This is a genomic window from Shewanella sp. SM20, assembly GCF_025654545.1.
GTDB lineage: Bacteria > Pseudomonadota > Gammaproteobacteria > Enterobacterales > Shewanellaceae > Shewanella > Shewanella oncorhynchi.
In genome coordinates, this window is sequence record NZ_JAKKRK010000038.1 from 1 (window position 1) to 52247 (window position 52247).

47 protein-coding genes, 1 other RNA gene, 1 pseudogene and 1 riboswitch are annotated in these 52247 nt (G+C 46.2%); of the genes and pseudogenes, 30 read left to right on the plus strand and 19 right to left on the minus strand.

Features of this window, described 5'->3' with window-relative positions; translation table 11 throughout:
• From L5M18_RS15605 to L5M18_RS15615, 3 genes and pseudogenes are all read right to left on the minus strand, one after another.
• Nucleotides 1-174 (minus strand): transposase (locus L5M18_RS15605; RefSeq protein WP_263148818.1); only part of this gene is annotated, 174 nt, incomplete at its 3' end.
• Between the two features lie 224 nt (nt 175-398).
• Nucleotides 399-674 (minus strand): annotated as a pseudogene (locus L5M18_RS15610) (DUF4113 domain-containing protein); the annotation flags it as partial.
• Between the two features lie 835 nt (nt 675-1509).
• A complete protein-coding gene (locus L5M18_RS15615) occupies nt 1510-2502 on the minus strand; it encodes a class 1 fructose-bisphosphatase (RefSeq protein WP_263197642.1) in 993 nt (330 codons plus the stop codon).
• 266 nt (nt 2503-2768) lie between these two features.
• Here L5M18_RS15615 and L5M18_RS15620 point away from each other — a divergent pair, with 266 nt between their 5' ends.
• Nucleotides 2769-5081, plus strand: a complete 2313-nt coding sequence (locus L5M18_RS15620) for a S9 family peptidase (protein ID WP_263197644.1) — start codon at nt 2769-2771, stop codon at nt 5079-5081.
• Between the two features lie 89 nt (nt 5082-5170).
• Here L5M18_RS15620 and arcA read toward each other — a convergent pair whose 3' ends face one another.
• Nucleotides 5171-5887, minus strand: a complete 717-nt coding sequence (gene arcA, locus L5M18_RS15625) for a two-component system response regulator ArcA (RefSeq protein WP_006080127.1) — start codon at nt 5885-5887, stop codon at nt 5171-5173.
• 588 nt (nt 5888-6475) lie between these two features.
• Between arcA and L5M18_RS15630 the strand changes: the two genes are divergently transcribed.
• From L5M18_RS15630 to L5M18_RS15640, 3 genes are all read left to right on the plus strand, one after another.
• On the plus strand, nt 6476-6910 hold the full coding sequence (locus tag L5M18_RS15630; protein WP_173247481.1) for a DUF3293 domain-containing protein: 435 nt from the start codon (nt 6476-6478) through the stop codon (nt 6908-6910).
• Between the two features lie 100 nt (nt 6911-7010).
• Nucleotides 7011-7185: riboswitch (Lysine riboswitch) on the plus strand.
• Between the two features lie 150 nt (nt 7186-7335).
• Nucleotides 7336-8691 (plus strand): lysine-sensitive aspartokinase 3, encoded by a 1356-nt coding sequence (lysC, locus tag L5M18_RS15635; protein WP_263197646.1) that lies wholly within the window; start codon nt 7336-7338, stop codon nt 8689-8691.
• A 1-nt stretch (nt 8692) separates the two neighbouring features.
• A complete protein-coding gene (locus L5M18_RS15640) occupies nt 8693-9826 on the plus strand; it encodes a succinylglutamate desuccinylase/aspartoacylase family protein (RefSeq protein WP_263197648.1) in 1134 nt (377 codons plus the stop codon).
• 97 nt (nt 9827-9923) lie between these two features.
• On the opposite strand, the gene L5M18_RS15645 is transcribed toward L5M18_RS15640, so the two are convergent.
• Nucleotides 9924-10889 (minus strand): zinc transporter ZntB, encoded by a 966-nt coding sequence (locus L5M18_RS15645; RefSeq protein ID WP_131525184.1) that lies wholly within the window; start codon nt 10887-10889, stop codon nt 9924-9926.
• Between the two features lie 196 nt (nt 10890-11085).
• Here L5M18_RS15645 and L5M18_RS15650 point away from each other — a divergent pair, with 196 nt between their 5' ends.
• A complete protein-coding gene (locus tag L5M18_RS15650) occupies nt 11086-11460 on the plus strand; it encodes a YacL family protein (protein WP_198571932.1) in 375 nt (124 codons plus the stop codon).
• Between the two features lie 91 nt (nt 11461-11551).
• Here the strand turns inward: L5M18_RS15650 and L5M18_RS15655 are convergent, their stop codons facing one another.
• Entirely contained in the window at nt 11552-12181 is a 630-nt protein-coding gene (locus L5M18_RS15655) for a response regulator (protein ID WP_263197649.1), read from the minus strand.
• The gene (narQ, locus tag L5M18_RS15660; protein ID WP_263197666.1) at nt 12174-14009 is read right to left on the minus strand and encodes a nitrate/nitrite two-component system sensor histidine kinase NarQ; all 1836 of its coding nucleotides are present in this window, start codon (nt 14007-14009) and stop codon (nt 12174-12176) included. Before narQ ends, L5M18_RS15655 begins: the two co-directional genes overlap by 8 nt.
• 225 nt (nt 14010-14234) lie before the next feature.
• On the opposite strand from narQ, the gene nrfA reads away from it, so the two are divergent.
• The gene (gene nrfA / locus L5M18_RS15665) at nt 14235-15638 is read left to right on the plus strand and encodes an ammonia-forming nitrite reductase cytochrome c552 subunit (protein WP_263184477.1); all 1404 of its coding nucleotides are present in this window, start codon (nt 14235-14237) and stop codon (nt 15636-15638) included.
• Nucleotides 15639-15793: 155 nt separating this feature from the next.
• Here nrfA and L5M18_RS15670 read toward each other — a convergent pair whose 3' ends face one another.
• Nucleotides 15794-16336 (minus strand): hydrolase, encoded by a 543-nt coding sequence (locus L5M18_RS15670; RefSeq protein WP_263197667.1) that lies wholly within the window; start codon nt 16334-16336, stop codon nt 15794-15796.
• 344 nt (nt 16337-16680) lie between these two features.
• Here L5M18_RS15670 and L5M18_RS15675 point away from each other — a divergent pair, with 344 nt between their 5' ends.
• The 5 genes from L5M18_RS15675 to aroG all read left to right on the plus strand — a co-directional run bounded on the left by L5M18_RS15675 (nt 16681) and on the right by aroG (nt 21525).
• Nucleotides 16681-17019: a P-II family nitrogen regulator gene (locus L5M18_RS15675; RefSeq protein WP_028761800.1), complete on the plus strand. Its 339-nt coding sequence runs from the start codon at nt 16681-16683 to the stop codon at nt 17017-17019.
• Nucleotides 17020-17029: 10 nt separating this feature from the next.
• The gene (locus tag L5M18_RS15680) at nt 17030-18280 is read left to right on the plus strand and encodes an ammonium transporter (RefSeq protein WP_263197669.1); all 1251 of its coding nucleotides are present in this window, start codon (nt 17030-17032) and stop codon (nt 18278-18280) included.
• A 178-nt stretch (nt 18281-18458) separates the two neighbouring features.
• Nucleotides 18459-18797 (plus strand): hypothetical protein, encoded by a 339-nt coding sequence (locus L5M18_RS15685; protein ID WP_131525189.1) that lies wholly within the window; start codon nt 18459-18461, stop codon nt 18795-18797.
• A 128-nt stretch (nt 18798-18925) separates the two neighbouring features.
• Nucleotides 18926-20119 (plus strand): tetratricopeptide repeat protein, encoded by a 1194-nt coding sequence (locus tag L5M18_RS15690; protein ID WP_263197670.1) that lies wholly within the window; start codon nt 18926-18928, stop codon nt 20117-20119.
• 350 nt (nt 20120-20469) lie between these two features.
• Nucleotides 20470-21525 carry a 3-deoxy-7-phosphoheptulonate synthase AroG gene (gene aroG, locus L5M18_RS15695; RefSeq protein WP_131525191.1) on the plus strand — a complete coding sequence of 352 codons (1056 nt, stop codon included), beginning with the start codon at nt 20470-20472 and terminating at the stop codon, nt 21523-21525.
• A 103-nt stretch (nt 21526-21628) separates the two neighbouring features.
• On the opposite strand, the gene L5M18_RS15700 is transcribed toward aroG, so the two are convergent.
• Complete coding sequence (locus L5M18_RS15700; protein ID WP_105250227.1) at nt 21629-21805, minus strand: hypothetical protein; 177 nt, start codon at nt 21803-21805, stop codon at nt 21629-21631.
• A gap of 472 nt (nt 21806-22277) precedes the next feature.
• Here L5M18_RS15700 and L5M18_RS15705 point away from each other — a divergent pair, with 472 nt between their 5' ends.
• Nucleotides 22278-24074: an ABCB family ABC transporter ATP-binding protein/permease gene (locus L5M18_RS15705; RefSeq protein ID WP_263197671.1), complete on the plus strand. Its 1797-nt coding sequence runs from the start codon at nt 22278-22280 to the stop codon at nt 24072-24074.
• Between the two features lie 79 nt (nt 24075-24153).
• The gene (locus tag L5M18_RS15710; RefSeq protein ID WP_263197673.1) at nt 24154-24411 is read left to right on the plus strand and encodes a hypothetical protein; all 258 of its coding nucleotides are present in this window, start codon (nt 24154-24156) and stop codon (nt 24409-24411) included.
• A gap of 108 nt (nt 24412-24519) precedes the next feature.
• On the opposite strand, the gene L5M18_RS15715 is transcribed toward L5M18_RS15710, so the two are convergent.
• The 3 genes from L5M18_RS15715 to L5M18_RS15725 all read right to left on the minus strand — a co-directional run bounded on the left by L5M18_RS15715 (nt 24520) and on the right by L5M18_RS15725 (nt 27000).
• On the minus strand, nt 24520-24729 hold the full coding sequence (locus L5M18_RS15715) for a hypothetical protein (RefSeq protein WP_105250224.1): 210 nt from the start codon (nt 24727-24729) through the stop codon (nt 24520-24522).
• Between the two features lie 151 nt (nt 24730-24880).
• The gene (locus tag L5M18_RS15720) at nt 24881-26371 is read right to left on the minus strand and encodes an FMN-binding glutamate synthase family protein (RefSeq protein ID WP_263197674.1); all 1491 of its coding nucleotides are present in this window, start codon (nt 26369-26371) and stop codon (nt 24881-24883) included.
• An 11-nt stretch (nt 26372-26382) separates the two neighbouring features.
• Nucleotides 26383-27000 carry a histidine phosphatase family protein gene (locus tag L5M18_RS15725; protein ID WP_263197675.1) on the minus strand — a complete coding sequence of 206 codons (618 nt, stop codon included), beginning with the start codon at nt 26998-27000 and terminating at the stop codon, nt 26383-26385.
• 226 nt (nt 27001-27226) lie between these two features.
• Here L5M18_RS15725 and L5M18_RS15730 point away from each other — a divergent pair, with 226 nt between their 5' ends.
• From L5M18_RS15730 to L5M18_RS15740, 3 genes are all read left to right on the plus strand, one after another.
• The gene (locus L5M18_RS15730) at nt 27227-27853 is read left to right on the plus strand and encodes a DUF5610 domain-containing protein (RefSeq protein WP_168824649.1); all 627 of its coding nucleotides are present in this window, start codon (nt 27227-27229) and stop codon (nt 27851-27853) included.
• A gap of 124 nt (nt 27854-27977) precedes the next feature.
• Nucleotides 27978-28727, plus strand: coding sequence for a ferredoxin--NADP reductase (locus L5M18_RS15735; RefSeq protein ID WP_105250220.1), 750 nt, complete (start codon nt 27978-27980; stop codon nt 28725-28727).
• A gap of 92 nt (nt 28728-28819) precedes the next feature.
• Complete coding sequence (locus L5M18_RS15740) at nt 28820-29416, plus strand: glutathione S-transferase N-terminal domain-containing protein (protein ID WP_263197676.1); 597 nt, start codon at nt 28820-28822, stop codon at nt 29414-29416.
• 14 nt (nt 29417-29430) lie between these two features.
• Here L5M18_RS15740 and L5M18_RS15745 read toward each other — a convergent pair whose 3' ends face one another.
• Nucleotides 29431-29832, minus strand: coding sequence for a hypothetical protein (locus L5M18_RS15745; RefSeq protein WP_219250431.1), 402 nt, complete (start codon nt 29830-29832; stop codon nt 29431-29433).
• Between the two features lie 220 nt (nt 29833-30052).
• Here L5M18_RS15745 and L5M18_RS15750 point away from each other — a divergent pair, with 220 nt between their 5' ends.
• From L5M18_RS15750 to L5M18_RS15770, 5 genes are all read left to right on the plus strand, one after another.
• Nucleotides 30053-31060, plus strand: a complete 1008-nt coding sequence (locus L5M18_RS15750; protein WP_131525198.1) for a Fe(3+) ABC transporter substrate-binding protein — start codon at nt 30053-30055, stop codon at nt 31058-31060.
• A 76-nt stretch (nt 31061-31136) separates the two neighbouring features.
• Nucleotides 31137-32768: an ABC transporter permease gene (locus L5M18_RS15755; RefSeq protein WP_263167799.1), complete on the plus strand. Its 1632-nt coding sequence runs from the start codon at nt 31137-31139 to the stop codon at nt 32766-32768.
• Nucleotides 32768-33847, plus strand: coding sequence for an ABC transporter ATP-binding protein (locus tag L5M18_RS15760; protein ID WP_263197677.1), 1080 nt, complete (start codon nt 32768-32770; stop codon nt 33845-33847). Before L5M18_RS15755 ends, L5M18_RS15760 begins: the two co-directional genes overlap by 1 nt.
• Nucleotides 33848-33992: 145 nt before the next feature.
• Nucleotides 33993-35705 (plus strand): gamma-glutamyltransferase, encoded by a 1713-nt coding sequence (ggt, locus tag L5M18_RS15765; RefSeq protein ID WP_263197679.1) that lies wholly within the window; start codon nt 33993-33995, stop codon nt 35703-35705.
• A 248-nt stretch (nt 35706-35953) separates the two neighbouring features.
• A complete protein-coding gene (locus L5M18_RS15770) occupies nt 35954-36889 on the plus strand; it encodes a Dyp-type peroxidase (protein ID WP_105250213.1) in 936 nt (311 codons plus the stop codon).
• Between the two features lie 72 nt (nt 36890-36961).
• On the opposite strand, the gene L5M18_RS15775 is transcribed toward L5M18_RS15770, so the two are convergent.
• Nucleotides 36962-37864 carry a LysR family transcriptional regulator gene (locus L5M18_RS15775; protein WP_113939097.1) on the minus strand — a complete coding sequence of 301 codons (903 nt, stop codon included), beginning with the start codon at nt 37862-37864 and terminating at the stop codon, nt 36962-36964.
• Between the two features lie 106 nt (nt 37865-37970).
• On the opposite strand from L5M18_RS15775, the gene L5M18_RS15780 reads away from it, so the two are divergent.
• Nucleotides 37971-38603: an NAD(P)-dependent oxidoreductase gene (locus tag L5M18_RS15780; protein WP_263197683.1), complete on the plus strand. Its 633-nt coding sequence runs from the start codon at nt 37971-37973 to the stop codon at nt 38601-38603.
• Between the two features lie 147 nt (nt 38604-38750).
• Here L5M18_RS15780 and argR read toward each other — a convergent pair whose 3' ends face one another.
• Entirely contained in the window at nt 38751-39221 is a 471-nt protein-coding gene (gene argR, locus L5M18_RS15785; protein ID WP_006080175.1) for a transcriptional regulator ArgR, read from the minus strand.
• Nucleotides 39222-39515: 294 nt separating this feature from the next.
• Between argR and mdh the strand changes: the two genes are divergently transcribed.
• The gene (gene mdh / locus L5M18_RS15790; protein WP_105250210.1) at nt 39516-40451 is read left to right on the plus strand and encodes a malate dehydrogenase; all 936 of its coding nucleotides are present in this window, start codon (nt 39516-39518) and stop codon (nt 40449-40451) included.
• A 95-nt stretch (nt 40452-40546) separates the two neighbouring features.
• On the opposite strand, the gene L5M18_RS15795 is transcribed toward mdh, so the two are convergent.
• Complete coding sequence (locus tag L5M18_RS15795; protein WP_212599683.1) at nt 40547-40945, minus strand: thiol-disulfide oxidoreductase DCC family protein; 399 nt, start codon at nt 40943-40945, stop codon at nt 40547-40549.
• Nucleotides 40946-41210: 265 nt separating this feature from the next.
• On the opposite strand from L5M18_RS15795, the gene folM reads away from it, so the two are divergent.
• Nucleotides 41211-41957: a dihydromonapterin reductase gene (gene folM / locus L5M18_RS15800; protein WP_263197686.1), complete on the plus strand. Its 747-nt coding sequence runs from the start codon at nt 41211-41213 to the stop codon at nt 41955-41957.
• Nucleotides 41958-42181: 224 nt separating this feature from the next.
• Here folM and L5M18_RS15805 read toward each other — a convergent pair whose 3' ends face one another.
• The 3 genes from L5M18_RS15805 to L5M18_RS15815 all read right to left on the minus strand — a co-directional run bounded on the left by L5M18_RS15805 (nt 42182) and on the right by L5M18_RS15815 (nt 43490).
• A complete protein-coding gene (locus tag L5M18_RS15805) occupies nt 42182-42880 on the minus strand; it encodes a 5-formyltetrahydrofolate cyclo-ligase (protein ID WP_263197689.1) in 699 nt (232 codons plus the stop codon).
• A gap of 9 nt (nt 42881-42889) precedes the next feature.
• Nucleotides 42890-43070, minus strand: a non-coding RNA gene (ssrS, locus tag L5M18_RS15810) — 6S RNA.
• Between the two features lie 117 nt (nt 43071-43187).
• Nucleotides 43188-43490, minus strand: a complete 303-nt coding sequence (locus L5M18_RS15815; RefSeq protein ID WP_105250206.1) for a cell division protein ZapA — start codon at nt 43488-43490, stop codon at nt 43188-43190.
• Nucleotides 43491-43725: 235 nt separating this feature from the next.
• Here L5M18_RS15815 and L5M18_RS15820 point away from each other — a divergent pair, with 235 nt between their 5' ends.
• The 6 genes from L5M18_RS15820 to gcvP all read left to right on the plus strand — a co-directional run bounded on the left by L5M18_RS15820 (nt 43726) and on the right by gcvP (nt 51762).
• The gene (locus tag L5M18_RS15820; protein ID WP_105252998.1) at nt 43726-44301 is read left to right on the plus strand and encodes a UPF0149 family protein; all 576 of its coding nucleotides are present in this window, start codon (nt 43726-43728) and stop codon (nt 44299-44301) included.
• Nucleotides 44302-44480: 179 nt separating this feature from the next.
• The gene (ubiH, locus tag L5M18_RS15825; protein WP_263197691.1) at nt 44481-45722 is read left to right on the plus strand and encodes a 2-octaprenyl-6-methoxyphenyl hydroxylase; all 1242 of its coding nucleotides are present in this window, start codon (nt 44481-44483) and stop codon (nt 45720-45722) included.
• A 42-nt stretch (nt 45723-45764) separates the two neighbouring features.
• Nucleotides 45765-46988, plus strand: coding sequence for an FAD-dependent monooxygenase (locus tag L5M18_RS15830; protein WP_263197693.1), 1224 nt, complete (start codon nt 45765-45767; stop codon nt 46986-46988).
• 253 nt (nt 46989-47241) lie between these two features.
• Nucleotides 47242-48336 (plus strand): glycine cleavage system aminomethyltransferase GcvT, encoded by a 1095-nt coding sequence (gene gcvT, locus L5M18_RS15835; RefSeq protein ID WP_263163559.1) that lies wholly within the window; start codon nt 47242-47244, stop codon nt 48334-48336.
• Nucleotides 48337-48361: 25 nt separating this feature from the next.
• Complete coding sequence (gene gcvH, locus L5M18_RS15840; protein ID WP_011845766.1) at nt 48362-48751, plus strand: glycine cleavage system protein GcvH; 390 nt, start codon at nt 48362-48364, stop codon at nt 48749-48751.
• A gap of 122 nt (nt 48752-48873) precedes the next feature.
• Nucleotides 48874-51762, plus strand: coding sequence for an aminomethyl-transferring glycine dehydrogenase (gene gcvP, locus L5M18_RS15845; RefSeq protein WP_263197696.1), 2889 nt, complete (start codon nt 48874-48876; stop codon nt 51760-51762).
• Nucleotides 51763-52247: the final 485 nt, after the last annotated feature.

A 52247-nucleotide genomic window follows, 5' to 3' on the forward strand; every position in this document is an offset into this window, starting at 1 on the left:
TGGTGTGCCACCCTGGCGTTCTAGTTTTAACTGTCTCACCCATTTATCCATAGTGGACTTACCTACGTTCATCGCCTTTGCAGCTTCGATGATGCTATGGTTTTTATCGAGGACTAATTGGGCTGCTTCAAGTTTGAATTCAGCACTAAATGTTTTTCTGGTTGTCGATCTCATGTGTTCACCTAAAGTCATCTACGAGGTAATAATATCACCTCTATTTAGGTGGCCAAAATTAGTGTGCCACTACACAACGCCAGCCTACTCTATCTGCCAGAGTTTTTTTTGTAGCTTGGGTAAAATCATCTCTATTTGTAGCCAAAGGGCTTTCCTCATACACCTGCAATTACTACATTTAGCAACCTATAGCAAAATGATGAACGATAATCCAGATTATATTATTAGCACTTGATGCGTGGCAGGCTGTGCCATTTTGTTGAGTATTGCGGCGTTAGAAACTCTCGCCGCATTGCCCATTTTTGCTTTGTGCCTTGCGCCGCAAGAAATAGCGTGTCCCTTCCATATTTGTCATTTAACCGATCAAGGATATTCATCAATGCTGGATTGGCCTTGGAAGCGTTAAAAAGGTCTAGCTTGCAGTTCTTCTCGCTGGTTAGGTCGAGCAACCCAACGCCGATTTTGTAATATCTAACGCCGTCTCTGAAAAGCGCCGAAGCACAAAAGTTGGGACAGGCACAAATCTGCCGGGATTTACAGCCAACACAGAAGTTACAGGAGTTCACCTCCCCTCGGAGTTGCCGCAGGGCGAATAGACAAATTGCGTGAGTCTTGCCATGGATGGCAAGCTAGCTTTCGCAGGTGCAGGGACGCATCCTTCGGAAGCGATAGCGAATTTGGCAATGAGCCCAAGGGGCTTTCAACTCCGTTGGGGCGTCTTGGAGCATCCAAGGAGGATAGGACGAGCAGTCCTCCTTGGTCGGGTGTGGGGTGAAGGCCCACGACTTTGATTCACCTCGGCCGTAAGGCCGCAATTTCTTCCGAAAGATCGGACAGGCATAATTCTTTCTGAATTTACAGTCCATACAGCATCGACAGGAGTTCACCATCCCCTCGGAGTTGCCGCAGGGCATTTGCGTTCGTTGCGTGAGCGAGGCATGGATGCCGAGATAGCGTCAGTCGAATCAGGGACGAGCGTCTGACGCGATAGCATAAGGACGCTAAATGCCCAAGGGGCTTTCAACTCCGTTAGGGGCGTCTTGGAGCATCCAAGGAGGATAGGACGAGCAGTCCTCCTTGGTCGGGTGTGGGGTGAAGCCCCACGATCTTGATTTATCTTGGCCGCTAGGCCGCAATCAATATAGCATTGTGCTAAACAGCACGAATATCAGGCAGAGGGTTGAAGCCCCACGACGTTAAACTTCTCGGCCATTAGGCCGCAATTTCTTCAGCGGTAAAGCCGCATCAAAACTCAATTGTCGCATTCCGCGACAACAAAAAAGCCACTGTGGTCAGTGGCTTTCATCTGAAAAATCAAAATCTAAGCGATTCGGCTTAGTCCAGATTGGGTTCTTCACTGTAATCGATACCATGGTAGCTTAGGCAAGCGTCCACTTCATTGGCGCTACCTAAAATCACTGCTACACGTTGGTGAATTTGTGTTGGTTGAATATCCAAAATGGTTTCATAACCGGTAGACGCCTTACCGCCAGCTTGCTCGACTAAGAGGGCCATTGGGTTGGCTTCGTACATTAAACGCAGCTTGTATGGCTTTTTCGGATCTTTATTGTCGGTTGGGTAAGTAAAAATACCACCGCGAGAAAGTACGCGGTGCACGTCACCCACCATGGCGGCAATCCAGCGCATGTTAAAGGATTTTTCGCGAGGGCCAATTTTACCGAGCAGTAAATCGGCAATATAGGTCTGCATTGGCGCTTCCCAAAAACGTTGGTTCGACATGTTAATGGCAAACTCTTGGGTATCTGGGCTAATGCTCATGGCGGCGTTAGTCAGTAAAAACTCATTGGTTTCTGGGTGCAAAGTAAAGAGTTGCACGCCTTGGCCTGTGGTTAATGCCAGCATGGTCGATGGACCATAAAGGACATAACCTGCGGCTAATTGCGCACGGCCAGATTGTAAAAAGCTAGTTTCAGTCAGCTCGCCAGCAGGCGCGGGCAGGACGGAGAAAATGGTGCCGACTAACGAGTTGATATCGATATTAGATGAGCCATCTAGCGGATCGAAACACACCAGGTATTGACCATTTTGGCTGACTTCAACCACATGATCTTCTTCTTCCGACGCCAAACCGCGCACTGTACCGTCAGCTTTTAATGCATCTTTGAGCATGTCGTTGGTGATGATATCCAGTTTTTTCTGGGTTTCACCTTGGACGTTTTCTTGCTCAGTCGCGCCTAACACGCCCGCAAGTGCACCGTGGCGAACGGCATGGCTAATGGCTTTTGAGGTGTCGGCTAAGGTTAAAATTAGGTGGGAGAGGGAGTCGTTCACTGCCTGTGAGGTCAGGTGCTGGGCCAGAGTCTGCATGTTATGTCCTTTAGAGGTTCAACAATGAGGTCAATTTCGTTATTTGCCGCGAATGATAACTCAGTTAGTCGACAATTTCAGCGATGTTGCTGATGCTTTTAGCGAATATTGGGGCTTTTTGGGATTATTTGGATTGAGCTTGGCGCAAGGGCCTAATTTGTATCGGCATATTGCATGCTCTTTCTATTTATAGGCGGCCTCTGGCACAATGTCGGCTTGTTTTTAATCGCTGACATCTTAGGCGATTATGCTCCCAAGGAATAATAATGATTAAAAATAGGTTAACTTGGTTCCCTGCGTGCTCACTTAAGGTGCGCGCCGTTCCCCTACTGATAGCGAGCCAAATGGCCATGATTTCGACAGCTATGTTTTCAATTACCCCAGCTTATGCAATGGAAGGCGGCAAACTGCCACTGACGATTGAGCGAATGAACGCCTCGCCCGCCTTAGCGGGCACCAGTCCTCGAGGTTTGAAATTGTCACCCGATGGTCAGCGTGTCACTTATCTTGCGGGCCGTAAAGACAATCAAAACTTTTATGATCTCTGGCAGATGGATGTAAAGACGGGTAAATCTAGCCTATTGCTCAATGCCGATAAGTTGGCAAGCAATGAATTATCCGATGAAGAAAAAGCCCGCCGCGAGCGCCAACGTATTTATGGCGAAGGCATTATGGAGTACTTCTGGGCCGATGATAGCCAAGCGCTATTAATTCCGGCTGCTGGTAATCTGTATTATTTTTCATTAGTGGATAACAGTGTCAGCCAACTTCCCATTGGCGAAGGGTTTGCCACAGATGCGCGCCTATCGCCCAAGGGACATTTTGTGTCTTTCGTGCGGGACCAAAATTTGTATGTGTTAGATCTGGCAACCAAAAAACTCCAAGCTATGACGAGCGATGGCGGCGGGGCGATTAAAAATGCCATGGCCGAGTTTGTCGCTCAGGAGGAAATGGATCGCATGACAGGTTATTGGTGGGCGCCCGATGAATCGGCCATCGCCTTTACCCGTATTGATGAGTCCGGTGTCGAACAAGTAACCCGTAACGAAATCTATGCTGATGGTATTAAACTTACTGAGCAGCGCTATCCCTATGCCGGCAAAAACAACGTCGATATCGCCCTCGGTGTGGTCACGTTAAAAAATAAGGCTATCAATTGGGTGACCCTGCGCGAAGAGAACAGCGCAGACAAGAGCAAAGATATTTACCTGCCGCGGGTCGATTGGTTGCCCGATAGCAAACATTTGTCGTTCCAGTGGCAGAGCCGCGATCAACATCAGCTCGATTTACAGTTAGTGGCGTTAGATGCGCTTACTAAACCAAAAATCTTAGTGAAAGAACGCAGTAACGCTTGGGTGAACCTCAATAACGATCTGCACTTTTTAAAACAGCAATCGGCTTTTATTTGGGCATCTGAGCGTGACGGCTTTAATCATCTGTATCTTTTTGACTTAAAAGGCAAACTTAAAACCCAATTGACTCAGGGCGAGTGGGCTGTCGATGCGTTGGAATACATAGATGAAACCGCTGGTTGGGTATATTTCACTGGCCGCAAAGATACGCCAATCGAGAAACAACTTTATCGCGTGCCTTTAGCGGGTGGCAAGGTTGAGCGGGTAAGCAAGCAAGCGGGCATGCACGATCCTGTGTTTGCCGACAATCAAAGCGTGTATCTGGATTATTTCAATAGCTTATCTCAGCCACCGCAGATCAGTTTACACGGTGACAAGGGCCAGCAACTGGCTTGGGTTGAGCAAAATGAAGTCAAGCAAGGCCATCCTTTATATGAATATGCGGGTCTGTGGCAACTCCCTGAATTTGGTGAACTGAAAGCCGAAGATGGCCAAGTGTTACAAACCCGTTTATTCAAACCTGTGCCGTTTGATGCAAGCAAGAAATACCCTGTCGTTGTGCGGGTTTACGGTGGGCCGCACGCACAGTTAGTGACCAACAGTTGGAGCGAGCAGGACTACTTTACCCAGTATCTTGTGCAACAAGAGTACGTAGTATTCCAATTAGATAACCGCGGCAGCGCCCACAGGGGCACAAAGTTTGAGCAAGTGATTTACCGTCATTTGGGTGAAGCTGAAGTCAAGGATCAAAAAGTGGGAGTGGACTATTTACGGAGTCTGCCATTTGTCGATGCCGATAATGTAGCGATTTACGGCCACAGCTACGGCGGTTACATGGCCTTGATGAGTTTATTTAAGGCGCCGGATTACTTTAAAGCCGCGATTTCGGGTGCACCTGTAACCGACTGGCGCTTGTATGACACCCATTATACTGAGCGTTACTTAGCCCATCCGGAGGGGAATGAAAAAGGTTATGAAGCCAGCAGTGTGTTCCCTTATGTGAAAAACTATCAAGCGGGTTTGTTGATGTATCACGGCATGGCCGATGATAACGTCTTGTTTGAAAACAGCACTCGGGTTTATAAGGCGTTGCAGGATGAGGGCAAACTGTTCCAGATGATCGATTATCCTGGATCTAAACATTCGATGCGTGGCGAGAAAGTGCGTAATCACTTATATCGCTCACTGGCAGATTTCCTCGATAGGCAGTTGAAAAACGCCAAATAGTAGGCATAAAAAAACCAGATCCTAGGATCTGGTTTTTTGTGAATCGATACTTATCAAACCAATTAATGCGGATGTCGCTTAGCGGGCGATTAGCCTTCTAAGTTACCGCAAAAACGATAGCCTTCACCGTGAATAGTCGCGATGATTTCTGGCGTATCTGGCAAGCTTTCGAAATGCTTACGGATACGACGGATAGTCACGTCTACAGTACGATCGTGTGGCTTAAGTTCACGGCCAGTCATTTTCATCAGTAGATCGGCACGAGTCAAAATTTTGCCTGGGTTTTCAACAAAGTGCAGCATAGCGCGGAACTCGCTACGTGGCAGTTTGTAAGATTCACCCTGTGGGCTCACTAATGAACGGCTGTTGATCTCTAAGCTCCAATCATTGAAGCGGTAGTATTCTACTGAGCTCTTTTCTTCGACTTCAGCGCCAGCGCTGTTGACACGAGTCAGAAGGTTACGAGCACGAATCGTTAATTCACGTGGGTTGAACGGCTTGGTAATATAATCGTCCGCGCCAATTTCAAGTCCAAGAATTTTGTCGACTTCGTTGTCACGACCTGTCAGGAAGATAAGACCGATGTTGTTGATTTCACGTAGTTCACGTGCCAACAATAGACCATTCTTACCTGGCAAGTTAATGTCCATAACGACCAAGTTAATTTTGTTTTCCTGCATAGCCTTATGCATTTCTGCGCCATCATTGGCCTCAGTTACCACATACCCTTCTGCCTCGAAAATACTTCTCAGCGTGTTACGGGTAACGGCTTCATCTTCAACGATCAGAATGTGCGGATTTTGCATATTATTTACCTAAATTTTAATCAGTTTATACTAACCAATAAGAGCAACTTACTTCGGGCTCTTATATTCATAAAAGCGTTGATACTTCCTTGAACTGCTTTGTGCTCAAAAGGAAAATCTTTACGGTGACATCTATATCTGGATGTAGATTAAGTGCACGTTTAAGTGTAATACGAGAAAACGTAATCAGTACCAACTTCGATAAGCAATAGTTAGAATAAGTTCCTTAACTATTGTTTTTTTTAAATGTTTAAAAGACAAATCAAATGTAGAACAGATTTTAAACAGATGCCCGGTCAGTTCACGTTACTTTAAGCGATATATGTAACAAACTGTATTGAACGATAAGCATCTTGCTCAATCTGTTTCAACTCACCAGTACGTACATTGTACTCGTTTTAGTCATTTGTTAACAAATGAAATGTTAACAAATTTTAGGTGAGCAGGGGTTTTTACCATGATATTTACTTTAGCTATTGATTAGTATAACTAATGTATTTCTTATTCCTGTGAGCCAGTTCACGCCTCTTTGGATTTTACAATCACTCTGCTACACTAGCTTGGGTTCATTTTTCGACTAGACTACCAATGGACAATACGACTCAAAATTTGTGGCAATGTTACCAAGCGCCGTTGTTTTTGCTGACTCAAGCATTATCCTGTGATTTTTCCTTTGCTGTTATTACCGCTCATAATCCCGCTTCAAAGCTTCTCTCTCCTAGCCAAAACCGTTTACTCGATCGCCAACTTCTTCGTGAAATTGAATTACTCGGTAGCCCTTATCGTGCTTTAGTGGGCGCCGCACCGGATTTATCCCACATGGAAAAAAGTTGGGCCGTGTTTATCGATAGAACGATGGCATTGCAATTGGGTAAGAAATTTAATCAATATGCGATTTATGTTGTCGAACAAGGGGATGTGAGCTTAGTGCCTTGCACCTTGGATGGACATGATGAAGTGTGTTTAGGCAAATTTAGAGATTATGTGCAGCTGGTATACGAGCTACCCGATTTGAACATTTAGTTGTTTTCAAAAGATTTTATTTAAATTGTTCATTTGTTATGAAATTAGCATTGACTTCATTAGGGGTTTATTGCTACTTTTTTCGTCCCTTTCCTAGGAAAGGAACAGAAGAGGAGCGTTAACTAGGTAGTCGGTCAGAGGAGCACAAACTCCAGCGATGACTGATGAGGGAGATTAACGCCGAGGCATAGATATGGTTGCTGCATGTTTATGTCGGTCGCTCAGGCTGAATCCTGACGATTGTCACCTGTAATTGGTGGAGAGCTTCTGGTGACGATTGCTGTTTCCCTTCTTTTGGGGTGCGTTATCATTGAGCACCAGGCTCTTCGAACGAAGTCAGTTCGGAGTGTGATCATGTTAGTTAATCAATATCTTATTCAATCTGCATTTATTTGTTGCCCTACGTGTTTCACGGAGGTGCGCTAATGTCCCTCGTTGTCGCAAAATTTGGTGGCACCTCAGTCGCCGACTATAACGCTATGAATCGCTGTGCCGACATAGTGTTAGCTAATCCTCATTGTCGTTTAGTCGTGGTCAGCGCTTCGAGCGGCGTGACGAATCTACTAGTGGAATTGACCCAAGAAGCCATCAACGACGATGGCCGATTACAGCGATTAAAACAAATTGCCCAAATTCAATATGCGATTTTAGATAAGCTCGGTCGTCCTAACGATGTGGCCGCCGCATTAGATAAATTATTGAGTCGCATGTCGGTATTGAGTGAAGCGCTCGCATCACAACGCAGCAAAGCGACCATGGATGAGTTGTTGTCCCTCGGTGAGCAATGTTCTTCGGCGTTGTTTTCGGCGGTGATCCGCGAGAAAGGTGTCAACTCAAGTGCCTTCGATGTGCGCCGAGTATTACGTACTGACAGCCACTTTGGCCGCGCTGAACCTCAGGTTGAACAGATTGCGACTCTAGCTCGTGATTATCTACAGCCACTGTTAGTGGAACAAGTGATTGTCACGCAAGGCTTTATCGGTGCCGATGAAGCCGGTCAAACGACCACGTTAGGTCGTGGTGGTAGTGACTATTCTGCTGCACTGTTAGCTGAAGCGTTACGCGCCTCAGCGGTAGAGATTTGGACCGATGTCGCTGGGATTTATACAACAGATCCTCGCCTTGCGCCCAATGCCTTTCCGATTGCAGAGATCAGTTTCAATGAGGCTGCCGAGATGGCGACCTTTGGTGCCAAGGTATTGCATCCTGCGACTATTCTTCCTGCCGTTCGTCAGCAAATTCAAGTGTTTGTGGGTTCAAGTAAAGAGCCTGAAAAGGGCGGAACTTGGATCCGTCATCAAGTGGAAGATGCGCCCGTATTCCGCGCTGTGGCTTTGCGCCGCGATCAAACCCTATTAAATCTTCACAGCTTGCAAATGTTGCATGCTCAGGGCTTTTTAGCGGAAACCTTTGCGACATTAGCGCGACATAAGATCAGTGTGGATTTGATTACCACATCAGAAGTGAATGTGTCTCTAACCCTCGATAAAACTGGTTCAGATTCGAGTGGTCAAGGTCTGCTGAGTGAGGCATTGCTGCAAGAATTATCACAGCATTGTCGGGTGCGAGTTGAAGATGGATTGGCCTTAGTGGCAATTATCGGTAATCGTATTGCGACGACACCGGGTATCTGTCGCCGTGTATTTGAAGTGTTAGAGCCACACAATGTGCGGATGATTTGCCAAGGTGCCAGCCCACATAATCTGTGTGTGTTAGTGGCCGAAGCGGAAGCGGCGCAAGTGGTTAAATCGCTGCATCAAAATCTGTTCGAAGGCGTTTAGTATGTTGCCGACAACATCGTCTCTGCAAATCGGGGAGCTTGCCGCAGGGCAAGCACTCACTTTGCCTATCTACCATTTCAAGCCGAGTGACGATAAGGCAACTGGCCCCAAAGTGTATATTCAGGCCAATGTCCACGGTGCTGAAGTACAAGGTAATGCGGTGATTTATCAGTTGATGAAGCAGCTTGAACACTGTGATATCCGCGGCGAAATCACCTTAGTGCCATTGGCGAATCCACTCGGGATCAACCAAAAAAGTGGTGAGTTTACCCTTGGCCGATTTGATCCTATTACGGGCGCGAATTGGAATCGTGAGTATTTGAATCATGCAATCGATTTGCCGACTTGGTATGGCGAACATGCCAAGCTGAGTGATAGCGAGCTGCTCCAAGCCTATCGCAGTACTTTGGTTGAAGCCTGTCAGCAAAAATTGCGTCATGAATGGGGCATCACCACGGGTCATAGACTTGCGGTTAACCTGCAGATTATGGCCCATGGCGCGGATATAGTGCTCGATCTGCACACAGGTCCTAAGTCTTGTAAGCACTTGTATTGTCCTGAATATGACTTAGCTGCTGCGCAGTTTTTGTCGATCCCTTATACGCTCATTATCCCCAATGCCTTTGGTGGCGCCATGGATGAGGCTGCGTTTTGTCCTTGGTGGCAATTGAGTGATTTTGCAAAATCAAAAGGGCGCGATTTAGGAGTTGCAGTGTCAGCGTTAACGTTGGAATTGGCGAGCCAAGAGCGCGTCTGTCTTGAGGATGCACTAGTTGATGCACAAGGGATTTTGGCATATTTAAGCCACCGAGGAGTGATTGCTGAAACCGTTGCGCCCGCTAAAATGCAGCGCTTTGGTTGTTACCTTAAGGACTATAAAAAGTATCACGCGCCAAGTGCTGGATTAGTGGAATACCTCGCGCCTGTGGGTGAACCACTGGCTGCGGGGCAGCCCTTAGTCAATTTACTGCGAATGGATTTATACGGTACGGCGGATGAGCTAAAAACGGTTAGTTTGCCGCAGGACTGCGTGCCGATTTTGCACTTTGCTTCGGCGTCAGTGCACCAAGGAACTGAGCTTTATAAAGTGATGACCAATGTGTTTGAGTTGCCGACATTCCAGCCTAAATCATAAAAATTAGCTCGTAAGCATTAGCTCATAACAATTAGCTTAAGGGACTGAGAGAAAACAACGCCAATCCTAATCGATTGGCTTTGTTGTTTTAAGGTGGCTATAACCACTTAAATCGATAAAACAGCGCCATTTGCAGGGCGACGAGTGAGATTAATATGCCGCAGAAGGTGGCGAAGGCCCAAGTGTTGTCCGCGCCCGGTATCCCGCCAATGTTGACCCCAAGTAAGCCTGTTAAAAAGCCTAGCGGTAAGAAGATTGCTGACACTAAGGATAAGAAATATAAGCGTTTGTTGAGTTGCTCCGATTGCTGACTGAGTAATTCTTCTTGAGTTACATTAGCCCTATCGCGCAGGGCATCGAGATCTTCAATGGTGCGGATAAGTTTATCGTTTGTTTCCCTCAGCTTGAGTCGCTCAGTATCTTTAAATAGGCTAAATTGCTCAGAAATCATTTTCGAGAATGCTTCGCGCTGTGGGGCTAAATAGCGGCGAATGGCCACAGTTTGACGGCGCAGTTCGGCGATATCGGTACGTAAGTCTTTCACATTGCCTGAGACGACTAGCTCTTCTAAATCAGAGAGCTGTTCTTCCAATTTATCAATAAACTCGACTTTACGATTGGTCAGTCGCTCGCAGATTGCGACGATAAAGTCCCCCGTAGTTGTAGGCCCATTGCCCTCAAGGATTAGCTCGGCGACATCTTTGACCGACTGTAACTCGCGATCGCAGGTGGATATGATCCGCTGTTTATCGGCATAGATACGAACGGCCACCATGTCTTCTGGAGCAGAATTGGGGTTGAGGTTGACGCCGCGTAACGCGAGTAATATGCCTTCACCTGTTATCACTGCACGGGGACGAGTGTCTTGGGCGAGTAGGGCATCACTTTCGACCTTAGGCAGACCGCTATTGAGTATCCAGTGGCGTGCCTTTTTATTGCGATAGCGAAGGTGTAACCAGAGTAGGCCATCCTGAGGATCCCATTTTTCGATCTGTTCTAGGCTCAAGGTGGAACCCGCTTGGGCGCCGCTGAGCACTAAACTGTAGATAAACCCTTCGTGCATATCGCATTCCATTTAACTTTCAAAATCATCCAAACAAACTAACTGATTTTGTCATGAAAATGAAGTCAGGACTTATGCTTAACGACATGAGACAAACGTAAATTGACATAAATTTGATGTGCTGAGGGATGCAAGCAACTTAGCCAAGGATAGGTTAAAATTAGCATTAGTAGGCTTAGATCAAAGAGACAATAAAATGGAATACGAATTTCGGCGTAACAGTTTAACTGGCACTTTTTTGGCTAGCTTTAGCATGGATCATGAAGTGCTTGGGCAATGGTTTACGGAAGAATTAGGGACTGAGTTAGCTAAAATTCAGCAAGTGTTGGGTGTGATAAAAGAAATTCAAGCCGATAAACGAGGTTCATGGCGTCTTGTTGGTAATGATTTTACCTTAGAGTTAGAGCGTGAACAGGCCCGAGTCTTTGCCAATACTTTAGGCTTTGAGCAAGAATATGAATTGGAAGAGGCTATGTCACTTTATGATGCTGAGTCAGAAGCTTATTGTGGCCTTGAGGATTTTGAGCAGGCGTTACTGAGTTGGCAGACATTTATCGAGAAAGGTCTGTAATCATTTATTTAATCTCTATTTGATAAAAACATAAAGGCAATCATGGGATTGCCTTTATTGTTTGCGCGATACCAAGCTCATTTTCGTATCTTTAATGATTCAGGTAGCGCACCGACATTTCGGTTCTTGATTTCGCATTGGCTTTACGCAGTAGGTTTTTCACGTGTACTTTAACTGTGCCTTCACTAATGTGTAAATGCTCTGAAATCATGCGATTACTTAAGCCTTCCGCCAGTTGCTGTAGAATTTGCAGCTCCCTTGGGGTTAGGCTCGAAATCCATTCTTGTTCATCAGTCGCATCTTTAAGTTCGTAAAGGTATTCCTCGACTTCATCGCTGATCACCCTGTGGCCAAGCATGGCATTTTTGAGTTTTTCGAGCAGCAAATCTGGCTCAGTATCTTTAAGCAAATAGCCGTCTGCTCCAGCGCGAAGTAAACGGATAACATCCTGTTTTGCATCTGAAACGGTGAGAATTACTATGCGTGAGGTAACACCTTCTTGGCGCATGGCGTTGAGGGTATCTAGGCCTGTCATGCCTTTCATATTCAGATCGAGCAATATGATGTCGGGTTCATCGGTGACCACTGCGGTTAATGCGTCTAAACCACTACCGGCTTCGCCAAATAGGCTGAAGTCAGGATCTGAAGCGATGAGCTGGCAGATGCCTTTGCGCAAGAGGGGATGGTCATCGACCACCAGTACTGAATAAGGTTTACCCATTTGAAGGCTCCTGTTGAGATGGGAAAATAAGCGTCACTCTAGTGCCACTTGACCCTTTGCTGTGCTGCACAAGGTTTAATGGGCTGTTAGGTTTGAGTGCGTCGTCTTGTGCATTGCATCCTTGCTCAGTCGTGGTTGTCATAGCAGGTTTAAATTTCTTTAAATCATTGTCGCTGAACACGACTTTACCTGAAAGCTTACTGGCTCGTTCATGCATTATACCTATGCCAAAATGTTGATCTCGTTCTTTTAAATGTCCAATACCTATGCCGTTATCACAAACATCAATATTGACCATACCCTCGTCATCCTTATAGCAATGGATGTTAATGAGGCTGGCCTCAGCATGTTTGATGGCATTTAACGTCGCTTCTCGCGTGATCTGCAGTATGTGGATGTGCTGCTTTGCCTCTAGCCATTGTGGCGCAAGTTTATAGTCTAAGGTTATCTTTATATTCGTCTTTGTCCTGAGTTGCTCAAGCATAGCCTCTAAAGCACTTTTTAGATCGGGTTCTTTAATTGTGAGCCTAAAGGTGGATAGTAACTCCCTGAGCTGCACGTAGGCAGTGCTTACACCTTCGTTGATTTCGGTTAGCTGCGCCTCAACGATTGGACTGCGGCAACTGCAATCTAAGTTTTTGCGTAATAAGCTAATTTGGATTTTTAGGAAAGATAGCACTTGACCTAAAGAGTCGTGCAGCTCTCGGGCAATTACGCCACGTTCCTCCATTAGCGCCAGTTGCTGTCTTTGCTCTGTGGCATTGTGGATCACGATTGAGCGCGTCAGCATAATTGCGAAATTGTTAAACAAGGCGATATTGGGTGTTTGAGCGGCAATTAACTCTAAATAGCCTAAATTAGCCTGCTCAAATTGCAGTGGAAAACGGGTGCTCTCTTGAGTCATATCTGGCCAGCCGCCATCGGCCTCAATCACTTCTAACTCTTGCTCTGGGTATTGAATGATGAGTCTTAGGTAGTCGAGTGATTCATAGCCTTTTAACTGATTCAGCGCCGCCTTGAGAGCCTTGTAATCGAGTTTATTTGCGTTTAATGTCAGTAGGTTATCATATAAGAATGCCAGTTCGTTGTTGGCCCTTGTCAGCGCTAAGGTTTTTTCTGCTACTTGCGATTCTAAGTTGCCATAAAGCGTCGCGAGTTCCTTAGCCGTTTTTTGTAGGGCATGGGTCAGCGCTGTAAGTTCAATATATTCGGTCTCGGGCATTTCAATTTCAAAATTACCTTTAGAAATGGTATTCGCCGACTCCATCAGTTTTTGCAGTGGGATCACCACTTTCTTCTTTGTAAAACGCACGGCCACAAAAGCGATAATGAGCATGACGCCTAAGCCTAATATTTGGCTGGCGGCAAGGAGCCTGAGTTTAAAGGCGGCGTAGTGCTCCATCTCAAGCACCAGTAAATCTATGGTATCAACAAAGTCCTTCAGTGAGGCGACATAATCGCGGGAGTTTTCTTGTTCTATGTAGTGCTTCATCACCAGCCATTTATCGATGACAAGCTGATATTGAGCGGCAATTTCTGGCGGACTAAACCAACTTTCCGAGGGCTTTAATGTGTCGGAATAGAGCGTATTTTCGAATTCGGTGATTTTATCCTGTGCGGCCTCACTGCCTGAGTTGGCGTAAAACATTAACCGATAGCTTTGCATCCTCAGCGACCCTGAGGCATTAATCGCCTTGGCGTCGCCTAAGCTGTAGGACAAATTGATGATAGCAAAAGTCGATAAACTACTAGAGAGCAGAATAAGTACTAACATTAATCCTAAGATTTTTGAGGTTAGACTACCTCGTTTCATTAATCCGCTGTTCATTTTGATGGCCGCTGTTATGGCACTTTGCAGTGGTTTTTACATTAGAAAATAATGTAATACATTAACAAAAGTATAGAAATGTGAACAACAACACCTTTACATTTTGATCTAGCGCAAACTTCAACCTAGATACCCCCTAAGAGGTATATTTTTAGCAGGGTTAAATCACTAAGTTTGACCATGGAGATGTCGTGATTTACAACAATAATGCAACACGGAGATGAGATGATGAAGAAGATGACAGGTAAGTCCTTTGCACTGAGTGCACTGGTTGCCGCCAGCTTCATGGCAGCGGGCGCAATGGCGAGTGATAAAACAGAGCCTCGCAACGAAGTTTATAAAGATAAATTTAAGAATCAATACAGTAGCTGGCATGATACCGCTAAAAGTGAAGAACTAGTGGATGCACTTGCACAAGATCCTAATATGGTGATCTTATGGGCGGGTTATGGTTTTGCTAAAGATTATAATGCACCACGCGGCCACATGTATGCGGTAACTGACGTGCGCAACACGCTACGTACAGGTGCACCTGCTAATGCGGAAGATGGTCCTATGCCGATGGCATGTTGGAGTTGTAAGAGCCCTGATGTACCTCGCTTGATTGAAGAGCAAGGCGAAGATGGTTACTTCAAAGGTAAGTGGTCAAAGGGTGGCCCTGAAGTGACAAATACCATTGGTTGTGGTGATTGCCATGAAAAAAGCTCTCCAAAGTTACGTATTTCACGCCCTTATGCAGACCGTGCTTTTGAAGCTATAGGTACACCTTTCAGCAAAGCGTCTAAACAAGATAAAGAATCAATGGTATGTGCTCAGTGCCACGTTGAGTATTATTTTGAGAAAACTGACGACAAAAAGAATTTTGTTAAATTCCCTTGGGATATGGGTACAACAGTTGAAAAAATGGAAGTCTACTATGACTCAATCCAATTTTCTGATTGGACACACGCCCTTTCTAAGACACCAATGTTAAAAGCCCAGCATCCAGAGTATGAAACTTGGAAAATGGGTATTCACGGCATGAATAATGTGAGTTGCGTTGACTGTCACATGCCAAAAGTGACCAGTGCTGAAGGTAAGAAGTTTACCGATCATAAAGTGGGCAATCCATTCGACCGTTTTGAAGAAACCTGTGCAACTTGCCATAGCCAGACTAAAGAGTTTTTGGTTGGCGTGACTAATGAGCGTAAAGCCAAAGTCAAAGAAATGAAGTTGAAAGCGGAAGAGCAATTAGTCAAAGCACACTTTGAAGCAGAGGCTGCGTGGAAAGCTGGCGCAACTGAAGAAGAAATGAAACCCATACTGACAGATATTCGCCACTCACAATGGCGTTGGGATTTAGCGATTGCTTCCCATGGTGTTGCAGCTCACGCACCGGATGAAGCATTGCGTATTCTGGGAACTTCGGTAAGTAAAGCTGCTGATGCTCGTGTTAAGTTAGCGCAATTACTCGGTAAAAAAGGCATCACAGATCCTGTTGCGATTCCTGATATCTCTACTAAAGCTAAAGCACAAGCAGCCTTAGGTATGGACATGAAAAAGATGAATGCTGAGAAAGAAGCATTTAAGAAAGACATGTTACCTAAGTGGGATGAAGAAGCGAAAAAACGCGAAGCCACTTATAAGTAGGTTTTAATCAATCGCGGTTGAGTTTTCGATATGAGCTAACCCCTCATGCAAACAAAAGCCCTCGCTGACTCAGCGGGGGCTTTTTTATGGAAAAAAATATCGAGTAATGTCAGGCGTTGCTCATGCTGGCCGAGTGAATACCACGGGCTAAATCGTTATTTAATCAGTTTTAATAACGCCCTAAACCGCTCGCCTTGGGCTTGATGTTGTAATTCAAATAATAGCGATTCCACGTTAGTTAATAGGGCGCCTCTGGCCGTCATCATTTGGATCCCGAGTTGTTTATTCTCAGCACTGCGTGACGATACGCAATCGGCGACTAAATGCACCGAATATTGTTGTTCGATAAGGTCACAACAGGTTTGGTAAACACACACATGGGTTTCAATACCCGCCAGTATGACGTGTTTGCGATTCGTCTTAGTTAATGCCTTTGCAAACGCGTCACAGTGCCAGCCGCTAAAATGCTGCTTGGCAATGGGGGAGCTGGTTTTCGCAAGTAAGGTTTGCAGCTCAGGGCTAGTTGCTCCGAGTTTATCGGGTAGCTGTTCTAACCAGAGTATGGGAATTTCAAATAATTGTGCGCCTTGGATTAAGGTCTGTAGTTGTTGATGCAGCTTGTCACTGTTATCCATGATTTGTGCAAGTTTTCCTTGCACATCGACGATAACGAGAACACATTCTTCTGGTTTTAACATCGGGCCTTCCTTTTGCGCTTGATGATTGTCTTAGTGATGATCTTCGCTTTTGTCTAAGAGCTTGTGTTGTGATGCTCAGATTTCATCTCGTTTTACGCTTACCCCAGTAGACCCTAATTTAACCTTGTTACCAATAGGCCTAAGGTCGAATAGCTGTCGCACTTAAACTGCTCACTAAAAGAGTGCATCGCACCAGTTAGTGCTCGATTATGGTGCGTTTTTAACCTTAAAAAATAGTGTTAAACAATTTAAACCAATAATAATCAATAGATTAAATTGTTGGCCTAATGATTGAATTACCTTTGATACAAGTTAATAACAATCGCGTTTTTTTGGAGGTCAGGATGAAACTAGTCAGCGCTATCATCAAGCCGTTTAAGTTGGATGATGTCCGTGAAGCTATCGCCGGAATTGGTATTGAGGGCATGACGGTGACCGAAGTGAAAGGTTTTGGCCGTCAGAAAGGGCATACAGAGTTGTATCGCGGCGCCGAGTATCAGGTGGATTTTTTGCCAAAAGTAAAACTAGAAATTGCCACTAAGGCTGAAAATCTCGACATGTTGATTGAGGCTATTACCACTGCGGCCCATACGGGGAAAATTGGTGACGGTAAGATCTTCGTCGTTGATTTAGAACATGCTATCCGTATCCGTACGGGTGAACTTGATACTGAAGCGCTATAAGGGGCTGACAATGGAAGAATTAACGAAATTAGGCGGCACAGTCACTGAACTACGCTTTGCACTCGATACCTTTTACTTTTTGATTTCTGGCGCTTTAGTCATGTGGATGGCGGCGGGATTCGCTATGTTAGAAGCGGGTTTAGTTCGCTCTAAAAATACCACTGAAATTTTAACTAAGAACGTTGTGCTGTACGCGATTGCCTGTGTGATGTATCTGTTGGTTGGCTATAACATCATGTATGTGGATAACATTGAAGGTGGCTGGTTACCGTCAATTGGCACCTTAATTGGTTCGCAATCAGCAGATGCGAGCCATGCATTAGAATCTGACTTCTTCTTCCAAGTTGTATTTGTTGCAACGGCGATGTCAATTGTTTCTGGTGCAGTGGCGGAACGGATGAAGTTGTGGGCTTTCTTGTTCTTCTCTGTGGTGATGACAGCGGTTATCTATCCAGTAGAAGGTTATTGGACTTGGGGCCAAGGTTTTATCGCTAAACTGGGCTTTGTAGACTTTGCTGGTAGCGGTATTGTGCATATGACGGGGGCGACCGCGGCGATTGCTGGCGTGATATTGCTCGGTGCGCGTAAGGGTAAATACGGGCCTAATGGCCAAGTGAATCCTATTCCAGGCTCTAACTTGCCAATGGCAACCTTAGGTATGTTTATTCTGTGGATGGGCTGGTTTGGCTTTAACGGCGGATCGCAATTAATGGTGTCGGATGCGGCGAATGCAAGCTCAGTGGCGAAAGTGTTTGTGAATACCAATACTGCAGCGGCTTTTGGTGCCATCTCAGCTCTTATCGTGTGTAAGATGATTTGGGGTAAAGCGGATTTGACCATGATCCTTAACGGTATTTTGGCTGGATTAGTGGCGATTACGGCAGATCCTCTCTCGCCTTCATTGTTAATGGCGGGTGTGATTGGTTTAGTGGCGGGCGGCGTGGTGGTGTTCTCGATTGTGGGCTTAGATCGTATTAAGATCGACGATCCCGTCGGTGCGATTTCAGTACACGGTGTGGCTGGTTTCCTTGGCTTAATGTGTGTGCCATTATCCAATGCCAATGCAACTATTACCGGACAGTTGACGGGCGCAGCGATCATTTTCACTTGGGTGTTCTGCTCATCATTTGCTGTCTGGTATGTGATTAAGATAACCATGGGGATCCGTGTGACTGAGGAAGAAGAATACAACGGTATGGATGCTTCTGACTGCGGTATTGATGCCTATCCTGAGTTTGTTACGGTCAAAAATGCGGGCTGATTAAACTTGCACATTAACGCGTGATTCACCTTGATGCTTAGCTTGGATCGAGGGATAGTGAAGCAGAGCCTAGGCTCTGCTTTTTTATGGGTAATCACTGTGATTGAAGTTTAAGCACAGGGTCATAAGCTTAATTACTGAGCCATTCTGTTTTCTTGCATAAATTAAGGAGTGTTCTATGAGATTGAATATAAAAACAATAGGTCAATTTTTGCGACTAAGTCTTATCGTCATTTCTGGCTGGATATCGGTTTCAGCCTTTGCAGGAGAAGTGATCGTTAATCGCTCAAGTGAGCCTGTCGATGCCTTTGCCGTGCGTGATCAAGTGCTCAAGGATTTTGAATGGCAGGAGTCGCTTCGTCGCCAGCAGCAAATCCAAATTCTGCAGGCTTTACCCTCAGGTTGCGTTACGGTCATGAAACCCTATCGACATTTTACCTGTGGAGAGCATAACTATCGGCCGTATGATTATCAGCAGCGTGAGTTATACATAGAAGTTGACCGACCTTCGCAATAGTTAATTCGTTAAATTATTTGCGATTATTTTCAATCGATCGCGATTATCATTTTTTTGTAACCATTTTATGTCGTCTTTTTCGCCATTTGTAATAAGCTCAAATAGGAGCTAATGGTGTGGGAGGACGTATGTCGAAACTATTCCGAGCCGTATACTTGAGTACGATCTTGAGCGTTGTATTCAGTCAATTGTTTGCTTGTAGCTCGACGACCATTGAGCCTAATCCGTCGGATCTTGAGTCGTTACTTGCCGATTCACTGTTTACCCCTGTGGCCAATATTCCTTCTGTTGCGGATATCTTTTATCTGCCACCCGAGGTCGTGACAGACGTAAAACGTCGCTATGGGATATACACTTTGTCACACAATAACAACATGTTAGCCAATGAATGGTTAGCTAGTTATATCAATGCGAGTCAAACCAATAGCGCTAACATTGATTTTCGATATCAAGATAATCTGACCCAAATTGCCCGTGAAACCTATGCCCAAAGGGCGGGTAATTGCATGTCTTTAGTGGTCATGACTTCTGCGTTAGCGGACATATTGAATGTGAGTGCTGAGTATCAAGATATCGCGATAGAACCCGTATGGGATAAGCAAGGTGATTTTTATTTAATCAATGGGCATGTGAATTTACGCTTACTTCCACCTGAAAACGCACATTCAGTTTATGTGTCATCTACCGCAGTTTTAGTGGACTTTATGCCAGAGCGAGCTCTACGGGGATACGGTAAAACCCAAGTGGATCGGCAGACCTTAATCAGTATGTTTTACAACAATATGGCGGCAGAGTCTTTGGTGAACGGTGATTTAGACAGGGCCTATGCCTTGATCAAAGCGGGTTTAAAAGTCGGCCAGTTTGTTCCTTCACTCAACACGCTCGCCATTATTTACCGGCATAAAGGTGATGAAAAGCGGGCCGAACAGGTTTATCGCTATGCACTCAAGTTTGATGCGAAAAATCTGACAACGCTTTATAACTTAGCCTTGATTTTAGGGGAGCAGGGGCGGCTTGATGAATGGGCCGAAATTAATAAAGTGCTTGAATTAGCGCGAATACGTAATCCCTATTATTACTATGACATGGGGCAGCAAGCCTATGATGAGCATCAATACGATGAAGCCTTGGCTTGGTATCAAAGGGCGTTGGCAAAAGCGGATTATCGTCATGAGTTCTTCTTCGGTTTATCTAAAACCTACTGGGCGCTGGGGGACGAAAAGCGTGCCAAACTGAATATGGATAAAGCCTTGGCTTTGAGCCGAGATGAGTCAGAGCGTCAACGCTATCAGAGCAAGTTACAAGTCATGTTACAGCATTAGCATTTGCCCGCTCTTTTCTATAGAGAGCTGGCCATCAATTATGCTTATTACGGGTAAACATCTTTGCTTGCTAACATAGGGCACCTAAATACACTTGCAGCAAATATGTTTATTCCTTTTTATCCGCCATATTCGATTTTGTTCATCAAGGCCGTGAGTTAGCTGGCATATTTGAATTTTTATTTTTTTAAATATATTAAAACAATAAGTTATATTTGATTTTTTGAAATGGAGACAACTTGGTTGCATTGGCGCTTGAGACTCGATAAATTGAACCCAGTATTGCAGTTGAGATCCCTTATCGCAGCGATAGAAATAGCCTAAAACACCAGCGTTGGAGCAGTAAAATTATGTATTACCAAAATGATGACGTTCGCATTAAAGAAGTAAAAGAGTTACTTCCACCTATCGCGATTCTTGAACGATTTCCTGCTTCCGAAAAAGCCTCTGCGACTGTGTTTAATGCGCGTAATAGTATCCATAATATTCTGGCTAAGTCTGATGATCGTCTATTAGTGGTGATTGGGCCTTGTTCTATCCACGATCCCAAAGCTGCGTTGGAATATGGACAGCGTTTGGTCTCACTGCGTGAACGTTATAAAGATCAACTCGAAATTGTGATGCGAGTGTATTTTGAAAAACCAAGAACCACAGTGGGTTGGAAGGGGCTGATTAACGATCCTTACATGGATAACAGCTTTAAACTCAATGATGGTTTACGCACCGCCCGTAAATTATTAGTGGATTTGAACGACAGCGGTATGCCAACTGCGGGTGAGTTTCTTGACATGATCACCCCACAATATATGGCTGATTTAATGTGCTGGGGAGCCATTGGTGCCCGTACGACAGAATCTCAAGTACACAGAGAGTTAGCCTCGGGTCTTTCTTGTCCGGTCGGTTTTAAAAATGGTACTGATGGCACGATTAAAGTTGCTATTGATGCGATAGGTGCTGCCAATGCACCACACCATTTTTTATCTGTGACTAAGTTGGGCCATTCGGCGATCGTTTCGACTAAGGGCAATCCTGATTGCCACATTATTTTACGGGGTGGCCGCGAGCCCAATTATAGCGCGCCGCATGTCACTGAGATTAGCCAGCAATTGTTAAAAGCAAAGCTTGCCGACAACATCATGATCGACTTTAGCCATGCTAATAGTAGTAAAGAGTATCAACGTCAGTTAGTGGTTGCTGAAGATGTAGCTGGTCAAGTGGCGGCGGGAAATACTGCTATTTTTGGTGTTATGGTAGAAAGCCATTTAGTGGAAGGTCGTCAAGATCTTATTGAAGGTCAAGAGTTATGCTATGGGCAGAGTATTACCGATGCGTGTATTGGTTGGGATGATACCGAGCGTCTGTTAGCCATTTTGAACCAAAGCATTATCGAACGCCGTCAGGTTTAATTGTCTGCTCGAGCGAACATAAACCGCAACTATACCTGAGTTAGCCGTTAACGATTGCGGGTTAAGTAAAAACAAAGGCGCTATCTTGGCGCCTTTGTTTTATCTATTTATTGCTTATTTCAACAATGTATTCATTTGCTTTGGCTAAGCTACCAAAGGCGGCAATAAGGTTGTTTCTACCTTTATCTTGTATCTCTGGATTGCCTGATTCGATCATCATCCACACCCAAGTTTGGATCAGTGGTAATGGCGGGTATTGAACTTTAGCGGAATCCAACATAAAGCTTCCTTTGATCTTAATTTAATTTGTTTATCTTAATGTTCTCGCTAGAACTTGGGCGTATGAATCGCAAAATCTAGCGCGTAGAGGTTAACAAATTCTATTGATTTGTATAACCGCCTCCATGGCATTTTGGGCAAAACGGCAAAAATAATCAACAGCAGCAACTTTGTGCCAAGCCTTCTTCCATTGCACTCTTATCCTCTTACATACGGCTCTGAGGTTAAGTAAAACGGTACATGCCTGAACACAAATTAGTATAAATTCATTTATTGTGAATACGCCAGTGTAATGCGTAAGTATGATGTTTTGGCTTTAAATACAATCAAAATAGCAGATTAGTATGTCGTGAATAAGTCTATTTGTCTGTCAGGAAAATCTGATTGATTTTATTCAGACTTTGCTAGTTTCGCTTAGCTTATGTCCGGTGTGAACTGTTACAATTGGCATAACTCATTCAAGGTTATGTCCTATGCGCCCAACGTTATATTTTGAAGGTCCAGTCGATAAATTAAACTGGCACGTCATGAAACTGCTTTGGCCTTACTTATTGGAATACAAAGGCCGCATTGCGCTGGCGATGTCATGCCTCATCATCGCTAAGCTGACCAGCGTGGCTCTGCCTTTTATTCTGAAGCATTTGGTCGACACCTTAGATGCCAATAAAACCGCGCAAGCCCTCAGTGTGCCCGTAGGATTAGTGTTGGCCTATGGTGCGGTACGTTTACTAACGGCGATTACGGGGGAGATCCGCGATACCTTGTTTGGCCGCGTAACAGAGCGGGCGATCCGCCGTTTAGGTTTAGCGGTATTCGACCATTTACACCGACTTGACCTCGATTTTCATCTAGAGCGCAAAACCGGCGGCCTATCCCGCGATATTGAACGCGGCACCAGCGGCGTGAGTTTCCTCATGCGTTTTATGGTGTTCAACATAGTGCCAACCTTGCTCGAAATTGTCATGGTGATTGGCATTTTCTTCTATAACTACGGGATTGCGTTTGCGGCAATCACCTTTATTGCTGTGTTGGCTTATATTATTTTTTCTGTGGTCGCGACCGAATGGCGTACTGAGTATGTTCGTGATGCGGCCAAGGCTGACTCGTTATCGAATACCCGCGCCATCGACAGCTTGCTGAACTATGAAACGGTGAAGTATTTTAATAATGAAAAGTATGAGTCGCAGCGCTATGACCAAGCGCTTGAACAGTGGGAGATCGCTAAGCGTAAGAATCGCTTATCTTTGTTTGCGCTCAATGGCGGACAAGCTGTCATTATCGCTTTGGCGATGACGGCTATGATGGCGTTGGCGGCATACAGGGTTACTTATGGCGATATGACCTTAGGTGATTTTGTGTTGATTAATGCGTTTATGATGCAGCTCTTTTTACCCCTTAACTTCTTAGGTTTTGTGTATCGCGAAATTCGCGGCGCGTTAGCCAATATTGAGCGCATGTTTAGCCTACTCGATAAACATCCTATGATAGTCGACTTACCCCAAGCACTCGATTTTCAACCCACTAAGGGTGAGTTGATATTTGAAAATGTTAATTTTAGCTACGATGAGCGGCAAATTTTGCGGGACGTGAGCTTTAAGGTTGAAGCCGGTAAAAAGGTGGCTGTTGTAGGTGATAGTGGCGCAGGTAAATCGACCCTGATTAAACTGCTATTTCGATTTTACGATGTGGACCAAGGTGCGATTAAAATCGATGGACAAGATATCCGCCATCTCACGCAAGATGCGCTGCGGCGTGCCATCGCCATAGTGCCGCAGGATACCGTGTTGTTTAACGATTCATTAGTCGAAAACATACGTTATGGTCGCCCGAGCGCGACGGATGAAGAGGTGCGTAACGCGATTAAACTGGCGCACTTAGAGCAATTTATTGCATCACTGGCCCTTGGTTGGGACACAAAGGTGGGTGAGCGTGGCTTAAAACTCTCTGGCGGAGAAAAACAGCGGGTCGCGATAGCAAGGGCCATTTTGAAGGGCTCGCCCGTGCTGGTGTTTGATGAGGCGACATCCTCACTCGATAGTCGCTCCGAGCAAGCTATTTTGTCGGCACTGCGGGAAGTCGCTAAGGGGCACACTAGCCTAGTGGTGGCTCATAGGTTATCGACCATAGTCGATGCCGATCAAATTGTGGTATTAAGCCAAGGAGAAATAGTTGAGCAAGGTAATCATCAGACTTTGCTGTTGGCAAATGGTCTCTATGCCAAATTATGGCGGATACAAAATGAGCAACAACATACTCATCTGAGCAGTTAATAGCGCAATACAGTTCAGTCTTTATTCAGCTTCGGCTCTCTATACTCAATGCCAACACATCAATCGGAAGAGATCTGGCATGGAAAATATTACACTGAGAGCTAATATTGAAGGCAAAGAAGAAAAAGTCGCCACTGATTGGTATGCCATCATGGCGACATTGAAAAAACGTGGTGTTGATTATGATTCGTTGCAACGTATTCATGCTGAATTGAATGCGGGTCTACTGGTGACCACTCGGCGACTTACCTTGGCGAAAGTCAATCCAGAAATGGTGCTGGCAGGTGTGATCCGCGATATGAACACGCCGACAAGTGACTTTATGGGTATGCGTTAGGTGTGTTCGCTAGTGCTTTAGTACAGTTTAGGTGAGAACGTCCGAGAATAGAGGTGAGCCTCTATTCTTGATGCTCTAGAGAGACTCCAGAGATAAAATATGGCTGAATTAAGCTACGCCGTTCAACTTCCCCGCTTTCCAACCTTCACATAAAAGATTCAATTTAGGTACTGACTCATCTATCAAAGTGAGTCGAATGATCTGCCCTTCGCGAAAACACACTAGTTCACCTTCGATCTCGGTCAGGCGATTACAGCTCTTACAGCTAGTGCTTACAGTTTTACTGGCGGGCAGTTGGCTTACGAAGCTAGATTTCAAAGTGTTTCCTTAAGTTCAATTGTGGGTAAGACATTTGAATAATGTCTCACGTCACGGATCTTACCTCTTTTGTGATACGCATTCAAATATACCTTATGTAAACCCTATGTAGACGAAAGTTGTATTCGCTATTAACCGCGAGGGTTCGCGGCTACTTATCCATATGTGCATAGTATTTATCGAGTGAAATGGATAAACCGCTATCGAGCACAATTCGGACATGTGAAGGTTTGAGTTGTCTTGGTTCTGTCACTCCGCAAGAGTGCGCAATTAAGGCTAAGTCATGGTGTAAATTATGATTATAGTTAGCAACACGAGCCGATTTATCCCTAGGATCGAGTCCTTGTTGTAGCTTGGGATTGTGCGTTGTGATGCCCGTTGGGCAGGTATCTCTATTGCACTGTAAGGCTTGAATACAACCGAGGGCGAACATATTGCCACGGGCCGATGCGATGAAGTCTGCACCTAATGCCAAAGCCCAAGCGACTCTTGATGGCACAATAAGTTTACCCGAAGCGATGACTTTGATGCGTTTACGTAAGCCTCGTTGGATCAAGACATTAACTAGGATAGGTAAGCTTTCCTTCAGTGGTAATCCGACATAATCCATTAAAGGTTGTGGTGCAGCGCCTGTGCCACCATCGGCACTGTCTAAGGTAAAGAAGTCGGGGGCAGAGTCTTCGCCACGACGTTCGATTTCATCACATAAATCTTCGAGCCACTGTACGTCACCGAGTACGGCCTTAATGCCCGTTGGTTTACCAGTAACTTCACGTACTCGTTCAACCATATCCAAAATATCGTTCACGGATTTGAATTCAATATGACCATTAGGGCTAATAGAGTCATAACCCTGAGGAATACCGCGAATATGGGCAATTTCAGCCGTGACTTTGATCCCTGGTAAAATGCCACCTTTGCCCGGTTTAGCTCCTTGACTCATTTTAATTTCGAACATTTTGACTTCGGGATGAATGGCTATCGACTTGAGCTTTTCATCGTCTAAATGTCCTTGCTCATTACGTACACCGTATTTGGCCGTTCCAATTTGAAAGACGATATCGCAGCCACCTTTTAGATGATAAGGGCTCAAGCCGCCTTCACCTGTGTTAAGCCAGCAACCCGCCTGCGCTGCACCGTGGGAAAGGGCGGTAATTGCTGGGCGCGATAGAGCCCCAAAGCTCATGGCTGAAATATGACAAATGGCTTGAGTCGTATAGGGTTGGCGGCAATTGGTGCCAATTGTCAGTGGATGAATGGGTGTGATCTCTTCATCTTGGGTTGGGAAGGCGGTATTCATAAACATAACAGTACCGGCTGTATCCAAGGGGCGAGTCGAACCAAAGGCGATAGTTCTATCGACATTTTTAGCGGCGCGGTACACCCAGCTGCGTTCAGCACGGTTGAAGGGCAATTCTTCCCTGTCTTGGGCGAAAAAGTATTGTCTAAAGAACTCGCCTTGTTTCTCGAACAGATACCGAAAGCGACCAATTACAGGATAGTTATGTCTTACCGCTTGTTTGGTCTGCATTTTATCTGCGATATACATGTAAATAACCGCGAGTACTGCGAGTCCTATTACAATCAAAAACAGCCCTGAAAATAGATCGAGTCCCCACATAAACCAATTGAGTTCACTCATGTTATTTATCCTTATTCTTGTCCGTAACGGGTGGCGATCAAGCTCGCAGGTTGGTCATCATTAAGAGAGAGTAAAAACAGCTGGCTATAGTCATCTTCGCTGATCGCTTGGATCTCAGGTCCACCAAGGGCTTTAATGATCAGTGGGACAGTGTTTGAATGCCCAACGATGAGTGTATTGCCCTTTACAGCATGCACTTGTTCGACAATGTGTTGAATATGTCCTTCGATAGGTTTGGCTGCTTCTACTATCGTCACAGGTAAATGGCGATCCTCGGCGATGGGCGCGAGTGTTTGCTGGGTTCTTAGGTATTGAGTCGCAATAAGTTGCGACAGCGGCGTGCGGCTCAAGGCAGTGATCAGTGATGTTGCGCGCATTTCTCCCTTGGGTGATAACTGCGGGTTATTGGCTGGCGTGTCGGCTTTTTCGGCATGTCTGACTAAAATAATTAGTCTGCTCTCCGCATGAGCTTGGCTAATGGGAGTAAAGCCGAGGCAAGTGAATATGACGAGGCTTGTTAGCAGGCTAAAGCGTTTCATATTGATGACTACATTATGCTTAAAATAGTGCTTAAGGATTAGTGTAAACCCGTGAAAGCGGAAATGACTCAAACTGCGGCCTGCTGCCATGGTGTAACATCCTTTTCTATTGGCTTATGTCTAAGCTCAGCGATAGTAATGATCTGCATTGCGGTGGGTTGGCGCTTTATGCACCTTATTAAAGAATGAACCCACTTAATTTATGTGGGCCTTATCATGGCCTTGTGGTCAGATGGTACTTCAATTCTAAAAATTACTAAAGCTGGTTAAATTTTGGTCGATAATTAAGTCGACCCGAATTGAATGGATAGTCATCATGGAAATCAATAAACCCCCTCAAGTGCAAAGTACTCCTTTGCCACAGAAAAAATATGCTGAAAACGCGGCGTCTAAGGGCACCGAAGTGAGTGATTCGAAGGACGCGAAAGCCACAGAAGTAACCTCGAAGCAAACCGCACAGCAAACGAGTAAGCAGCTGATGAATCAAGCGATTTTATCGGCACAGCAAGATGTGAATATCAAGTCAGGCGATCAGTCTATGGCCTTGCTTTATCGCGCAGCGATAGAGTCGATTAATAAAGAATTAGCGCCCACTATGGGCGAGAACGCGATTCAGACGGCTTACGATAATGGCGTAGATACTTCTCCAGAAGCGACTGCAGATCGTATCGTGAGTTTTGCGACGCAGTTTTTTAGCATTCACCAACAACAAAATTCGGGTATGAGTCTAAGTGATCAACTCGATAGCTTTATGGGGATTATTGGCGGTGCCATCGACAATGGCTTTAAAGAGGCTAAAGATATTCTGTCCGGCCTTAAAGTATTACAGGGTGATATTGCCGATGGTGTCGATAAAACCTACAGCTTAGTGCAAGAGGGGCTGCAAGCCTTTAGAGATAGCTTTAACAAGAAGACTGATGAGACAGCATCGAGTCCGAGTTAATACCTCAGTATTTTCAGTTCTATATTCAGCGTTATAGTCATAAGCCCCTTATATAAGGGGTTTTTGTTGTGCAGAAAAAAGTCTATGCTGGAAGCCTATTTAACGTTTCGCTTGAGGGCAAGTTATGTGGATTAGGGGACAAGTGATAGAACGTATTGATTGGAGTGATAAGTTATTCTCATTGCGCATTGCTGCCGAGTTAGCTCCATTTATTCCTGGTCAGTTTATCAAGTTAAGTCAAATGCAAGATGATAAGCGTGTGGCTAGAGCCTACTCCTTAGTCAATTCTCCCGATAAACCCTATGCCGAGGTGCTCGCCGTTGCGGTAGAGGATGGCCTGTTATCGCCTCAATTACACAACCTTGCAATAGGCGATGAAATTGAAATTACCTCAACCGCGACCGGTTTTATGACCTTAGCTGAAATTCCTAAGGGTGAACTCCAAGGGAAGCATTTGTGGTTTTTAGCCACAGGAACAGCAGTAGGGCCATTTTTGTCTATGCTCGACACCGATGAACCTTGGGAGCGTTTTGAAAAAGTCGTGCTTGTGTATGGCGTGCGCGAGGCACAGGATTTGGCATATCTTGATAAGCTGCGTAATTTAGAACGCAAATACCCTGAACAATTTACATTAGTCTTGAGTGTGACCCGTAAACCCTTTGCCGATGCTTTGCAGTGCCGCATTCCCGAGGGAATAGTCTCGGGTGAAATCGAAAAAAAGGCAGGATTAACCTTAAACGCAGCTGACTCTCAAGTTATGATCTGCGGCAATCCGGGTATGATTAATGGTGCGCAAGCCGCTTTACTCGATAAAGGGTTAGTGAAGAATTTACGCCGTGCTCCTGGGCAAATTACCGTTGAAAAATACTGGTAATCTCAATTTTACATAGAAGGCGAGAGTAAACTTGTTTCCGTTCTTGCCCCTAAAAAGCCATAGCGTTTAATGCAAACAAAAGGAAATTTTTGATGAAGTTGTTAAGTTCTCAAGCTTCGCCCTATGCCCGTTGTGTAAGAGCCTTAATCCAGTATCTAGGGATTAACAATATTGAAGAGCAGTTAGTTAATCCCTTTGAAAACAGCGCAGAATTATTCGATGCTAACCCGTTAGGACAGATCCCGTGTCTTATTACCAACGATGGTGTAGCACTATTCGATAGTGAAGTGATCATGCGTTACCTAGATGCAGAGCTTGGCGATCGTAAGATGTTTGGGATCTCAAATAATAACTGGGTGCTGGAGTGTCAGTATTCTTTAGTTAAAGGCTTAATCGATAGCGCGGTGAAATTACGCCAAGAGCAAATGCGTGAAGAAGAAGGCGTGAGGTCAGTATTTTGGACTGCACGTTTTGAACAAGCACTGCTGCGCGGCCTTATGCAGATTGAGCTTCAAACTGTGATCACCCAAACCACGATTCAAGCACCGCAATTAGCCTTGATTTGCTTACTCGATTATGTGGATTTTAGACATCCAGAGCTAGATTGGCGTAAGGTTGCACCTGCGACAGCACTTTGGTTCAGTGAAATGCGTGATTTACCTGCATTTATTCAAACTCGTCCCCAATAATCCGCAGAGGATGCTCAACCGTCGGTTGCGCGTCTTCCTTTTGGCCTATCACGGCGATTTTGTTCACCAAAAGCGCCGAATAATTCACGAGTAACCCCATATTCTACTCTGCGATCATTGCCTAGTTGGCGCCTGTCTTCATGGTGTTGATAGCGGCATTGGCAGTTTGCCATAGTGCATTCTTCCATCGGAATTTCGGGCGCATCTTTCGATAAAAATCGTTTTCCAGAAAGCGCTTCAATCTGCACACAGCAACTGCCGTTATTCACTATGCTCACACTGTGAAAACTGTGAGTTTTATTAATACTGGGATCTGCAGCTTGAGAAGAGTGTTTATGTCTTTTGGGACTAGTATTGAGTTTGAATAAGCCAAATAGCGCAATTGCGGCTACGCCTAGTAGCAAAACAGTTAACATAACGCCTCCTGAAAGTATTTTAATCAAATTAAGGTTCAGTTTAGTTTGATTTGAGATAATCTCAAATTTTCAGATTAATACCATTAAAAACATAAAGTTAATTAGCTGCTTGCTCTCAAGTTCTGTATCTATTACTCTTGCGAAACTGATAAGCATTATCATTAATGCGTTAGTGTTCAAATTTTACTGAACACGTCATCACTTTGGGGAGAATTCGGTAATGAAATGGGTAACTTGCGCGGCTGTTGTTGGGTTAATGTCGGTTGGGCATTCAGCGAATGCAGATGATAAATTAACCGTTTATTCTTATCGTCAAGCTTTCTTGGTGGAGCCTATCCTGACGCGTTTCACCGAAGAAACTGGCATAGGTGTGAATTTGGTATTTGCTAAAGACGGTATTGCCGAGCGTCTCGTCCGTGAAGGCCGTTTATCCCCAGCGGATCTTGTGCTGACGTCTGATTTTTCACGTTTAGTTGAATTAGTGGATAAAGATCTAACCTCTCCAGTCAAAAATCCCCTGCTAGAGAGCAATATTCCTGCGCAGTATCGCGATCCCGATGGCCAGTGGTATGCCCTGACTATGCGGGTGCGAAATCTCTATACAGCCAAGGATCGTTTAGGCCAGCAGCAATTGACCTATGAAGAATTAGCCGATCCCAAATATAAAGGAAAGATTTGTACTCGCAGTGGTAAACATCCATACAACATAGCGTTAGTCGCATCTATGATTGCTCATCACGGTGAAGCTGAGGCAAAAACTTGGTTACAAGGCGTGAAAACTAATTTAGCCCGCAAACCTCAGGGGAACGACAGGGGGCAAATTGCCGCAGTAAAAGAAGGTGTGTGTGAGATCGCCATTGGTAATAGCTACTATTACGGCAATATGTTGCAGGATCCTGAGCAAAAGGCGATTGCCGAAGCTGTGACGCTCAACTTCCCGAACCAAGCTGACCGCGGTGCCCATGTGAATGTGTCTGGCATGGTATTAACTCGCCATGCGCCTAATAAAGCCAATGCGATCAAATTGATGGAGTTCTTATCCGCCGATGTTGCTCAGAAGGCCTATGCCGATGTGAATATGGAATATCCAGTGAAAGCCGATGTGGCACCTTCATCTTTAGTGGCTTCATGGGGTAAGTTTAAGTCAGATCAATTGCCCATTTTTAAGTTGGCAGAATATCACCAAGCGGCGGTTAAGCTATTAGATGAAGTGCAGTTTGATCTCTAGCTCCAGTGCTAGCGACAAAATGCAGATTTAGGTTATCAGCGCCAGTGATTGGCGCTGTGACGTTTTAAGGATTGACATGATTTTAGGATTAGCCAGAAGCTGGTCGCTTGCTGGTTATGCCGTGGCCGCCTTGCTGGTATTGCCACTATTTGCGTTGATATTTCAAGCTTTTCAGCCTGACGAGGCCGTGTTTGGGCACTTGATGGCAACTGTTCTGCCGACATATATCATTAATAGTTTATTGCTGATTTTCTGGGTGAGTCTGGGGGCGTTATTACTCGCGTTACCTTGCGCTTGGTTGATGGCTCGTTGTGACTTTGTAGGCAGGCGATATTTGCAATGGGCGCTATTATTGCCCCTCGCTATGCCTGCGTATATTGTTGCCTACGTCTATACCGATTTACTCGATTATGCGGGGCCAGTGCAGCGCGGTCTTCGTTCGATATTTGGCTGGGACTCACCGCAGGATTATTTCTTCCCCGATATTCGTACTTTAGGCGGCGCGGCGTGTATGTTGTCGCTGGTATTGTTTCCCTATATTTATCTCTTGGCGCGTACCGCTTTTATGGAGCAATCCTTAAGTTTGGCCCATGCTTCGCGCATTATGGGCTGTTCACCGTGGCAAAGTTTTTGGCGTTTATCTTTGCCTATGGCAAGGCCTGCGCTCGCCGTTGGGGTGGCTTTAGTGGCGATGGAGACGGCCGCTGATTTTGCAACGGTTAACTATTTTGCAGTGCCTACCTTAACGACAGCCGTGTACGACACTTGGTTGGGTTATGGCAATTTGACCGCCGCCGCTAAGTTATCGGCGATTATCTTGCTGGTAGTGTTTAGCCTGATTGGATTTGAGCGTTTTGCCCGTCGTAAACAGCAGTTATTCCAAAAACAATCACGTATACAAGTCACTGACTTGTATCGACTCTCGATGACTCAAACCTTGGTCGCACTCAGCTTTTGCGGCATGCTATTGCTATTAGCCTTTCTGTTACCTTTCGGGATTTTATTATCCTATGCGATTGGTTACTTTGAACAAAGCTGGGATAAGAGTTTTTTGCAATTGAGTCTTAACAGCCTCAGTCTTGCGCTGATCACCAGTTTACTCTGTTGCTTAATCGCTTTACTGCTTATGTTTGTTCGCCGGATAAGCCCAAGACAGAGTGATGCTTTGCCCTCACGGTTAGCTTCGACGGGCTACGCCTTACCAGGCACTGTGCTGGCTATTGGGGTATTAGTGCCTTTAACTATGCTAGATTTTGCGATTAACGATCTGGCGGATCTTGTCGGCATAGCAGGTCCTGGTCTTATCCTAACAGGCAGTGTGATGGCATTGATTTTTGCTTTTTGTGTGCGTTTCGTGGCAATTGCGATTGGCAGTGTTGAAAGCAGTTATAAACGCATCTCGCCATCGCTAGACATGGTGAGCCTGACCATGGGGCAAACTCCTAGGCAACTTTTGCGGCGGGTGCATTTGCCTTTACTTGCCAAGGGATTGTTTGCGGGCGCTTTATTGGTGTTTATCGAAAGCATGAAGGAACTGCCCGCTGCGTTATTGCTGCGGCCTATCGGCTTTGAGAATCTTGCAACTTATGTATTCCAGTTTGCGTCCGATGAAAAACTCGAGCACGGCGCATTAGCTGCTATTGTGATTGTACTGGTGGGTTTAGTGCCGCTTATTTATTTAAACCGTTCATTGGAGCATCACAGCTGATGACAAGTACGCTCAAGCTTAAGCAAATTCATAGCGATTATCAGGGCCAGCAAGTACTTAAAGGTTTGAGTTTAACGCTCGCCCAAGGGGAAATCCTGGCGTTGTTAGGCCCAAGCGGTTGTGGCAAGACGACCTTATTACGTGCGGTTGCTGGATTACAGGCCATAAGCCAAGGTGAAATCCAGATTAATGGCCGCATAGTGAGTGGCGATAGCCAGTTTGTACCTAGCGAGCAGCGCGGCATCGGCATGATTTTTCAAGACTATGCGCTTTTCCCTCATTTGACTGTGGCGGAAAATATCCTCTTTGGGGTGGCTAGATTGTCGGGCGCAGAACGTCAGGCACGTTTGGATGAAATGCTAACCTTGGTCAAACTTGAAGGGTTGGCACAGCGTTATCCCCATGAATTATCTGGCGGTCAGCAGCAGCGAGTTTCCATTGCGCGAGCACTTGCCTATGAGCCGCAATTATTGCTGCTCGATGAGCCTTTTTCCAATATTGATGCCCAAGTGCGCTACGAGATGATGGCGGAAATTCGCAGCATCTTAAAACAGCGTAATGTCAGCGCGGTGTTTGTTACTCATAGCAAGGATGAAGCCTTTGTATTTGCAGATACTTTAGCCATCTTTAATCAAGGCATCATAGTGCAGCATGGTAGTGCCGAAGCCTTATATGCCGCCCCAAACAGCCGCTATGTGGCGGACTTTTTAGGTAGCGGTAATTACTTACCTGCAGCAGTGTTTGATGGGCACAGTGTTGTCACTCCCATAGGCCATTTAACCAGCCTTACGCCATTAAATTTGCCGAGTGAGTTCAGCGGAACAGTATTCTTGCGACCACAGCAATTGACGCTCAGCGCCGATGAACAGGGCGTTGGTACTATCACTGAGCGACGTTTCTTAGGCGCCTTTTGTCATTATTGGGTCAAAATTGAAGCCGCTTCCCATGCTTATTATGTGGAGGTGCGTAGCCAAATGATGCGGCTCACTATCGGCCAAAAAGTTGGGGTAACGACTGAGCCGCATTCGCTCGTGTTGTTTGAATCTTCAGCATATTCAAACTGTGGGGACCCAATCTAAGCGATGAGTATTTATTTAATGCAGATATGACATAGCCAACTAAAGTACGACATTTTTGCTTACGTTTAACTTGGGTCTATACGGTATTGGTTGGTGATATTTTCGACCATCCTTGCTACTTTTATGCTCCGGTTTTGGAGGAATTATGATAAAAACAATAAATTCAATTTGTACCCTCGTTATTGTAGCAACGGCAATATCGTCTTCAGGAGTGATGGGCATGGATAGGATCACAGGTAAAGCCTTCGCAACGCGATCAGAAGTGTATGCAACCCAAGGGATGGCGGCGACCAGTCAGCCTTTAGCCACGCAAGTCGCTATTGATATACTCAAACAGGGCGGCAGTGCGGTCGATGCAGCGATTGCTGCTAACGCCATGTTAGGGTTAGTCGAGCCAACGGGGTCGGGTGTCGGTGGGGATTTATTTGCTATCGTCTGGAGCGCAAAAGATAAACGCCTCTATGGTCTTAATGCATCGGGGCGCAGTCCCAAATCCTTAAGTTTAGAAAAGCTTAAATCCCTCGGATTAGACTATTTACCGCCGCTTGGACCTTTGCCTGTTTCTGTACCGGGCACTGTGGACGGTTGGTACGAGCTGCATAATAAGTTTGGTAAATTAGCTATGGCCGATAACCTTGCGCCTGCCATTCATTACGCCCGTGATGGTTTCCCTGTGTCAGAGTTGATTGCCTATTACCTTGATGCTAGTGGTAAAAAACTGGCTAAATTTCCCGGTTTTAAAGAAACCTATATGCCTAATGGTAAGATGCCTGCCGTAGGGGAAATCTTTAAAAATCCCGCGCTTGCTAACACCTATGAGAAAATTGCCAAGGGCGGCCGCGATGCTTTCTATAAAGGTGATATTGCCAAAAGTATTGATAAGTACATGAAATCCCAAGGTGGTTATTTAAGTTATGATGACTTAGCGAGCCATACTAGCGACTGGATAGATCCCGTTTCGGTGAACTACCGTGGTTACGATGTGTGGGAACTGCCACCTAATGGTCAAGGCATTGCGGCGCTACAAATCTTAAAAACTATGGAGCCCTTTAATGTGGCTGCCATGGGCTTTAATAGTCCTGAATATGTTCATTTATTTGTCGAAGCAAAGAAACTCGCCTTTGCCGACAGAGCTAAGTTTTATGCCGACATGGCCTTTAATAAAGTGCCCGTTACTGAGCTTATCTCACAGAAATATAACTATGATCGCGCTAAGTTGATTGACCCTACAAAAGCCGCCAAGAGTGTCGATGCGGGTAATCCAGCGTTGCAACATGGCGATACTGTGTACCTGACTACCGCTGACAAAGATGGCAACATGGTGTCACTCATTCAGAGTAATTACCGTGGTATGGGGTCAGGGATGACACCGCCGGATCTCGGCTTTGTGCTGCAAGACCGCGGGCAAATGTTTGATTTAACGGAAGGGCGTTTTAATACCTACGCACCGGGCAAGCGTCCATTCCATACCATTATTCCGGCTTTTGTGACCAAAGACGGTAAACCTTGGCTGAGCTTTGGGGTGATGGGCGGCGCGACTCAGCCACAAATGCACGCGCAGATTGTAATGAATCTGATTGATTTTAAAATGAACTTGCAAGAAGCGGGCGATGCCCCCAGAATTTTGCATATGGGTTCAACCGAGCCCACAGGCGAAGTGATGAATGATGGTGGCTACGTCAGTCTAGAATCAGGTTTTCCGGTAGAAACCCGTCGTGAGTTGATTAAGAAAGGCCATGTGCTGCGTGATGGACTTGGAGAGTTTGGTGGCTATCAAGCCATTGGATTTAATGCCGAAACTGGCGTATATCGTGCGGCTTCTGAGAGTCGCAAGGATGGTCACGCCGCAGGCTATTAACACTAAGATAAATGCTAAGGTAAGCTCAATACTGAGTGAACCTGACGTCATGGATTCGATTTAACTGATTGGCGAGACTTTAATGGTCTCGTCAATTTTTATGTTTAAGGGTCTTGGGTGGGATAATGCTCCGCTATTGGCATTATCATAAACAGATCAGAGCAAACTGTGCGTTAGTTAATGTCATTTTTAGGTAAAGTTGCGGATAATATTGCCGAAAATGAATTTAGAAAAAGGGTGATAACCAAATGGATATTCAAAATATGCCGCGTGAACAGTTGGGTGTGTGTGCAGAGGGGAACTTACACAGTGTCTATTTGATGTTTAATGCCAATGACAATGTCGAGTCGCAATTACGTCCCTGTCTTGCCAACGTTGCGCAGTATATTTATGAGCTGACAGATCAATATTCCGATAGTGCATTCAATGGTTTTGTTGGTATTGGTGCTAATTATTGGGATAGCCTCTATCCTACTGCTCGCCCAGAACTGCTCAAACCTTTCCCTGCGATGCAAGTGGGCAGTCGTGAAGCGCCTGCAATTGAATATGATTTATTCGTGCATATTCGCAGTGATCGTTACGATATTCTGCATTTAGTGGCTAATGAAATCAGCCAAATGTTTGAAGACTTAGTGGAATTAGTTGAAGAAGAGCGTGGCTTTAGATTTATGGATAGCCGTGATTTGACTGGTTTTGTCGATGGCACCGAAAACCCTAAGGGGCGCCACCGCCAGGAAGTGGCACTTGTGGGTGATGAGGATACTGAGTTTAAGGGTGGCAGCTATATTCATGTGCAAAAGTATGCCCATAACTTGAGTAAGTGGCATAGATTGCCAGTTAAAAAACAAGAGGATATTATCGGCCGTACTAAGCAAGATAATATCGAGTATGAATCTGAAGATAAGCCACTGACCAGCCATATCAAGCGCGTTAATCTTAAAGATGCCGATGGTAAATCAATGGAGATCCTGCGTCAGAGTATGCCCTATGGTTCGCTGAAGGAGCAGGGATTAATGTTTATCTCTAACTGCCGCACGCCAGAACATTTTGAAAAGATGCTGCATAGCATGATGTTTGGTGATGGCGCAGGCAATCATGATCACTTGATGCATTTTACTAAGGCGATGACAGGTTCATCTTTCTTTGCCCCCGCACTAGATTTTATGCTGCAGTTCGACGAATAAGCTTTCTATAATCAAGCCGGATTAGTATCAATCGAGACGCACTTAAGCTAACGCCTAAGTGCGTTTTTTATGCTAATGTGCGGGAACCCATTTTTTGATATCGAGCTGCCATTGCAGGGCGGTGAAATCGATAAAAGCGCGCACTAGATTTTGCTGATAACTGCGGGACAAATATACCGCCCACAAGGTTTGGCCTGGTGTCGTAAATTCGGGTAGGACTTCTTTGAGTTGACCACTGGCAAGGTATTGGTTAGCTAAGTCACAGGGTAAACGCACTATGCCATGTCCACGTAGCGCCGCACTGACCAACACTCCCATATCGTTAGCCCTAAGATTCCCTGTAACTTTGACGTGCTCGGCTTGCAGTTCTTTTAGAAAAGGCCAGTTTTGTTGCGCTGAGTGTATGAGGCAGTTGTGGGCCAGCAGATCAATGGGTTCGAGGAGTGGCGTTGCGCTATCAAGATAGCTCGGCGCTGCGCAAAGTACCGCATCTATGGTCATCAAACGCCGAGCTATGAGATTCTCATCGGGCTGCTCGGTATAGCGTAGCGCCACGTCGACTCTTTCATCTACCAATTGTGCAAAACTGTCCGACATCACCAGTTGAATGTTGACCTTAGGATGAATTTTAATAAAGCGATCGACGACATCAAACAGACTGTGCTGCCCTAGGCCAATAGGCGTAGCGATACGAATACTGCCTACCAGTTCACTGTTATGGCTGTGGGCACGGCTCTCCATGGCCGCAACTTCACTTAAGATCCGCTGGCAAAATTGTAGCGCTTCCTCACCCTGCAAAGTCAAGCTGGCGCTGCGCGTGGTGCGGTGTAATAAGCGTAAACTCAACCACTGCTCCACTTCTTGAATATGACGGGAAACCTGCAGGCGGCTGAGGTCTAAATGTTCGGCAGCTTTGGTAAAGCTGCCACAGTTTGCGACTTCGACGAAACTGCGTATTGCGGCAATTTTATCCACATTAGTATCCTATATTGAAACAATCATGCTCAATTATTGATGTTTATTAGGTGAAAAACTGCAAGTAAACTGGATCCAATGTAAATCATCTGAGTGAGACAATGAAATGAAAATCGCAATTTTAGGTGCAACGGGTTGGATCGGTGGTGCAATTTTAAAAGAAGCACAGAGTCGTGGACATCAAGTGATAGCGTTAGTGCGTGATCCAAGTAAGTTATCCGTGGCTGACGTGGCAGTACGTGCCGTGGATTTAGAGCAGCCATTGGTTGCCGATACCTTTGCTGGCGTAGATGTCGTGATTGCCGCCGTTGGTGGCCGTGCCCAACAAAATCATGGTCTAGTGGCGAGTACGGTTCAGCATTTACTGGATGTGCTGCCTAACGCTAACGTGTCACGTTTATTGTGGGTCGGTGGTGCTGGGAGTTTAGAAGTGGCGCCGGGTGTGACGCTGGTCTCTAGTCCAGATTTCCCTGCAGCATATAAAGATGAGGCGTTAGCTCAGGGTGAAGCCTTGAAGGTATTCCGTGCGGCGCAAACGGCAATCAATTGGACCTTTGTGAGCCCAGCGGCTGAGATTTATCCCGGTGAGAGTGAAGGCCCGTACCGTCTTGGTGGAGACAGCTTCTTTACCGATGCTAATGGTCAAAGCCGTATCTCAGTAACCGATTACGCAAAAGCCATGGTAGATGAAGCCGAAAAGGGCGCTCACCCAAACCAGCGCATCAGTGTGGCTTACTGATATCGCTATAGTTGAGTTAGATATAGTGAGTTAGATATTGTGCTGGAATGTGTAACGTAATCGGGACAATGGCCAAATAACCAGCGCGGTATTGCACTTCAAAATGTACAGGTAAAATAGAACAGGTCAGCTCACTGACCTGTTTTTTTATTCTGCGTAATTGAATAAAGATTTGATGGTTTCTAAGGTATCGGCTATATCTTGGATGCTCGATGGGCAAATAAAGATAGTGTCGTCACCGGCAATCGTACCCAAAATGCCTTCTGGTTTACCGATAGAATCCAACAAGCGGGCAATCAGCTGCGCGGCACCTGGGCTAGTTCGCACGACGATCATAGCTTGGTTGTGATCGACGTCGAGTACCAAATTCTTCAGTGGGCTACCCGCGGTAGGTACGCCTAATTCGGCTGGTAAGCAATACACCATCTCTTGCTTAGCGTTGCGAGTCCGCACTGCGCCGAACTTGCTGAGCATGCGTGACACTTTCGATTGGTTAATATTACCAAAGCCTTCAGCTTGCAAGGCGGTGACGATTTCACTCTGAGAGCCAAAGCGCTCTTCTTTTAAAATCGACTTAAAAATTCTAACAAGGTCATCCTGATTCTTGGTCGTTTGCATAATATTATTATTCGTTATTCAAAAAAACAGGCCCATTTTGAATATTTTTAGAAAAATTGTCAACAAATAACCAGATTGGTTGAATAAAAATTCACTAAGCCCTAGTGGTTAAGCATTTGCTGGGGGCGTAAAAATCCCAATTTGAGTAATTGTTCTACATTGCTTCTACGTTATTCCGGAATTCTTTTGTCCCACGACTAAGGGATAATTGAAATTGTTGTGACATTCCAGTAATGTGACGCCAACGCAAATTAGATCCATGTCACACATATCCGAGAAATAACGGAGATAACTATGAAAGTTGCTGTACTTGGTGCTGCTGGTGGTATCGGCCAGGCTCTTGCCCTACTGTTAAAAACTCAATTGCCTGCGGGTTCACAATTGTCTCTATATGATATCGCACCGGTAACTCCGGGTGTTGCGGTTGACTTGAGCCACATTCCAACTGCTGTTGAAATCAAAGGTTTTGCTGGTGAAGATCCAACGCCTGCCCTAGTGGGTGCTGACGTTGTTCTAATTTCTGCTGGTGTTGCACGTAAGCCTGGTATGGATCGTTCAGATCTGTTCAATATCAATGCGGGTATCGTTCGCAACCTGATCGAAAAAGTAGCGGCAACTTGCCCTACGGCTTTGGTTGGCATTATCACTAACCCAGTCAACACGACCGTAGCTATCGCTGCAGAAGTGATGAAAAAAGCGGGTGTTTACGATAAGAACCGTCTGTTCGGTATCACGACTCTAGACGTGATCCGCTCTGAAACTTTCATCGCCGAATTAAAAGGCCTGAACGTTGCTGACGTTAAAGTGAATGTGATCGGCGGCCACAGCGGCGTGACTATTCTGCCATTACTGTCTCAAGTTGAAGGCGCGACTTTCACTGACGAAGAAGTGGCAAGTCTGACGACTCGCATCCAAAACGCGGGTACCGAAGTGGTTGAAGCTAAAGCCGGTGGCGGAAGCGCGACTCTGTCTATGGGTCAAGCGGCTTGCCGTTTCGGTCTGTCTTTGGTTCGTGGTCTGCAAGGCGAAGCTAACATCGTTGAATGCGCCTATGTTGACGGCGGCAGCGAGCATGCTGAATTCTTCGCACAACCTGTGCTGTTAGGCAAAAACGGTATTGAAAAAGTACTGCCTTACGGTGAAGTGAGTGCATTCGAAGCTAACGCTCGTGATTCTATGTTAGATACGCTGAAAGGCGATATCAAACTAGGCGTTGATTTCGTTAAATAATCTTTCGGATAATCTTTTTAGATTATGACGAATTAAAAACGGAGCCATTGAGCTCCGTTTTTTTATGCCTGCGTTTTACTCTTTCTAAAGCTCATTCAGCGGCGCTTAGTGGGAATTTGGCAGTTATCATCGCAGCGGGCTTTGCCCGTCAGTAAATAAGAGATGCGATATCTGTGTTTTGCGAATCTGAGATAGCACCAATCGGCGACAGTTTTAATCACGGGCAGGCGTAATAGTTGGATCCAAGCGCGCGTCCCTGTCAGTGCCCACGCTTTGCAAGTGACATCTAACCCGAGTAACACTTCGCCCGTTGCGGTTTCGCCATGGAGAATCGTATTAGCGTAGTCTCTATCGATATGGCTGAAGCGCTTACTAAAGTCTGGCGCATTTAAATCCTCAAGCGCAATCAAGTTCTTCGGATCGCGCGCTTTCAGTTGGCGCATCTCGGCGCTACATAATGGACAATTTCCATCGTAAAAAATCCGCAGTTCCATCGGTATTACCTCTGATGACTTGATCACAATACTTGGTCTAAGCTCTTGGCTTGAGTACTTAAGCTTGGTTTTCTTCTACCCTATACGCAGAAGAAAGGGTTTTAGATCGAGGTGATTGTAGAACGGATCAGACCTCATTTGGCTTTTTGTTAGGTTAAATTCAAATGAGTGCAGTAACATCTTGGTTATTCATCAGTTTAACTTGATTGCTGATTTTTAAGCGAACAAGGTAAAACCTGACCAATAACGACTCAAAAGGATAGGTATGACATCTCCCATCATAATCACAGGCGTGGGTAAACGCATAGGTTACGCCTTAGCTAAACATTTTCTCGCCCAAGGTCAGCGTGTGATTGGTACTTATCGCAGCCATTACGCTAGCATTGATGAGCTGAACGCTTTAGGTGCGACTCTGTATCCCTGTGATTTTTATGACGATGCCCAAGTGCAATCCTTAATTGCTGAGTTAGCTAAATTGCCGCAAATTCGCGCCATTATTCACAATGCCTCTGACTGGCTGCCGGATCCTGTGCTTACAAAGAATGAGTCTTTAAAGAGTACCACTTTTGCGCCGAGCGAAGTGCTGCAGCGGATGATGCAAGTGCATGTGAGCGTACCCTATCAGTTGAACTTGGCCTTAGAGGCGCAGCTACGTGCGGGTGCTGGCGATGAAATCGGCGGCAGTGATGTGATTCATATTACTGACTATGTGGCAGAGAAGGGCAGTCAGAAGCATATCGCCTATGCCGCCAGTAAAGCCGCGCTGCACAATATGACGCTATCCTTTGCCGCCAAATTTGCGCCCGAGGTCAAAGTGAATTCGATTGCGCCAGCGATGATCCTATTTAATGCAGGAGATGATGTTGTCTATCAGCAAAAAACCTTAGCCAAAGCGCTGTTGCCGAAAGAGGCGGGGAATGAGGAAATTATCGACTTAGTGGAATATCTGCTGAATAGCCGCTACGTCACTGGTCGTTGCCATAATGTTGATGGTGGCCGGCATTTAAGGTAGAGAAGGCTCTAGAACGCCACGGCATGGCTCTAGATTCTAGAAGGAGCGAACGACTGCATGATCTATTTTTTTTCATACCAAATGTGACATTTTTACCCTCCATAGTGGTCAGATGTAGGAGGTAGAATTCTTTAATAAAAAGAGTGCAGGAGCAGTTATGGAGCGACGCTCTGCTTTTTCTAGCAGCGAAGCGCCCTAGCTTCTAGTTTCTCGATCTTTCTTTTTCAAAACGTCAGTACCCGACTTGGGGTGATGATAAATGGCAAAGGCACATCCCAATGCTCGCACGGTAAACTCACAACTTGCTGACAGTCGTGGGCGTAACCCATAGGCAAAGGTTTACCTTTAAGCTGCCAGTTTGCCAGCGTCCTATCGTAATAGCCGCCGCCCATGCCCATACGATTTCCCATTAAATCAAAAGCCACTAATGGTGTGATAACCACATCTAACTCTGTCACTGGGATAATGGCGCGCACATCTAATTTAGGTTCTAAGATGCCGAATTGATTGGGTTGCATGGAGGTGTCTGCGGTGTAATGCAGGAATAATAATTGTCCGGCGTTGAAGGGATGTAACCTAGGCAGATAGGTGTTTATGCCCATTTGCCACAGCGCAGCGATCAGCGGTGGCGTGGCGAGTTCGCCATCATGGGTGAGATATAATGCCACATGTTGCGCTTTGTTGGCCTGCAATGCATCGAGCATTCGCTGGCAGGCGTTTAAACTTGCTTGGGTTTGTTCTATTTCGGAGAGAGATTTACGGGCGGTGCGAATGGTTTTGCGTAACTGATTGCGGCTTTCTTTTGTATGGAGTGCGATATTTGCCGCATAGCTTGCGACATCTACGGCATCAGCGACATCTACAGCAAGGTGCGCCGTGTCGCTTTGGGTATTCAAATGAGAAAGTTTGGAAGATGTAGACATAGAATTAAGATGCTCCCCAGAATGCCGCTACCGGTGTAGCCCTTGAACCGTAGGTTCAAGGCGGGTAAATGATTACCTCCTAAGGCTTCTCGGTACAAGCCGAGCATGCACAATGTCAGTAAAGCATTCACCCTGAGATAAAAATTATCGGCACAGGGACATTACCAGTTGGCATGCATCCCAGGGAGCAAAACGGTATTGAATCGCTAAAGCATTGGTTTATGTTGATAATCCAGTTTAGCCATTCACTGTGCGTCAGTTGGTTTAACTCAATGAGTGTTAAATCACTAAGGTGCACAGTTTAAATCTATTTAGTTGAACGCTCAACTAAGGCACTTTCGAGGGTCGACTGCAGCAAGCTGATCCTGTCGTCCATCTGTTGCATGTAGTGCTTATTTTTTTGCTTTTCTTGGAACAACTCGTGTCCAATATTCAGCGCCGCCATGATCGCAATTTCTTCACGGCTTAGGCTATTGGTTCGGGTTTTTAACGCACTGAGTTGTTGTTCAACTCCCAACGCTACCGTACGTAAGGCATCCTCTTGACCTTTCGGGCAAGCGATAGAGTAGGTGCGCCCAAGTAGGGTAATTTCAACAGCACTGTTACTCATGTCGCGGGTGATCCTTTCGTTAGCCTCTTAGGGCGGACTATATAGGGCTGATCTTAAAAGTGCAAGGTAAGCCGCAAATGGATTGGTCTTTGACGGTTTTGTTTGCTGTTTGTGTGAGCAGTTGGATAGTTTTTTATCAGGGCGTGGCCGATTTCGCCATTATTGGGATTCAGTATTGGTTCAAGTCTTTATCTCTGCTAGCATTGCTGCTGGAAAAATCTTATTGGGATCTGATATGGCAACCCCTCCTTCGTTACGTATCGACAGCTTAAAACTCGCCTTAGATGCGGCTGAAATCGGCCAGCATCCGGTAGAAGTTCACGGTGCTTTAGTCGGTTTAATCTGCGGTGGTGTAGAGCAAACTGGCGACACTTGGATCAAGCCTTTATTCGACCTGATGAACGATGGTCAACCTTTGCCAGCGCAGTTGCATCAATTAGTGTGTGATTTATTTAACGATTCAGTGACGCGTTTAGTGGATTTTGAATTTGGTTTCATGCCGCTGTTGCCTGAAGAAGAAGAGCCGCTCAGCCAACGTGTTGAAGCCTTGTCTCTGTGGACCCAGAGTTTTTTGACTGGCATGGCGATTATTCAGCCGAAACTGAATCAAGCCTCGGCAGAAGTACGTGAAGTGATCAAAGACTTGGCGGAAATTGCTCAAGTGGAATTTGATGTTGCCGACGATGAAGAATCCGAAGCCGCTTACACTGAATTACTCGAGTTTGTCCGTATTGCAGCCATCATGTGTTACTCGGAGTTTGGTCCTGAGCTTCCCCATGGCGAGGCTGACGATACTGCGGTGGTGCATTAATTTACCGCAGTTGTTTAATGTTCAATAAGTTAACACAGTAGTGGCTTCATTAGATGTCAAAGGTGGGCAAACCTGCCTTTGAGTCTATAGCACTGGTGTTTTTGAGTGCATAGCACTGATGTTTACATCTTTTATGTTTACATGCCTTAGTGTTATGCCAAAGCTTGAATGAGATCCCCATGACGGCCACAAATCACATGGATACTTCAGTTCAACACGTCGACATCGCGATTGTAGGCGGTGCGATGGCGGGGGCGACCCTAGCGTTAGCTCTCGCGCGTCTTTCTTTATCCGCAGCTAGGCCACCTTCTATCGCCTTAATCGAAGCGCACCTTCCCGATAAGCAACACCCCGGATTCGATGCTCGCTCTATTGCTATCGCCCACGGTTCTATTTTCGAATTATCCCGTTTAGGTTTATGGCAAAAGCTCGCCCATTTGGGCACTGCGATTGAAAATATCCATGTGTCGGATCGCGGCCACTTTGGCATGACAGAACTCAATGCGGCGCAGTTTCATTTAGATGCCCTAGGCCAAGTGGTTGAGCTTGAACGGGTTGGCCAAGTGCTGTTTAACGAGTTGAATAAGAGTAGTGTCAAACTCTATTGCCCCGCCAAGCTTGCCCAAGTAGAACCCGCCGTTGAAGGTCACACCTTAGTGCTCGATACGGGCGAGCGAATTCAAGCCAAACTTGTGGTTGCCGCAGATGGTTTGCAATCCAAAGTGCGCAGCAGTTTTAATTTGCCTGTGACCCAAGTGGCCTTTGAGCAAACGGCCATTATTGCCAATATTCAAACTGCCGATTTGCCAACCAATAGGCCTCACAAACATTGGGCTTATGAGCGCTTTACCCAAACAGGTCCCTTAGCGTTATTGCCTATGGCCGATATTCAAGGTCAACCTCGATTATCTCTCGTTTGGGCGCTCGATGATGCGCGGGCTAAACAGATGCAAGACGCACCTAAGGCCGAGTTTTTAGCGGCGCTGCAACAGGCCTTTGGTTATCGTGCGGGCACGTTTATCGATGTCAGCGCGCGCCATGCGTATCCGCTTAATTTGTCTTATATGCCAAGGCCAATTCATCACAGATGTGTGTTTATCGGCAATGCGGCGCAGACACTGCATCCGATTGCGGGGCAAGGATTTAACCTAGGGCTGCGGGATGTGGTGAGCTTGCTCGAGGTGCTCAATACGGCGCTAGCACAGGGCGAAGATATCGGCTCCGCCGCTGTGACCCATGCGTACCTTAATACCCGCGAGCACGACAGAAACAGCACTATCCGAAATATCGAATTTTTAGTCCGTGGCTTTTCAAACCAATATTGGCCGATGGCGCTGGGGCGTAACTTAGGATTACGGCTCTTGTCTTGGTTTCCGCCACTGAAAACCCCCGTCGCTCAAAAGGCAATGGGCTGGAAATAACTCCGCAATTTACTGGTATCGCAACGCGAAAAGGATGTACCCATGTTAAGTTCACAAGCCTATGACATCGCCATTGTGGGTGGCGGCATGGTGGGACTCGCCACCGCGATTGGATTGGCGCAGGCCGATCTGAATGTCGTCGTTATCGATGCGGGCCACACTGAGGCCGTGAGCGGCGAGCCGCGTTTACGGGTGAGCGCCATCAATAAGGCGAGCCAGCGCTTGTTAGAAAACTTAGGGGCATGGAGTTATTTAGATACTTCCCGCGCTACGCCTTATCAAAAAATGGCGGTGTGGGATAAAGACGGTTTCGGTAAAATTGCCTTTGATGCCAACAGCATCAGCGAAACCAGTCTCGGCGCGATTATCGAAAACGATGCCATTAGCTTTGCCCTCGCCAAACGCGCCAGTGAGTTTGACAATATCACCCATATTCAAAACCAACGCATAGAGCGCATTGCTTTTGGTGAGCGCGAAGCTTGGTTGACCCTTGCCAATGGCGCCGATTCTGAAATAGAAAGTGTCAGTGCTGCACTTGTGATAGCCGCCGATGGCGCCAACTCTTGGGTGCGCGAGCAGTGTAAGATCCCGCTGACTTTTTGGGATTACGGCCACCACGCAATCGTCGCAACTATTCGTACCGAAATGCCACACCTTGCCACCGCCCGCCAAGTGTTTTTGCAGGACGGCCCGCTAGCATTTTTACCTCTGTATGAAGACAATCTCTGCTCTATCGTCTGGTCGGTGCCGCCCGAGCGCGCCAATGAATTATTGGCTATGGACAAAGTGCAATTTGAGCGCAACTTAACCGCGGCTTTCGACGGACGTTTAGGGATTTGCAAGCTGGAAAGCGAGCGCCAAGCCTTTCCATTACGGATGCGCTACGCCCGCCATTTTGCCCGCCACCGTTTAGTGTTAGCAGGTGATGCAGCCCATACTATTCATCCGCTGGCTGGCCAAGGGGTGAACCTCGGCTTTTTAGATGCGGCCAGCATTATCGAAGTGATCAGCGAATTACAGCAAGCGGGTAAAGATATCGGCGATTATGCGCAGCTGCGTGCACTTGAACGTTGGCGCAAAGCCGATGCAATGGAGATGATCGCGGCGATGGAGGGCTTTAAACGCCTATTCGAAGGTTCAAACCCAGTCAAAAAGGCAATTCGCGATCTGGGATTAAATCTGGTTGATAATGTCGCTGGGCTGAAAACAGTGTTCATACAACAGGCCATGGGCAATAAGTCGGCACTGCCTAAGTTATGTCGTTAGCCTAGGTTGCGCTAATGTGATCAGAATTGCTGACAATATCAGCAATTTGACTGCAAGCTGCGCAAATCTGGCCTTCGCATGTAAAAAAATTACATGTTGAAGATGAGAAAATCTAATGACAATGACTTCGGATTAGAAAAATCTCCTGTATACAAATTTGTGACGCAAGGTATAATTTCGCCGCATTTTAGACCCTAGTATCTACACCCTACACTAGGCAGAGACCTGAAAAAGGCCGCAAAAAGGGATAACAATGGCTAACAAAACTATTCTGTTTAACAAGCACTTAGAATCAAACGCTAAGATGGTCGACTTCCACGGTTGGGATATGCCCCTCAACTATGGTTCACAAATCGAAGAACACAACGCTGTGCGTCAAGACGCGGGTATGTTCGACGTATCCCACATGACTGTGGTTGATGTGATAGGTAGCGACGCTGGTGCATTTCTACGTAAGTTGCTGGCGAACGATGTGGCTAGACTTAAAGTGCCAGGTAAAGCCTTATACAGCGGCATGTTAGATGACAATGCCGGTATCATCGACGACCTCATCACTTATTACCTCACTGACACAAACTACCGCGTGGTAGTGAACTCAGCGACCCGCGAAAAAGATCTCGCTTGGATCGCCAAGCAATCCCAAGGTTTTGATGTCACTGTGACTGAGCGTCCTGAGCTGGCGATGATTGCCGTTCAAGGTCCTAACGCAAAAGCGAAAGCCGCTGCCGTGTTCAGTGCCGAGCAAAACGCCGCCATCGAAGGCATGAAACCTTTCTTCGGTAAGCAAGCAGGCTCACTGTTTATTGCGACTACGGGTTACACAGGCGAAGCGGGCTACGAAATTATCGTCCCAGAAGATGAAGCCCAAGCCTTGTGGCAAGCATTGTTAGATCAAGGGGTTAAACCTTGTGGTCTCGGTGCCCGTGACACGCTGCGTCTCGAAGCTGGTATGAACCTTTACGGTTTAGACATGGACGAAACCATCAACCCATTGGCCGCCAACATGGGCTGGACTATTGCATGGGAACCAAACGACCGTGACTTCATCGGCCGTAAAGCCCTAGAAACACTTCGCGATGCCGGAACCAGCAAACTTGTTGGTCTAGTGATGGAAGAAAAGGGCGTGTTACGCCATGATATGCCAGTATTTTTCACCGACGCTGCCGGTGTAGAGCAACAAGGCGTGATCACCAGCGGGACTTTCTCGCCAACATTGGGCTATTCTATTGCGATGGCACGTGTTCCTAGCTCGATTGGGGATACTGCGGAAGTCGAAATGCGTAAAAAACGTGTGGCTGTTAGAGTAGTGGCGCCAAACTTTGTGCGCAACGGTAAACAAGCATTTTAAAAAAACGGAACAAGGAACAAGAACAATGAGCAATATTCCGACAGAACTGAAATACGCCTCTTCACACGAATGGATCCGCAAGGAAGAAGACGGTAGCTACACAGTAGGTATCACTGAGCACGCCCAAGAGCTGTTAGGTGACATGGTTTTCGTTGAACTCCCAGAAGTTGGCGACACTGTGACTGCGGGTGAAGATTGTGCTGTAGCTGAATCAGTAAAAGCGGCGTCTGACATTTATGCCCCTATTTCTGGCGAAGTGATTGCCGTGAACGAAGCGCTGGAAGATTCGCCAGAACTCGTTAACAGCAGTGCTTACGGCGAAGGCTGGTTCTTCCGCGTAATGCCTTCTGACGAATCAGAAGTCGACGCTCTGCTGGATGCTGAAGGCTACCAAGCTGTCATCGACGAAGAATAATCGTCGACGCTAACGAAGCCCTAAGGGGCTTCGTTTGTTTTAGCGCAAGATTGACATAACAACAGTCCGTTAATCAGTACCCTACAGTTCTGAATTTCGGCAAATCTGGAACAAGGTTTATCATGACCAAGCAAACCCTCACTCAGTTAGAACAGCACGATTTATTCCTACGTCGTCATATCGGCCCAGATAGCAGCCAACAGCAAGCCATGCTGAACTATGTTGGTGCTGAGTCTCTGGACGATCTGACCGCGCAAATTGTGCCTGAGTCGATCCGTTTAAGCCAAGACCTGAGCATTGGTGATTCCTGCGGCGAAGCCGAAGGCATTGCTTACATTCGTGGTTTAGCGAAACAAAACCAAGTATTTAAGAGCTATATCGGCATGGGTTACTACGGCACTCAAGTGCCAAACGTGATCCTGCGTAACGTATTTGAAAACCCAGGTTGGTACACGGCTTACACGCCATATCAGCCAGAAATCGCCCAAGGCCGTTTAGAAGCCATTCTAAACTTCCAACAAGTGTCGATGGACTTAACGGGTTTAGATTTGGCTTCTGCTTCTTTGTTAGATGAAGCAACTGCTGCTGCCGAAGCTATGGCGCTGGCAAAGCGCGTTTCTAAAGCGAAAAAAGCCAATATCTTCTTCGTTGCCGATGATGTGTTCCCGCAAACCTTAGACGTAGTGAAAACCCGCGCTGAGTGTTTTGGTTTTGAAGTGGTGGTTGGCCCTGCATCTGAGGCCGTTAACCATGAGCTGTTTGGTGCTTTGTTCCAATATACTAACCGTTTCGGTCAAATCACTGACTTCAGCGAATTATTCGCAACTCTGCGTGCGAAGAATGTGGTTGTGACTGTCGCCGCCGACATTATGTCCTTGGTATTACTGAAATCACCGGGCGCTATGGGCGCCGATGTGGTATTCGGTAGTGCCCAGCGTTTTGGCGTGCCAATGGGCTTTGGTGGTCCACACGCGGCCTTCTTCGTTGCCCGTGACGAGCACAAACGTTCTATGCCTGGCCGTATCATTGGTGTGTCAAAAGACGCCCGTGGTAACCGCGCACTACGTATGGCAATGCAAACTCGTGAGCAACATATCCGCCGCGAAAAAGCCAACTCAAACATTTGTACTGCACAAATTCTGTTAGCGAATATGGCGTCTTTCTACGCCGTATTCCATGGCCCAGATGGCCTGAAAACTATTGCATCACGCATTCACCGTTTCGCCGATATTTTAGCGACAGGCTTAAAAGCGAAGGGCGTGAACTTAGTCAACAGCACTTGGTTTGATACTGTTAGCATCAAAGGCTTAGATGTTGCTGCCGTCAATGCCCGCGCACTGGCTGCTGAAATGAATCTACGTTTCGATGCCGATGGTATTGTGGGTGTGAGCTTAGACGAAACCACGTTGCGCACAGATATCGAAGCCTTGTTCGATGTGATCTTAGGTGCCGGCCATGGTTTAGATGTTGCCGCGTTAGACGCGCAAATCGTGAGCCAAGGTAGCCAATCGATTCCGGCGGCACTTGTGCGCCAAGATGCGATTTTAAGCCACCCAACCTTCAATCGCTATCAAAGCGAAACCGAGATGATGCGTTATATCAAACGTCTCGAAAGCAAAGACTTAGCACTTAACTACTCGATGATTTCACTGGGCTCTTGCACCATGAAGTTAAACGCAGCGGTTGAAATGCTCCCTGTGAGCTGGCCAGAATTTGCCAACATGCACCCATTCAGCCCACTGGATCAAGCTAAAGGCTTTACTCAGTTGATTGAAGAGTTGTCGACTTGGTTAGTGAACATCACAGGCTACGACGCTGTGTGTATCCAACCTAACTCTGGCGCTCAAGGTGAATACGCTGGCTTGTTAGCCATCAAGAAATACCATGAGTCACGCGGCGATGCGCACAGAAACATCTGTTTGATCCCGCAATCTGCCCACGGTACTAACCCAGCATCGGCACAATTAGCCGGTATGCAAGTGGTGGTGACGGCGTGTGATAAGCAAGGTAACGTCGATTTAGAAGATCTGAAGACGAAAGCTGCCGAAGTGGCTGAAAACCTGTCTTGCATCATGATCACTTACCCATCGACCCACGGTGTGTATGAAGAATCTATCCGCGAAATCTGCAACATAGTGCATCAGCACGGCGGTCAAGTGTACTTAGACGGCGCTAACATGAACGCTCAGGTCGGTTTAACGTCTCCTGGCTTTATCGGTGCCGACGTATCACACCTCAACCTGCACAAAACCTTCGCAATTCCACACGGCGGTGGTGGTCCAGGTATGGGCCCAATCGGCGTGAAATCACACTTGGCCCCATTCGTTGCGGGTCACGTTGTGGTGAAACCGGGTCGCGTGAGCGACAACAACGGCGCCGTATCAGCCGCACCTTACGGTAGCGCTGGCATTCTGCCGATCAGCTGGATGTACATTAAGCTGCTTGGTTCAAAGGGCCTGAAAAAGTCGACCCAAACTGCGCTGTTAAACGCTAACTACGTGATGAAGAAGCTGTCAGAACACTACCCAGTATTGTTCCGTGGTCGTAATGATCGCGTGGCGCACGAATGTATTATCGACCTACGTCCACTGAAAGAAGCCTCAGGCGTGACCGAAATGGATATCGCTAAGCGTTTGAATGACTACGGTTTCCATGCGCCAACCATGAGCTTCCCTGTTGCGGGAACCCTGATGATTGAGCCGACGGAATCTGAGTCTAAGGTGGAACTCGATCGTTTCATCGACGCTATGGTGTCAATCCGCGCTGAAATCGCCAAAGTGGAATCGGGCGAATGGCCAGCGGACAACAACCCGCTGCACAACGCACCGCACACTATGGCCGATATCATGGACCCAGAGTTTGATACGCGTCCATACAGCCGCGAAGTGGCCGTGTTCCCAAGTGCAGCAGTGCGTACTAACAAGTTCTGGCCAACCGTGAACCGTATTGATGATGTGTACGGTGACCGCAATTTAATGTGCTCATGCGCACCGATGGAAGACTACGAATAAGGGCTGAATAGCGACGTTATTCAGGTCTAACGTTTGATGAAAAGCGAACCCTTAGCGGTTCGCTTTTTTATTGCCAGCAATTTAGGGTTTAGTTGTGTTTTTGTTGAAGTAGTTTCTGCTGAATTGAATGGTGCGAAATAGCTTTATTGTGGCTTCTGGCTACGGTATTTCCCAATTGCCTGCCGCAGGCTTTCGCACTGTTACACCAGTGACACGCTGTAAATACTTCCCTGTAAGCTCTACTAAAACATATATGGACCCATCCGGTTTGCAAGACATTCGATATCAATTTTGAGAAGAGTTCATTGCACCCATATATTCGGCCTCTTATTGAGGGATTCCTCTGGCCCTGATGGATATTTGCTTCTACTGTCCTTATCATCCCTGCGGCTTCATCAGAGCCTGTGTTTTCGTAAGGTTTTTAGTAGATCAGTCTGACTGTCTCATCATCAAATCAAGTGTCTTAGCAACTTGCTGGTTGGTTA

Coding starts and splice junctions, on each gene's coding strand:
- L5M18_RS15630 (WP_173247481.1), top strand. CDS start 6,476: ATGGACAATACGACTCAAAATTTGTGGCAATGTTACCAAGCGCCGTTG.
- L5M18_RS15770 (WP_105250213.1), top strand. CDS start 35,954: ATGGATATTCAAAATATGCCGCGTGAACAGTTGGGTGTGTGTGCAGAG.
- L5M18_RS15655 (WP_263197649.1), bottom strand. CDS start 12,181: ATGGGTAAACCTTATTCAGTACTGGTGGTCGATGACCATCCCCTCTTG.
- L5M18_RS15720 (WP_263197674.1), bottom strand. CDS start 26,371: ATGAGTGAACTCAATTGGTTTATGTGGGGACTCGATCTATTTTCAGGG.
- L5M18_RS15740 (WP_263197676.1), top strand. CDS start 28,820: ATGAAGTTGTTAAGTTCTCAAGCTTCGCCCTATGCCCGTTGTGTAAGA.
- L5M18_RS15690 (WP_263197670.1), top strand. CDS start 18,926: ATGTCGAAACTATTCCGAGCCGTATACTTGAGTACGATCTTGAGCGTT.
- L5M18_RS15615 (WP_263197642.1), bottom strand. CDS start 2,502: ATGCAGACTCTGGCCCAGCACCTGACCTCACAGGCAGTGAACGACTCC.
- gcvP (WP_263197696.1), top strand. CDS start 48,874: ATGACCAAGCAAACCCTCACTCAGTTAGAACAGCACGATTTATTCCTA.
- L5M18_RS15815 (WP_105250206.1), bottom strand. CDS start 43,490: ATGAGTAACAGTGCTGTTGAAATTACCCTACTTGGGCGCACCTACTCT.
- L5M18_RS15685 (WP_131525189.1), top strand. CDS start 18,459: ATGAGATTGAATATAAAAACAATAGGTCAATTTTTGCGACTAAGTCTT.
- nrfA (WP_263184477.1), top strand. CDS start 14,235: ATGATGAAGAAGATGACAGGTAAGTCCTTTGCACTGAGTGCACTGGTT.
- L5M18_RS15745 (WP_219250431.1), bottom strand. CDS start 29,832: ATGTTAACTGTTTTGCTACTAGGCGTAGCCGCAATTGCGCTATTTGGC.
- L5M18_RS15820 (WP_105252998.1), top strand. CDS start 43,726: ATGGCAACCCCTCCTTCGTTACGTATCGACAGCTTAAAACTCGCCTTA.
- gcvT (WP_263163559.1), top strand. CDS start 47,242: ATGGCTAACAAAACTATTCTGTTTAACAAGCACTTAGAATCAAACGCT.
- L5M18_RS15750 (WP_131525198.1), top strand. CDS start 30,053: ATGAAATGGGTAACTTGCGCGGCTGTTGTTGGGTTAATGTCGGTTGGG.
- ggt (WP_263197679.1), top strand. CDS start 33,993: ATGATAAAAACAATAAATTCAATTTGTACCCTCGTTATTGTAGCAACG.
- L5M18_RS15725 (WP_263197675.1), bottom strand. CDS start 27,000: ATGGCAGCAGGCCGCAGTTTGAGTCATTTCCGCTTTCACGGGTTTACA.
- L5M18_RS15730 (WP_168824649.1), top strand. CDS start 27,227: ATGGAAATCAATAAACCCCCTCAAGTGCAAAGTACTCCTTTGCCACAG.
- L5M18_RS15805 (WP_263197689.1), bottom strand. CDS start 42,880: ATGTCTACATCTTCCAAACTTTCTCATTTGAATACCCAAAGCGACACG.
- L5M18_RS15620 (WP_263197644.1), top strand. CDS start 2,769: ATGATTAAAAATAGGTTAACTTGGTTCCCTGCGTGCTCACTTAAGGTG.
- L5M18_RS15830 (WP_263197693.1), top strand. CDS start 45,765: ATGTTAAGTTCACAAGCCTATGACATCGCCATTGTGGGTGGCGGCATG.
- arcA (WP_006080127.1), bottom strand. CDS start 5,887: ATGCAAAATCCGCACATTCTGATCGTTGAAGATGAAGCCGTTACCCGT.
- narQ (WP_263197666.1), bottom strand. CDS start 14,009: ATGAACAGCGGATTAATGAAACGAGGTAGTCTAACCTCAAAAATCTTA.
- folM (WP_263197686.1), top strand. CDS start 41,211: ATGACATCTCCCATCATAATCACAGGCGTGGGTAAACGCATAGGTTAC.
- mdh (WP_105250210.1), top strand. CDS start 39,516: ATGAAAGTTGCTGTACTTGGTGCTGCTGGTGGTATCGGCCAGGCTCTT.
- L5M18_RS15645 (WP_131525184.1), bottom strand. CDS start 10,889: ATGCACGAAGGGTTTATCTACAGTTTAGTGCTCAGCGGCGCCCAAGCG.
- L5M18_RS15670 (WP_263197667.1), bottom strand. CDS start 16,336: ATGTTAAAACCAGAAGAATGTGTTCTCGTTATCGTCGATGTGCAAGGA.
- L5M18_RS15680 (WP_263197669.1), top strand. CDS start 17,030: ATGGAAGAATTAACGAAATTAGGCGGCACAGTCACTGAACTACGCTTT.
- argR (WP_006080175.1), bottom strand. CDS start 39,221: ATGCAAACGACCAAGAATCAGGATGACCTTGTTAGAATTTTTAAGTCG.
- L5M18_RS15755 (WP_263167799.1), top strand. CDS start 31,137: ATGATTTTAGGATTAGCCAGAAGCTGGTCGCTTGCTGGTTATGCCGTG.
- gcvH (WP_011845766.1), top strand. CDS start 48,362: ATGAGCAATATTCCGACAGAACTGAAATACGCCTCTTCACACGAATGG.
- ubiH (WP_263197691.1), top strand. CDS start 44,481: ATGACGGCCACAAATCACATGGATACTTCAGTTCAACACGTCGACATC.
- L5M18_RS15705 (WP_263197671.1), top strand. CDS start 22,278: ATGCGCCCAACGTTATATTTTGAAGGTCCAGTCGATAAATTAAACTGG.
- L5M18_RS15700 (WP_105250227.1), bottom strand. CDS start 21,805: ATGTTGGATTCCGCTAAAGTTCAATACCCGCCATTACCACTGATCCAA.
- lysC (WP_263197646.1), top strand. CDS start 7,336: ATGTCCCTCGTTGTCGCAAAATTTGGTGGCACCTCAGTCGCCGACTAT.
- L5M18_RS15675 (WP_028761800.1), top strand. CDS start 16,681: ATGAAACTAGTCAGCGCTATCATCAAGCCGTTTAAGTTGGATGATGTC.
- L5M18_RS15760 (WP_263197677.1), top strand. CDS start 32,768: ATGACAAGTACGCTCAAGCTTAAGCAAATTCATAGCGATTATCAGGGC.
- L5M18_RS15650 (WP_198571932.1), top strand. CDS start 11,086: ATGGAATACGAATTTCGGCGTAACAGTTTAACTGGCACTTTTTTGGCT.
- L5M18_RS15710 (WP_263197673.1), top strand. CDS start 24,154: ATGGAAAATATTACACTGAGAGCTAATATTGAAGGCAAAGAAGAAAAA.
- L5M18_RS15795 (WP_212599683.1), bottom strand. CDS start 40,945: ATGGAACTGCGGATTTTTTACGATGGAAATTGTCCATTATGTAGCGCC.
- aroG (WP_131525191.1), top strand. CDS start 20,470: ATGTATTACCAAAATGATGACGTTCGCATTAAAGAAGTAAAAGAGTTA.
- L5M18_RS15780 (WP_263197683.1), top strand. CDS start 37,971: ATGAAAATCGCAATTTTAGGTGCAACGGGTTGGATCGGTGGTGCAATT.
- L5M18_RS15640 (WP_263197648.1), top strand. CDS start 8,693: ATGTTGCCGACAACATCGTCTCTGCAAATCGGGGAGCTTGCCGCAGGG.
- L5M18_RS15735 (WP_105250220.1), top strand. CDS start 27,978: ATGTGGATTAGGGGACAAGTGATAGAACGTATTGATTGGAGTGATAAG.